This is a genomic window from Acinetobacter sp. YH12239, from assembly GCF_013417635.1.
Classification (GTDB): domain Bacteria; phylum Pseudomonadota; class Gammaproteobacteria; order Pseudomonadales; family Moraxellaceae; genus Acinetobacter.
Genome location: NZ_VPDP01000006.1, coordinates 115,344 through 168,861 on the forward strand (window position 1 = coordinate 115,344; position 53,518 = coordinate 168,861).

Annotated in this window: 48 protein-coding genes, 5 tRNA genes and 1 pseudogene (1 of these 54 running past the window's edge); 16 read left to right on the top strand and 38 right to left on the bottom strand. The window is 39.9% G+C overall.

Translation table 11 applies throughout. The features are described from left to right. The 8 genes from nusA to tpiA all read right to left on the bottom strand — a co-directional run. Nucleotides 1-13: the beginning of a transcription termination factor NusA gene (gene nusA, locus FTV17_RS07475; RefSeq protein ID WP_035266021.1), read on the bottom strand. Its footprint begins 1,472 nt before the window's first position; only the first 13 of its 1,485 coding nucleotides appear in the window; the start codon lies at nucleotides 11-13; the stop codon falls past the left edge of the window. A 39-nt stretch (nucleotides 14-52) separates the two neighbouring features. Next, nucleotides 53-577, bottom strand: a complete 525-nt coding sequence (gene rimP, locus FTV17_RS07480) for a ribosome maturation factor RimP (RefSeq protein WP_035266019.1) — start codon at nucleotides 575-577, stop codon at nucleotides 53-55. Nucleotides 578-779: 202 nt separating this feature from the next. Beyond that, nucleotides 780-856: transfer RNA gene (locus FTV17_RS07485), tRNA-Met, on the bottom strand. A gap of 91 nt (nucleotides 857-947) precedes the next feature. Further along, nucleotides 948-1,024: transfer RNA gene (locus tag FTV17_RS07490), tRNA-Met, on the bottom strand. Between the two features lie 81 nt (nucleotides 1,025-1,105). After that, nucleotides 1,106-1,182: transfer RNA gene (locus tag FTV17_RS07495), tRNA-Met, on the bottom strand. Between the two features lie 48 nt (nucleotides 1,183-1,230). Then, nucleotides 1,231-1,315, bottom strand: a tRNA-Leu gene (locus FTV17_RS07500). Between the two features lie 53 nt (nucleotides 1,316-1,368). Continuing rightward, complete coding sequence (gene secG / locus FTV17_RS07505; protein WP_035266018.1) at nucleotides 1,369-1,698, bottom strand: preprotein translocase subunit SecG; 330 nt, start codon at nucleotides 1,696-1,698, stop codon at nucleotides 1,369-1,371. A 13-nt stretch (nucleotides 1,699-1,711) separates the two neighbouring features. Then, on the bottom strand, nucleotides 1,712-2,503 hold the full coding sequence (gene tpiA / locus FTV17_RS07510) for a triose-phosphate isomerase (RefSeq protein WP_179998791.1): 792 nt from the start codon (nucleotides 2,501-2,503) through the stop codon (nucleotides 1,712-1,714). Nucleotides 2,504-2,764: 261 nt separating this feature from the next. Here tpiA and pilB point away from each other — a divergent pair, with 261 nt between their 5' ends. Genes pilB through coaE form a run of 4 tightly spaced genes read left to right on the top strand, consistent with a single transcriptional unit; the run spans nucleotide 2,765 to nucleotide 7,225 of the window. Then, nucleotides 2,765-4,474, top strand: a complete 1,710-nt coding sequence (gene pilB, locus FTV17_RS07515) for a type IV-A pilus assembly ATPase PilB (RefSeq protein ID WP_179998792.1) — start codon at nucleotides 2,765-2,767, stop codon at nucleotides 4,472-4,474. Nucleotides 4,475-4,494: 20 nt separating this feature from the next. Next, entirely contained in the window at nucleotides 4,495-5,721 is a 1,227-nt protein-coding gene (locus tag FTV17_RS07520) for a type II secretion system F family protein (RefSeq protein WP_179998793.1), read from the top strand. After that, nucleotides 5,721-6,581 (top strand): A24 family peptidase, encoded by an 861-nt coding sequence (locus FTV17_RS07525; protein WP_179998794.1) that lies wholly within the window; start codon nucleotides 5,721-5,723, stop codon nucleotides 6,579-6,581. Before FTV17_RS07520 ends, FTV17_RS07525 begins: the two co-directional genes overlap by 1 nt. A 41-nt stretch (nucleotides 6,582-6,622) precedes the next feature. Then, nucleotides 6,623-7,225: a dephospho-CoA kinase gene (gene coaE, locus FTV17_RS07530; RefSeq protein WP_179998795.1), complete on the top strand. Its 603-nt coding sequence runs from the start codon at nucleotides 6,623-6,625 to the stop codon at nucleotides 7,223-7,225. A 16-nt stretch (nucleotides 7,226-7,241) separates the two neighbouring features. Here the strand turns inward: coaE and FTV17_RS07535 are convergent, their stop codons facing one another. From FTV17_RS07535 to FTV17_RS07545, 3 genes are all read right to left on the bottom strand, one after another. Then, the gene (locus FTV17_RS07535; protein ID WP_179998796.1) at nucleotides 7,242-8,168 is read right to left on the bottom strand and encodes a DMT family transporter; all 927 of its coding nucleotides are present in this window, start codon (nucleotides 8,166-8,168) and stop codon (nucleotides 7,242-7,244) included. Between the two features lie 6 nt (nucleotides 8,169-8,174). Further along, complete coding sequence (rlmB, locus tag FTV17_RS07540) at nucleotides 8,175-8,921, bottom strand: 23S rRNA (guanosine(2251)-2'-O)-methyltransferase RlmB (protein ID WP_179998797.1); 747 nt, start codon at nucleotides 8,919-8,921, stop codon at nucleotides 8,175-8,177. A 137-nt stretch (nucleotides 8,922-9,058) separates the two neighbouring features. Beyond that, nucleotides 9,059-9,382: a pyrimidine/purine nucleoside phosphorylase gene (locus FTV17_RS07545; protein ID WP_092766653.1), complete on the bottom strand. Its 324-nt coding sequence runs from the start codon at nucleotides 9,380-9,382 to the stop codon at nucleotides 9,059-9,061. 316 nt (nucleotides 9,383-9,698) lie between these two features. On the opposite strand from FTV17_RS07545, the gene recN reads away from it, so the two are divergent. The 3 genes from recN to ruvX all read left to right on the top strand — a co-directional run bounded on the left by recN (nucleotide 9,699) and on the right by ruvX (nucleotide 12,438). After that, nucleotides 9,699-11,366 carry a DNA repair protein RecN gene (recN, locus tag FTV17_RS07550; RefSeq protein WP_179998798.1) on the top strand — a complete coding sequence of 556 codons (1,668 nt, stop codon included), beginning with the start codon at nucleotides 9,699-9,701 and terminating at the stop codon, nucleotides 11,364-11,366. An 81-nt stretch (nucleotides 11,367-11,447) separates the two neighbouring features. Then, nucleotides 11,448-12,002, top strand: coding sequence for a YqgE/AlgH family protein (locus tag FTV17_RS07555; protein ID WP_179998799.1), 555 nt, complete (start codon nucleotides 11,448-11,450; stop codon nucleotides 12,000-12,002). After that, complete coding sequence (gene ruvX / locus FTV17_RS07560; RefSeq protein ID WP_035266001.1) at nucleotides 11,995-12,438, top strand: Holliday junction resolvase RuvX; 444 nt, start codon at nucleotides 11,995-11,997, stop codon at nucleotides 12,436-12,438. The genes FTV17_RS07555 and ruvX overlap by 8 nt, the downstream gene beginning before the upstream one ends. Nucleotides 12,439-12,454: 16 nt before the next feature. Here the strand turns inward: ruvX and FTV17_RS07565 are convergent, their stop codons facing one another. Next, nucleotides 12,455-13,078 (bottom strand): alpha-ketoglutarate-dependent dioxygenase AlkB, encoded by a 624-nt coding sequence (locus FTV17_RS07565; RefSeq protein WP_179998800.1) that lies wholly within the window; start codon nucleotides 13,076-13,078, stop codon nucleotides 12,455-12,457. 135 nt (nucleotides 13,079-13,213) lie between these two features. Between FTV17_RS07565 and FTV17_RS07570 the strand changes: the two genes are divergently transcribed. Further along, nucleotides 13,214-15,016: an ABC transporter ATP-binding protein gene (locus tag FTV17_RS07570; protein WP_179998801.1), complete on the top strand. Its 1,803-nt coding sequence runs from the start codon at nucleotides 13,214-13,216 to the stop codon at nucleotides 15,014-15,016. Between the two features lie 3 nt (nucleotides 15,017-15,019). Here FTV17_RS07570 and FTV17_RS07575 read toward each other — a convergent pair whose 3' ends face one another. The 5 genes from FTV17_RS07575 to uvrC all read right to left on the bottom strand — a co-directional run bounded on the left by FTV17_RS07575 (nucleotide 15,020) and on the right by uvrC (nucleotide 19,478). After that, on the bottom strand, nucleotides 15,020-15,553 hold the full coding sequence (locus FTV17_RS07575; protein ID WP_179998802.1) for a DUF4269 domain-containing protein: 534 nt from the start codon (nucleotides 15,551-15,553) through the stop codon (nucleotides 15,020-15,022). A 99-nt stretch (nucleotides 15,554-15,652) separates the two neighbouring features. After that, on the bottom strand, nucleotides 15,653-16,021 hold the full coding sequence (locus FTV17_RS07580; RefSeq protein WP_179998803.1) for a hypothetical protein: 369 nt from the start codon (nucleotides 16,019-16,021) through the stop codon (nucleotides 15,653-15,655). 56 nt (nucleotides 16,022-16,077) lie between these two features. Further along, a complete protein-coding gene (gene pgsA, locus FTV17_RS07585) occupies nucleotides 16,078-16,665 on the bottom strand; it encodes a CDP-diacylglycerol--glycerol-3-phosphate 3-phosphatidyltransferase (RefSeq protein ID WP_179998804.1) in 588 nt (195 codons plus the stop codon). A gap of 103 nt (nucleotides 16,666-16,768) precedes the next feature. Beyond that, nucleotides 16,769-17,563 carry a thioesterase family protein gene (locus tag FTV17_RS07590; RefSeq protein WP_179998805.1) on the bottom strand — a complete coding sequence of 265 codons (795 nt, stop codon included), beginning with the start codon at nucleotides 17,561-17,563 and terminating at the stop codon, nucleotides 16,769-16,771. A gap of 115 nt (nucleotides 17,564-17,678) precedes the next feature. Further along, nucleotides 17,679-19,478 (bottom strand): excinuclease ABC subunit UvrC, encoded by a 1,800-nt coding sequence (gene uvrC / locus FTV17_RS07595; RefSeq protein WP_179998806.1) that lies wholly within the window; start codon nucleotides 19,476-19,478, stop codon nucleotides 17,679-17,681. A 228-nt stretch (nucleotides 19,479-19,706) separates the two neighbouring features. Between uvrC and FTV17_RS07600 the strand changes: the two genes are divergently transcribed. Next, nucleotides 19,707-20,753: an AAA family ATPase gene (locus tag FTV17_RS07600; RefSeq protein WP_179998807.1), complete on the top strand. Its 1,047-nt coding sequence runs from the start codon at nucleotides 19,707-19,709 to the stop codon at nucleotides 20,751-20,753. Nucleotides 20,754-20,788: 35 nt separating this feature from the next. On the opposite strand, the gene FTV17_RS07605 is transcribed toward FTV17_RS07600, so the two are convergent. Further along, nucleotides 20,789-21,742: a hypothetical protein gene (locus tag FTV17_RS07605; RefSeq protein WP_179998808.1), complete on the bottom strand. Its 954-nt coding sequence runs from the start codon at nucleotides 21,740-21,742 to the stop codon at nucleotides 20,789-20,791. Nucleotides 21,743-21,871: 129 nt separating this feature from the next. Beyond that, a complete protein-coding gene (lpxO, locus tag FTV17_RS07610; RefSeq protein ID WP_035265982.1) occupies nucleotides 21,872-22,786 on the bottom strand; it encodes a lipid A hydroxylase LpxO in 915 nt (304 codons plus the stop codon). A gap of 504 nt (nucleotides 22,787-23,290) precedes the next feature. Here lpxO and fadB point away from each other — a divergent pair. The 3 genes from fadB (at nucleotide 23,291) to FTV17_RS07625 (ending at nucleotide 28,026) form a co-directional block, all read left to right on the top strand. Further along, nucleotides 23,291-25,444, top strand: coding sequence for a fatty acid oxidation complex subunit alpha FadB (gene fadB, locus FTV17_RS07615; protein ID WP_179998809.1), 2,154 nt, complete (start codon nucleotides 23,291-23,293; stop codon nucleotides 25,442-25,444). Between the two features lie 12 nt (nucleotides 25,445-25,456). After that, complete coding sequence (gene fadA / locus FTV17_RS07620; protein WP_078193136.1) at nucleotides 25,457-26,629, top strand: acetyl-CoA C-acyltransferase FadA; 1,173 nt, start codon at nucleotides 25,457-25,459, stop codon at nucleotides 26,627-26,629. A 101-nt stretch (nucleotides 26,630-26,730) separates the two neighbouring features. Beyond that, nucleotides 26,731-28,026 (top strand): hypothetical protein, encoded by a 1,296-nt coding sequence (locus tag FTV17_RS07625; RefSeq protein WP_218945302.1) that lies wholly within the window; start codon nucleotides 26,731-26,733, stop codon nucleotides 28,024-28,026. A gap of 122 nt (nucleotides 28,027-28,148) precedes the next feature. Here FTV17_RS07625 and FTV17_RS07630 read toward each other — a convergent pair whose 3' ends face one another. Next, complete coding sequence (locus FTV17_RS07630) at nucleotides 28,149-28,664, bottom strand: hypothetical protein (protein WP_179998810.1); 516 nt, start codon at nucleotides 28,662-28,664, stop codon at nucleotides 28,149-28,151. A gap of 257 nt (nucleotides 28,665-28,921) precedes the next feature. Between FTV17_RS07630 and FTV17_RS07635 the strand changes: the two genes are divergently transcribed. Then, nucleotides 28,922-29,917, top strand: coding sequence for a DUF4105 domain-containing protein (locus tag FTV17_RS07635; RefSeq protein WP_179998811.1), 996 nt, complete (start codon nucleotides 28,922-28,924; stop codon nucleotides 29,915-29,917). A gap of 54 nt (nucleotides 29,918-29,971) precedes the next feature. On the opposite strand, the gene FTV17_RS07640 is transcribed toward FTV17_RS07635, so the two are convergent. Beyond that, nucleotides 29,972-30,766 (bottom strand): hypothetical protein, encoded by a 795-nt coding sequence (locus FTV17_RS07640; RefSeq protein ID WP_179998812.1) that lies wholly within the window; start codon nucleotides 30,764-30,766, stop codon nucleotides 29,972-29,974. Between the two features lie 298 nt (nucleotides 30,767-31,064). On the opposite strand from FTV17_RS07640, the gene FTV17_RS07645 reads away from it, so the two are divergent. Continuing rightward, nucleotides 31,065-31,778, top strand: coding sequence for a DsbA family protein (locus FTV17_RS07645; RefSeq protein ID WP_035265969.1), 714 nt, complete (start codon nucleotides 31,065-31,067; stop codon nucleotides 31,776-31,778). A gap of 431 nt (nucleotides 31,779-32,209) precedes the next feature. Beyond that, on the top strand, nucleotides 32,210-33,406 hold the full coding sequence (locus FTV17_RS07650; RefSeq protein WP_257219904.1) for a hypothetical protein: 1,197 nt from the start codon (nucleotides 32,210-32,212) through the stop codon (nucleotides 33,404-33,406). Between the two features lie 61 nt (nucleotides 33,407-33,467). Here FTV17_RS07650 and FTV17_RS07655 read toward each other — a convergent pair whose 3' ends face one another. The 6 genes from FTV17_RS07655 to FTV17_RS07680 all read right to left on the bottom strand — a co-directional run bounded on the left by FTV17_RS07655 (nucleotide 33,468) and on the right by FTV17_RS07680 (nucleotide 39,696). Continuing rightward, nucleotides 33,468-33,749 carry a hypothetical protein gene (locus FTV17_RS07655; RefSeq protein ID WP_179998813.1) on the bottom strand — a complete coding sequence of 94 codons (282 nt, stop codon included), beginning with the start codon at nucleotides 33,747-33,749 and terminating at the stop codon, nucleotides 33,468-33,470. Between the two features lie 220 nt (nucleotides 33,750-33,969). Beyond that, nucleotides 33,970-35,889 (bottom strand): molecular chaperone HtpG, encoded by a 1,920-nt coding sequence (gene htpG, locus FTV17_RS07660; protein WP_092766631.1) that lies wholly within the window; start codon nucleotides 35,887-35,889, stop codon nucleotides 33,970-33,972. A 92-nt stretch (nucleotides 35,890-35,981) separates the two neighbouring features. After that, the gene (locus tag FTV17_RS07665) at nucleotides 35,982-36,329 is read right to left on the bottom strand and encodes a lysozyme inhibitor LprI family protein (RefSeq protein WP_179998814.1); all 348 of its coding nucleotides are present in this window, start codon (nucleotides 36,327-36,329) and stop codon (nucleotides 35,982-35,984) included. Between the two features lie 131 nt (nucleotides 36,330-36,460). Next, entirely contained in the window at nucleotides 36,461-37,045 is a 585-nt protein-coding gene (locus tag FTV17_RS07670) for an OmpW family protein (RefSeq protein WP_179998815.1), read from the bottom strand. A gap of 309 nt (nucleotides 37,046-37,354) precedes the next feature. Continuing rightward, nucleotides 37,355-38,725, bottom strand: coding sequence for a Na+/H+ antiporter family protein (locus FTV17_RS07675; protein ID WP_179998816.1), 1,371 nt, complete (start codon nucleotides 38,723-38,725; stop codon nucleotides 37,355-37,357). Nucleotides 38,726-38,817: 92 nt separating this feature from the next. Further along, nucleotides 38,818-39,696, bottom strand: coding sequence for an alpha/beta fold hydrolase (locus FTV17_RS07680; protein ID WP_179998817.1), 879 nt, complete (start codon nucleotides 39,694-39,696; stop codon nucleotides 38,818-38,820). Between the two features lie 124 nt (nucleotides 39,697-39,820). Between FTV17_RS07680 and FTV17_RS07685 the strand changes: the two genes are divergently transcribed. Beyond that, entirely contained in the window at nucleotides 39,821-40,309 is a 489-nt protein-coding gene (locus tag FTV17_RS07685; protein WP_179998818.1) for a DUF4442 domain-containing protein, read from the top strand. 46 nt (nucleotides 40,310-40,355) lie between these two features. Here FTV17_RS07685 and FTV17_RS07690 read toward each other — a convergent pair whose 3' ends face one another. From FTV17_RS07690 to FTV17_RS07740, 11 genes and pseudogenes are all read right to left on the bottom strand, one after another. Continuing rightward, nucleotides 40,356-40,715, bottom strand: a complete 360-nt coding sequence (locus FTV17_RS07690) for a DNA transfer protein p32 (protein WP_179998819.1) — start codon at nucleotides 40,713-40,715, stop codon at nucleotides 40,356-40,358. Between the two features lie 197 nt (nucleotides 40,716-40,912). Beyond that, nucleotides 40,913-45,106: a DNA-directed RNA polymerase subunit beta' gene (gene rpoC / locus FTV17_RS07695; RefSeq protein WP_179998820.1), complete on the bottom strand. Its 4,194-nt coding sequence runs from the start codon at nucleotides 45,104-45,106 to the stop codon at nucleotides 40,913-40,915. A 144-nt stretch (nucleotides 45,107-45,250) separates the two neighbouring features. Next, complete coding sequence (gene rpoB, locus FTV17_RS07700; protein ID WP_092766627.1) at nucleotides 45,251-49,339, bottom strand: DNA-directed RNA polymerase subunit beta; 4,089 nt, start codon at nucleotides 49,337-49,339, stop codon at nucleotides 45,251-45,253. A 305-nt stretch (nucleotides 49,340-49,644) separates the two neighbouring features. Then, nucleotides 49,645-50,016 (bottom strand): 50S ribosomal protein L7/L12, encoded by a 372-nt coding sequence (gene rplL / locus FTV17_RS07705; protein WP_035265942.1) that lies wholly within the window; start codon nucleotides 50,014-50,016, stop codon nucleotides 49,645-49,647. Between the two features lie 51 nt (nucleotides 50,017-50,067). Next, complete coding sequence (rplJ, locus tag FTV17_RS07710) at nucleotides 50,068-50,574, bottom strand: 50S ribosomal protein L10 (protein WP_035265941.1); 507 nt, start codon at nucleotides 50,572-50,574, stop codon at nucleotides 50,068-50,070. Nucleotides 50,575-50,875: 301 nt separating this feature from the next. Further along, nucleotides 50,876-51,571, bottom strand: coding sequence for a 50S ribosomal protein L1 (gene rplA, locus FTV17_RS07715; RefSeq protein ID WP_035265940.1), 696 nt, complete (start codon nucleotides 51,569-51,571; stop codon nucleotides 50,876-50,878). A gap of 3 nt (nucleotides 51,572-51,574) precedes the next feature. After that, complete coding sequence (gene rplK / locus FTV17_RS07720; RefSeq protein ID WP_004813566.1) at nucleotides 51,575-52,003, bottom strand: 50S ribosomal protein L11; 429 nt, start codon at nucleotides 52,001-52,003, stop codon at nucleotides 51,575-51,577. A gap of 115 nt (nucleotides 52,004-52,118) precedes the next feature. Then, entirely contained in the window at nucleotides 52,119-52,652 is a 534-nt protein-coding gene (gene nusG / locus FTV17_RS07725; RefSeq protein WP_035265938.1) for a transcription termination/antitermination protein NusG, read from the bottom strand. A gap of 7 nt (nucleotides 52,653-52,659) precedes the next feature. Continuing rightward, entirely contained in the window at nucleotides 52,660-53,100 is a 441-nt protein-coding gene (gene secE / locus FTV17_RS07730) for a preprotein translocase subunit SecE (RefSeq protein ID WP_035265936.1), read from the bottom strand. A gap of 77 nt (nucleotides 53,101-53,177) precedes the next feature. Continuing rightward, nucleotides 53,178-53,253: transfer RNA gene (locus FTV17_RS07735), tRNA-Trp, on the bottom strand. 47 nt (nucleotides 53,254-53,300) lie between these two features. Continuing rightward, nucleotides 53,301-53,518 (bottom strand): annotated as a pseudogene (locus FTV17_RS07740) (elongation factor Tu); the annotation flags it as partial.

Consider the following 53,518-nt stretch of genomic DNA (forward strand, 5'->3'; position numbering starts at 1 on the left):
TTTCACGGCCCATAAGTCACCTACTATTCAAATTCTTTTAGTTAAGATTAATTTAGTCTTGGTAGATCAAGTTGGCCTTATCGATATTGTGACTATCGATCTCGAGCACTTGTTGCTTTTCAACTTCAACTTGGATCATTTCATTTTCTACATCTACAGCAACCAGTTTCGCTTGGAATTTACGGCGGTTATCCACTGCAGAAATCAAACGTAAAGCAACTTGTTGACCAATATATGCTTGCATCTGTTCAAGTTTAAAGAAAGTGCGATCCCAACCTGGAGATGACACTTCTAATGCGTATTCACCAGAAATTGGATCATGAACATCGAGGATTGCACCAACTTGTTGGGTAACACGTACACAATCTTGCACACCCACACCACGACCAAGATCAATTTCACCGTCTTCGGAAATAACAGGTTCTTTGTTTGGATCTTCAGGCTTGTCAATGTAGATACGTACTAGCGAACGCTTACCCTGAGGTGTAAATTCTAAACCCCATAGTTCAACATCGCACGCCTCAACAGCGGGTGCGATCAGTTCATACAATGCTTGGGTTTTATTTGATAACTTCATTTACTCTCGTCATTTATGTGCGATTCAATCGGCCAACAGACCGACACAGACTAACTATAGTGATAGCATGATTATTTGACCAATTGATGTCCACACTACACGATAGATAACAAAAAAGGGCGCATTCGCCCCCATTATTGCACAGAAAAGCAATGCCCACTGTGCAAAAAGGCCCACCTAGTTGTGAGCCTCTTTAGAAACTTGGTAGCGGGAGCTGGATTTGAACCAACGACCTTCGGGTTATGAGCCCGACGAGCTACCAGACTGCTCCATCCCGCATCAACGTGCAAAATTATATCTAAATATGAATCATTTTTCAATCAGAAAAACTTTCTAATTAGACTTGATTAAGTTGCACCTTAATCAAAAGTGGTAGCGGGAGCTGGATTTGAACCAACGACCTTCGGGTTATGAGCCCGACGAGCTACCAGACTGCTCCATCCCGCATCAACCTGCAAAAAATGTATCTCAACTTAGACCTTGTTTAAGTTGCCTATCTTAAGTTTGCATCTTAATTATAGGATTGATTGGTAGCGGGAGCTGGATTTGAACCAACGACCTTCGGGTTATGAGCCCGACGAGCTACCAGACTGCTCCATCCCGCATCAACAGATTTTGCTGCAAACACCAACTTAAACTTCTGGATTATAAGTTGGTGCGGAAGGGGGGACTTGAACCCCCACGCCCGAAAGCACTACCACCTCAAGGTAGCGTGTCTACCAATTCCACCACCACCGCAGCTGTGACGCATTCTAGTGGTTTCAATGAAAAATTGAAAGCGAAATATTCAATTATTCAGCTGGTTTTGGTGCAGTTGATGAAGTTTCAGGCGATTTTTGATCAACTTGCTCAGTTGTGTTAATCGTTTTCAAACCATAAGCATCTGTCGTTTGCTGCTTCGCAAAGTAAGCCAAGCTAATACTTGTGATAAAGAATAAAGCAGTAAGTATCCCGGTTAAACGAGTTAAGAAGTTACCAGAACCAGAAGCGCCGAATACAGTCGCTGCACCGCCACCGCCAAAAGACGCACCTGCATCTGCACCTTTACCATGCTGTACTAGAATTAAAATAATCATCAATAACGCTAAAATGATGTGTAGCACCAGTACAAAAGATTGCATGATGAACTCCTAATTATTTTGATTGGGCAAATGCTTGCGCAATTTGAACAAATGATTCTGCATTGAGTGATGCACCGCCTACGAGGGCACCATTGATATCAGGGCATGCTGCCAATTCAACAGCATTCTCAGGTTTTACACTACCACCATAAAGAATTGCTATGTTTTGACCTTCAGGTGTAATTTGACTCAATCCTTCACGAATTTTAGCATGCATTGCTTGTGCATCATCCGGGGAAGCTGTTTTACCAGTTCCAATTGCCCAAATTGGCTCGTATGCGACGGTAATATGCACCCATTGCTCTGGATTCACAACACCTGCAATGTCACAAATTTGTTGTAACACCACTCGCTCAGCTTGCCCACTTTCACGCTGTTCAAGGCTTTCACCCACACAATAGATGATATGTAAGTTAGCAGCTAAAGCATTTTTTATTTTTTCATTCAGAATCGCAGGCGTGTCATTAAATATTTCACGACGCTCAGAATGTCCAATTAATACATAATCGACTTGGCTATCCTTTAAAAGATCTGCGCTAACTTCACCTGTAAATGCACCAGTACCCGCAATACGTGATACATCTTGAGCGACCACAAACACTTCATGAGCATCTGTTGCAAGTTCATTTTTTACTTGGAGTAAAGCCAATAAAGTTGGCGCAACACCAATTTTACAAACATCATGAGCGATTGAAGCTTGCTCAAGCTGTTGTTTCAAATCAGCTAAAAGCTGTTGCGTGTTAGCCTGCATTGGGTTCATTTTCCAATTGCCTACAACCCACGGAGTAATTGTCGAACCCGACATAGATCTAACCTTCTATCAAAAATGCGCACATTCTACACGGATTTTAAAAAATTAACGTAAAAATTCAATGGATACAGATTCAGCACCTAGAATTCTTTAAAAAAAGACAACATAAGACACAATACCCAACAGAATAAGTGAAAAAATTCAATTTTTTCATAGTTTTCGGATAATATTAATGATTTTAAGTATAGAATTTTCTACTTATAACCGTATAATTTTAATATTCGAATTATAAAATGAATTTAAGGCGTATTGGGGATGACTTTAGATCAAAGTGGGCCAAAATTTTCTGGGTTAAGTCGTCGTTTAGTTGATGAAGGCATTTTGACCTCCCAGCAAATGCAAAATGCTATTATTAATTCAAAAAAATCTCATCAAAAATTAGTACCTTACCTCGTTGAGCATCTCAAAATACGAGCAAATACGATTGCTGAAATGGTTGCTCAAGAGTTTGGGGAGCCATTGTTCGATTTAGATGCATATAATGTTGAGTTACTACCCAAAGATATCGTTGCAGAAAATCTTGTTACAAAACATGTAATCTTACCTTTATATCAACGAGGTATATCTTTATTTGTAGCGACGAGTGATCCTACAGATATCGAAGCACTGGAAGCGATTCGATTTAACAGTAAGTTAAATGTCGTCCCTATTACTGTTGAACATAACAAACTCGAAAAGCTGATCGACAAACATTTTTCCGAAAATGAAAATTTTAATTTCGGTGATGAAGATCTTGATGTTGACGTCGTCGAGACTGATACAACTCAAAATAATAACGATGATGGCCCTTCAGGCGATGATTCCCCGATTGTTAAGTACATCAATAAGCTTTTGGTTGACGCCATTCGCATGGGTGCATCAGATTTACACTTCGAACCTTATGAAAAAACGTACCGAGTTCGATACCGTGTCGATGGTGTATTGAGAACCATTGCAACCCCACCACTACAACTCGCTAATCGGTTAGCTTCACGCTTGAAAGTCATGTCTCAAATGGACATTTCAGAAAAGCGTATTCCGCAAGATGGTCGTATTAAACTTAAATTATCTCGCACTAAAGCGATTGATTTTCGTGTTAACTCATTACCAACCTTATTTGGTGAAAAAATCGTATTACGTATTTTGGATCCTTCTAGTGCAATGCTCGGTATTGATGCATTGGGTTATGAAGAAGATCAGAAAGCTTTATTTCTTGAGGCACTTGAGAAGCCTCAAGGCATGTTACTGATTACGGGCCCAACAGGTTCTGGTAAAACAGTATCGCTTTATACAGGATTGAATATTTTAAATACTGAAAATGCCAACATCTCTACAGCAGAAGATCCCGTAGAAATTAATTTAGAAGGCATTAATCAGGTCAACGTCAATTATAAAGTGGGCTTAAGCTTCTCAGTCGCATTGAAATCATTCCTGCGTCAAGATCCTGATATTATTATGGTCGGGGAGATTCGAGATCTCGAAACAGCTGAAATTGCAATTAAGGCAGCACAAACAGGCCACATGGTGATGTCTACACTTCATACCAATAGTGCTCCTGAAACCTTAACTCGTTTGCGTAATATGGGGGTTCCCTCTTTTAATATTGCAACCTCGGTGAATCTCGTCATTGCTCAACGACTTGCTAGACGACTGTGTGTGCACTGTAAAGTACCTGCTGATATTCCTAAACCAAGTTTGTTAGAAATGGGATTCACAGAACAGGATTTAGCAGATCCAGATTTTAAAATTTATCAACCTGTCGGTTGTCCTGAGTGCCGTGATGGTTATAAAGGACGTGTCGGTATTTATGAAGTCATGAAAGTGACACCTGAAATTTCGAAGATTATTATGGATGATGGCAATGCATTAGAGATTGCAGCTGCATCTGAAAGACTGGGGTTTAAGAATCTTCGACGTTCGGGCTTAATTAAGGTGATGAACGGACTCACTTCTTTACAAGAAGTGAATCGTGTGACCAGTGAATAATTAAAAATAAGGAAATCATTATGGCGGTGAAAAAAGCACAGATGATGCCAACGTTTGTATATGACGGCGTGGATCGCAAGGGAACCAAAGTTAAAGGTGAAATGCCTGCGCGTAATATTCAACTTGCAAAAGTCATGCTCCGCAAACAAGGCATTACGGTGCGTAGTATCCGCGAGAAGCGCAAGAATATTCTTGAAGGCTTAATGAAGAAGAAAGTGTCTACTTTGGACATCACCATCTTTACGCGTCAGCTTGCCACCATGATGAAAGCAGGTGTACCACTTGTCCAAAGCTTTGAAATTGTTGCAGAAGGCTTAGATAATCCTGCAATGCGTGAAGTGGTTTTGGGTATTAAAACTGAGGTCGAAAGTGGTAATACTTTTGCAGGTGCACTACGCAAATATCCTCAGCATTTTGATCAGTTATTCTGCTCATTGGTAGAATCAGGTGAGCAATCAGGTGCGCTTGAAACCATGCTCGATCGAGTTGCAATCTATAAAGAAAAAAGTGAAGTTCTCAAACAAAAAATTAAAAAAGCGATGAAGTATCCAATTGCTGTCATTGTTGTTGCAATTATTGTGACCATTATTTTGATGGTTAAAGTGGTTCCTGTCTTCTCTGAGATGTTTAGCTCATTTGGCGCAGACTTACCTGCGTTCACGCAACTCGTAGTGGCAATGTCTGAGTGGGTGCAAAAATATTGGTTTATTTTAATTATCGGTATCGCGCTGACCATTATCGGCTTTATTGAAGCCAAAAAACGTAGTCAAAAATTTGCGGATGCATTAGATCGCACGGCTTTAAGGCTGCCTATTTTTGGTGATTTGGTTTATAAAGCAATTATCGCACGTTATAGCCGTACACTTTCAACCACATTTGCTGCCGGCGTCCCTTTAATCGATGCACTCCAATCAACAGCTGGCGCAACGAATAACGTGGTATATGAGCAAGCAGTTATGCGTATTCGTGACGACGTTGCGACTGGTCAACAACTTCATTTCGCTATGCGCTCGACCAATTTATTCCCATCTATGGCTGTGCAAATGGTAGCGATTGGTGAAGAATCGGGTTCACTCGATGCTATGCTAGATAAGGTTGCAACCCATTATGAAAGTGAAGTCGACAATGCTGTCGATGGCTTAACATCCATGATGGAGCCTTTGATTATGGCCATTCTAGGTGTCTTGGTCGGCGGTTTAGTCATCGCAATGTATCTTCCAATCTTCCAAATGGGTTCTGTGGTGTAATGAACGAAATAATTGGGTATTTAATTCAATCGCCTACAGCACTCTATTTAACTGTAGGAATCATCAGCTTATGTATCGGCAGTTTTTTAAATGTTGTCATTTACCGCACACCTAAAATGATGGAGCAAGAATGGCGTCAAGACTGTCAGATGCTTTTACATCCCGACCAAGCCATAATTGATGAAGATAAGCTCACGCTAAGTAAACCTGCATCGACCTGCCCAAAATGTAAAACACCTATTCGTTGGTATCAAAATATCCCAGTGATAAGTTGGTTATTTTTACGTGGAAAATGTGGTGAATGTGAAAATCCGATCAGCATTCGTTATCCACTGGTAGAAGTTTTAACTGCTGTTTGCTCATTAGTGGTCGTCGCGGTATTTGGTCCAAGCCTACAAATGCTTTTTGGCTTAATTTTAACATGGACACTGATCGCACTCACATTCATCGACTTCGATACACAACTTTTACCCGATCGATATACTCTCCCTTTGGCTGCACTTGGTTTAGCGGTAAATAGCTATGCACTCTACACCTCACCTACCTCCGCAATTTGGGGATATTTGATTGGTTTCCTCTGTTTATGGGTGGTGTACTATCTATTTAAAATCGTGACAGGCAAAGAAGGTATGGGATATGGCGACTTTAAATTACTGGCCGCGCTTGGTGCATGGATGGGTCCATTTTTATTACCGCTCATTGTCCTACTTTCATCCTTAGTCGGTGCAATCATCGGCATCATTTTGATGAAAGTCAAAAAAGAAAATCAGCCCTTTGCTTTTGGACCTTATATTGCGATTGCTGGATGGATTGCATTCTTATGGGGTAACGAAATTATGAAGGTTTATTTAGGGGGTTAAGCTAAAATAAGCCCCATTATGATAATTACAAGGTTTTTTACATGCGCTTTATTTTGGGCTTAACAGGTGGTATTGGTAGTGGAAAAACTGCTGCAAGTCAGTGGTTTGAAAAAGAAGGTATTACCGTTGTTGATGCAGATATCGTGGCACGTGAAGTGGTTGAAATTGGAAAACCTGCACTACAAAAAATCAAAGATCATTTTGGGGGTTGGGTGCTACTGGAAGATGGCGCACTCGACCGCAGAGCGTTAAGAGACCATATTTTTAAACATCCTGAAGCTAGAAAGATATTAGAAAATATTACGCATCCTGCAATTCGCCTATCGATTATTGAACAACTACAACGGGCGACTAGTCCTTATGCCATTTTAGTTTCCCCACTCTTATTTGAAACCAATCAACACCAACTTACTCAACGTACTTTACTGATCGATGCATCAACAGAATTACAAATCTTGCGTGCTTCGCAACGTGATCATCAAGACATTGAGCAAATTAAAAAAATAATGAGTGCGCAAATGTCTCGTGAAGAAAAATTAAAACGTGCAGACGATGTTGTTATTAATGATGGTGAACTTGATCATCTCTATCAACAACTCGCAGTAAAACACCAATATTATCTCGATCTTGCACAACAAGCTTAGATTTTAAAAAAGCAGTCTAAGAAGACTGCTTTTTTTGTTGCTCAAGTTTTTGGCTTAGTGCATCTTGGCGACCCAGCCATCGCCATGGTTGTAATGCGCCTATCGCCATCCCCAACAACCCAAATAACATCGCAATACTTAAAGGTTCATTTAACAAAGGCACTGCCAAAATTGCAGCTAAAAAAGGCGCTAAATTGGTAATGCTCCCTGCTTTAAAAGCCCCGAGTCTTTTAATCGCTTCCACATAAGTTAAAGTTGCAATAATGACCACGAATATGCCATGAAATATTGTCTGAAACAGTAAATGCTGAGGCTCAGGAGTACTAAGATCTTTGGGTAAAAATAACACGTAAATGGGTACATAAATCACGGCTGACCAGATAGCAACTCCACACATCGCCTGCCATGCACTCAGTTGGAATTTACGCAGTAATACGGTAAATATTGCCCAAAAAATGGCGCTCAAGAAGAATAATCCATCACCAGCACCAAAAGGAATGCCTGATTCACGATACATCAGGAGACTCATAATACCGAGCACGGTGATCATAATGATCAAACTTGCCCATGTATGACGATCAAAAGCCTGCTTCATCAATATAAAAGCGACAATGGCAGTACAAATAGGAATACAGCCATTGAGAAAAATTGCAGCATGCGCAGTCGGTGCATAGTGAAATGCACTATAAGCCAACAAACAATAGATCACACCACCAATCATTGCTAAGATAAATGGTTCTTTTTTAAGTAAAAAAGAGGCTTCTCTACGATAAAGTAAAATCGGCATTAAGATCAAAAAAGCCAGTGAAAAACGCAGTGCCACAATGTCCCATGCATTGATCTGCCATAGCGCATTTAATCGTGCAGTGAGGGTAAATCCCCCCCAGATGCACATGGTAGTAATAAGAAAAAAATAGCCTTGGGCTCGATCTGTAAGTACCATCTCAAATTAGGCTTGACGTTGTCTACACGCTTCGTAAAGTGCCATGCCTGTCGCCACACTCACATTCAAGCTTTGTAAATTTCCACTCATTGGAATATAAACTTTGTGATCGCATTGCGCCTGTGTAATCGGTCTTAAACCAGTATCTTCAGCACCCATAATCACTGCGACAGGACCAGTCAAATCACATTCGTGAATAGGTAGAGCGTGCTCATCTAACATCGTACCAATCACTCGTACATTAAAATCATCTTTGATTTTGGCTAAAGTACGAGCCAAATTCGTCACTTGGATAAATTTAACTTTCTCTGCACCACCAGCAGCAACCTTACGAGCCGTTGGTGTTAAGCTCGCAGAACGATCACGAGGAACAACGACCGCATGTACACCCATGGCTGCCGCAGTTCGAATACATGCACCCAAATTATGCGGGTCCGTCACTTGATCAAGCGCCAGTAAAAAAACATTGTCGGTACTTTTGATTAATTGCTCAAGATCATTTTCATTCAGCGTTGGATGAGGACGAACTGCTGCAACAACACCTTGATGAAAAGGTTGTCCAGCCAATTTTTCAAGGCTGTCTCGGCTCGCTTTTTGAATACTAATTCCGAAAGGCTCAGCCAACTCAAAAATACGTTTTAAACGTTGATCATCACGACCTTTTAGTGCAAATAGAGTCAAAACGCGTTCAGGTTCTAACTCCAACAATGACTCCACAGAATGAACGCCATAATAATATTCGGGTTTAGCCATGAACGACCTCAACTCACTAAGACAATACAATAATATAGAAAAGAAAAATCCCGCAAAGCCAACTTTACAGGATTTTATATAGCGAATAGTTTAACCGATTTGACCATTGAATGTTGGTCAAATTTTTTTTTGGGTAATTAGCCTTCGAAATGACAAACGTAGTCTAATACGTCATCTGTTTCGATTTTGAAACGGCTCTCACCAGGCACGTAAAACGACTGCCCTGCACGGAAAAGCTCATGTTCTTCATTGTCTGCAATTGTGACACGACATTCACCAGAAATAATTTCCATACGCTCTGGTACATGTGTTTCAAAAGTAAGCGGTTGTTCCGTCGGTAGAATAACCCCAAGTGTTTTTTTTGTACCGTCTTCAAATTGAACAGTGTGGCTAATACACGTCCCGCCAAAATAAACATTTGATTTCTTTACAACAGATACATGATCAAATTGTGATGACATGCGTATTCTCCAAATAATGCGCATTTTATAAATTTTAATTGCCGTAGTTTAATTGCGCTCGAGCAACTAATCAATCAGTGTTTTACAATGGTTTTTATAAGCAACTTTTGTTCCCTATTGATGAAATTTAAAGATTTTTTTTATTTCTTCTATATATCTTTTGTACACAGGTAAAAGAATATATTCAGTCACTAGTAATCAACCTAATTTCAGTTAAAATAAAAATTAAAAGTTCTCATATTCAAATGTCGTGACTTGAGACTAAAACAAAATTTCTCTATCTTAGAATCCACACTTTCGCAGCTCGGATGCGTTTATGCTGACACACCTTAATCTGATCAACTTTGCTTTAGCAGATAACTTAGCCATTGATATTGATCAAGGTTTCAATGTTCTTACGGGTGAAACTGGTGCAGGTAAATCTTTATTACTCGATGCATTATCAGCGTGTTTAGGCGAGCGTACTGATACGAATTACGTTCGTTATGGTTCAGATAAGGCTGATGTTACAGCCGTATTTAGTTATCAAGATCAAAGTCCCGAAGCTGAATGGTTAAGCACTCATGAGCTGGCAGATGAATCAGGTGAAATTCATCTAAGACGGGTAATATTTGCTACAGGTCGTAGTAAAGCTTGGATCAATGGACGTCCAAGTAGCCTGTCAGAATTAAAGGAAATTGGCAGACTCTTAGTCCAACTTTACAGCCAACATAGTCAGCAACAATTGTTAGAACCACCCTATCCAAAACATTGGTTGGATCGTTACAGCAATTTTGGTCAGCATACGCTCGCTGTCAAAGACAGTTATAACGCATGGCAAAAAAATATCCGACAGCATCAAGCTGCGCTTGATGCACAGACCACCCGCCTTCAACGCATTGAGACACTTAATCTTCAATTAGAAGAATTAGAAGAGGTCGTTCGACTTGACTATAAAGAAATTGAACAAGAGTTCGATCGCTTAAGTCATCATGAACATATCATGCAAGATTGTAGCTATGCGATCAATGTTTTAGATGAGTCCGATCAAAATATCACTCAAGAAATTTCAAGTATTATTCGCAAGCTTGAATCTCATGCAGGTCGTAGTGATTTACTCTCTGAAATTTATAACTCATTATTGAATGCGCAAAGTGAACTCGATGATGCCAGCGCGAATTTAAAACAATTTATTGACCGTCAGAGTTTTGATCCTGAACGAATGGAAGAGTTAAACACACAACTGGAAATATTCCATCGTTTAGCGCGCAAATATCGAGTACAGCCCGAAGATTTAAAATCAGAATACGAACATTGGCAGGCAGAACTAGAACAACTACATCAACTTGAAGATCCAGAGACTTTGGCTGAACAAGTTGAAATTTCACATCAACAGTTTATAGAGAAAGCTCAATATCTAGATGATATCCGTCGTAAAGCAGCAGAGCCCTTAGCTAAACTTTTAACAGAACAAGTCAAGCAACTGGCTTTACCAGAAGCTCATTTTGAATTCCGTTTCGATCCTCTGGAGCAACCTTCATCTGAAGGGTTTAGTTTTATTCAATTATTGTTCACAGCAAACAAAGGGATTCCACCTCAACCGCTTGCGAAGGTTGCTTCTGGTGGTGAATTGTCACGTATTGCATTGGTCATGCAAGTCATGAATGCAGAAAAAACTGAAGCTGAAGTACTCGTTTTTGACGAAATTGATGTGGGCATCAGCGGTGGAACAGCTGAGATTGTCGGTCGCTTATTGGCTGGATTAGGTCAACATGTTCAAATTCTATGTATTACACATCAAGCCCAAGTTGCAGCGCAATCGGACCAACATTTGTTAGTGAAAAAATTGCAAACAGACCCTGCTAGCAGCACTATCGTTGAGCTTGATGAAGATCAACGGATATTAGAGCTTGCTCGCATGACTGGTGGTGTCGAAATTAGCGAGACCACCCTTCAACATGCAAAACAATTAAGACAATTAAAGTTTCAGACCAGTACATCTTGATTATTTTAAAAGGATTGTTGAAAACCCATAAGTCTAGTATGTTGAAGTAAAGTGATACTCAAACATAGGAGAAGCCATTAGGTGAGTAAACAATTTCTAACGCACCGTTGCCTGATTGCCCCACCTGATTTAGCAGATGATTTCTTCGCAAATAGTGTGGTTTATATCGCTCGTCATGATCATGAAGGTGCGCAGGGAATTATGATCAATCGTCCAACTGGGATTCAGGTTAAAGAACTCTTAACAGATCTTGATATCGTGGCAGATCATGTTCACCCACATGATGTCTTACAAGGTGGTCCTTTACGACCAGAAGCGGGTTTTGTACTTCATACAGGTCAACCTACTTGGCATGCGTCCATCGCTGTAGGTGAAAATCTCTGTTTAACAACTTCAAAGGATATTCTTGATGCAATCGCACACAATGAAGGTGTTGGTCGCTATCAAATTGCTTTAGGCTATGCAAGTTGGAGTAAAAACCAATTGGAGCAAGAAATCGCTCGAGGTGACTGGCTCATTTGTGACTCTGATATGGATTTGATTTTTAACTTACCCTATGACGATCGCTGGGACGCTGCCTATAGAAAAATGGGGGTCGATCGTACATGGCTTTCATCTGAGATTGGACATGCCTGATTCAACTACCGCTCAACTCATTATGGCCTTTGACTTCGGCACACAAAAAACAGGAATGGCTGTAGGATCGTCCATTATTGAAAGTGCTACGCCACTTTCACTTTTACCGATGAAAGATGGTATTCCCAATTGGGACGATCTACTCAAAATTGTAAAACAACATTCTCCAAATCTGTTTTTAGTCGGGCTACCACTGAATATGGATGATAGCGAATCGGAACTATCAACACGAGCACGTAAATTTGCCCGTCGTTTAAGACACCAAACCAATATAGAAACATGGATGGTGGATGAGCGATTAACAACTCGCGAAGCGCGTGATGAACTCGATCATTATCAGGCGCAAGGGCGTGGAAAAAAGTTGTCCGCAGACAGCTTGGCAGCCGCCTTATTTATTGAAAGTTGGTATCGTAATCCTCAAGGTATTCAACCTTAATAGAATACTTGTCGCTTCATCTAGGATAAAAATAGCGAAAGGTTAAATTGATTCTAGGCTCTAATACTTTGGTTGATTTCGCTAAAGTGTGTTTCCAAAAACGCTGTGTTTGACCTTTCATTACAATCAACTGTCCTGATTGTAGATACATTTCCGCAGTATGAGTTTTATCACGATGTTTAAATCTAAATTTTCGTGTTGCACCGAGACTCAGTGAGGCAATGACGGTCTCACCATGTTCAGGATCTCTTAATGCAGCTTCATCATCACTATGCCATCCTACACCTTGAGTTCCATCTTCATACAAATTGGCCAAACAAGAATTAAATTGAACTCCTGTTATAAGTTCAATTTTTTGCTTGAGTACTAATAATTTCAAATCCCAAATCTGTGCTTGTTTATCCATTCCTGAATAGTGATATTGATAGTTTTGGTCACCATACCATACGACTTTACGACCCGTCTTAAAATATTGGCCGTATAAAATCACTTCATCCTGTTTCCAAGCCAAAGCTTCTAAAAAATAATCGAAATAATCCTGTGATTCAGCATGAGTAAGTATAAGACCGTAATCTTCTACAATCCCATCATAAGGTAGGAGATTTGAATTGGGTTCGGGTGCAAACAGCTCGAAGTTCATAACCAATTTGCCATGAAAATATAACCGTATATTAGCTGAATATTTCAACTGACAAATTGAAACATTGTGAACGCTTGTGACACTGGACAATCAAGCTTAGACTGGCATAAATCTAGACAATAAAAACAATCGCTTATGAATTTATGGCAACTTTTTCTAAAACTTAAACCTTTCGTTCGACCTTATCGCTTTTTAGTGATTGCCACTCTCTTTCTTACGCTCATCGGCTCTTTCACAGCTCAAGTGAATGCACTCACTTTGCAGTATGCAGTTGATGAAATTAATGCGCTGGTTGAGAATGGTTTTGGCTTAGCTGAAGGCTGGAATATCCTGATTACCATTACAGCGATATTATTGGGTAAAGAAGTAATTAATGCTTTTGTCCAATTCGGACAAAAGTTTTATGGTGAAAAACTTAGAATTTTTATTTCACAAGATCTAGCACAAGGCATCATTGAAAAATTTCTGACCTATAGATTAGCTTTTTTCAACGAAGAGAATAATCAGGCGGGCAAATTACAAACACGAATCGATCGTGGTATTGGCTCTCTGACTCGTCTAGTTCAAATATTCTTTATTGACATTTTGCCGTTATTTACCAGTGCGATCGTGGCTTTAGGATTAATGTACTACGCCAACTTTTATGTTGGCTTGGTGGCGACCACTATCGTTCCAATCTACTTCTGGTTAACTTATAAACAAGCACAAAAACTCGGAGGCTGGCGTCGAAATTTACGTGATGGTCGAGAAAAGAAAAGCCAAGGTATCCTCGGAATTATTAATTCAATTACGGTTATCAAATCTTTCAACCGCGAGTCAATAGAATCAACCAAACAACTCAAACTACAAAAAGAACTCACAGATAATCAAATGCAAACCCGTCAAGTCAGCTTTTTATTTGATGGGTTAAAAACCTTTATTGAACAAATAGGTATTGTTTTAATCATCATCCTAACTGCGTATTTTGTGCTTGATGGTCAGATGAGCATCGGTATGATCATGTTTCATGTGCTCTTGTTCAATAATGTATCCGCGCCAATTCGCTCCTTACATCGTATATATGATGAAGTGAATGATGCCATGATCTATTCAGAAAGCTTCTTTAAAATTTTAGAAGCAGATGATCAAATTGAACCTACAGGTCAACTCAAACCGCAAATTCAAGGAAAATTTACGCTGAAAAATGTTGAATTCTTTTATCCAAACGGTCACCACGCACTAAAGAATATCAATATGGAGATTCGACCCAATAAAATTACTGCATTAGTTGGCTTATCAGGTGCGGGAAAATCAACCTTAATCAGTCTTTTAGATAAATTTTATGAACCTAATCAGGGGTGTATCGAACTTGATGGCATCGATCTCAATCAAATTGATACACAATATTTGAGAGATCATATTGGATTAGTCCTACAAAAAAATCATATTTTCCAAGGGACTATTTTTGAAAATATTCGCTATGGTAAAACAGATGCTACTGAAGAAGACGTGATCATTGCTGCTAAAAAAGCATCCATTCATGAGCAAATTTTACAACTTCCAGATGGCTATCATTCCGATGCATTGCAACTCTCTGGAGGACAACAACAGCGTATTGCGATTGCTCGTATGTTCTTGAAAAATCCACCGATTATCTTTTTAGATGAACCGACAGCGAGTTTGGATGCCATTGCTTCGGAACAAATTAAACAAAGCCTTGATGAGATTAAACAAGGACGTACTGTCATTATTATCTCGCACAGCCTGTCGCAAATTATTGATGCGGATTACACCTATGTCATGAAAGAAGGCGAAATTGCCGAGCATGGAGAACATGATGCCCTTTACCATCAAGACGGTGTATATAAACAAATTTTTGATGCGATGGCTAAAAGTTTGAATATCGAAAAAATTGCAAAAACTTTTGAAGACGATGGGGATGAGGAAACCCATAGTTAAAGTTTAATCTAGGTAACCTTGACATTGAAGCAGTTGAATCAACACACAGTCATCTGCTTCATATAGCTGACTTAACTTCGTGTAAGGATCACCATCGAGTGCTAATATCTGTGCAAATGCAGGTTCAGTTTTTATATCTTTTCGCTTAAGGCGAATGATTTCCTGTTTAAATTGGTCATTTGCCAAATCTAATATTCTACGTTCAACGTAGAAGTGTTGGAATCCCGCCTGCTGATGAATTGGTGTTGTAGAGCAAAATATCTCAATTGACCAAGCACAATATTCAAATCGGCAAATCCAAGTATCACGTTCAAAATAACTTCGCTCAATGCACCATGCCTTATATATTTGAAATAATTTTAATGTTTCAATCAAATGATTCTCTTGCTCAATCGGATAACTACAAATGAGGTCGATATCACTTTGTGCTGTTGCAATTCCTAAAGGTGGCGTACCAACCACTATAACTTGATACCACTTGAGTATTTTCAAAAGGTTTAAGTCATCAATGACTTTTTGAAAGTGTATTTTTTTCATTGTTATTTTTAATCTCTAAGATGATTCAACTTTAAAGCGGTTGAACACTCCAATATGAATTACTTTAACCATCACCAGAAAAGCTATAACCAATTAAGGTTATTTTTGATTTTCGATAACATCTAACGCATAAACAGTTTTAATATAATTTCGATACTGCGTTGAATAAGAGATTTCCAAACAACGCATAAGGTATGCTTTCTCTTTTGAATATTGATAGCTGCCTAACGCTTCTTTGAGCGCTTGATCAATATAATTTTGCACTTGTTTTGCCGCCTCATGGCTATGCTCACCGAGTTGAAAATATCCACCTCTCGCAATATTTGCTTCATTTGTATAAATCTCAGAATGAGATAGACAATACGCGATTCCATCATTATGCAAATACTCTTGTGCACGTGATAAATCATCCGCATAAATGCTTGAACTCAACAAGATACTTAAACCAATAGCAAATTTACTTCTCATTTTTTAAATCACGTTCTCAACACAATAAAAAAGCGCCTTTTGGCGCTTTGAATATATTAGGGTTGTTTTAGATATGGCCATGCCGCTCTTAAATAAATAAACATGGACCACAGTGTTAAAATTACAGCGGTATACAACAAACCATATGCAACTAATTCAAGTGGTTTCCAATTGAGTAAAAACACCGAAATAGCAATCATCTGGAAAGCTGTTTTATATTTTCCAACCGTTGATACAGCTACATTGGTACGTGCACCGAGCTCAGCCATCCACTCACGTAAAGCAGAAACCGTAATCTCGCGTGAAATAATCACAATCGCAGCAAAAGCCATCGAAATTGTAGGTTGCCATTGCACCAAAACAATCAATGCTGCTGCGACCATTAATTTATCCGCAACAGGATCTAAAAAACGTCCGAATGCAGAAGTCTGATTCAATGTTCTTGCTAAATAACCATCAAACCAATCTGTGACAGCAGCAATCATAAAAATTGCAGTCAGAATGATATGACGCGTCATACCCCCTTCATGCCCACCCACACCAATCGCAGGAGGCCAATAGGCAATAATTAAAAAAACAGGTATTAACGCAATACGTGCTAGCGTCAAGATATTTGGTATATTCAGGATGCGACCTGTAGACATAGACACCGCCAGTTTGCCCCAATTACAGCTAAAATTTGCAATAAAAACTTGAGCTTTGATTCTTTAATCCGCTTACTTTAAACGATTCACTACCCGCTGTCGACTAGGCAAAAATCGCGACAGTCTGTCTACAAATTGCAACGAGACGGTCATTATGGTCCCAAATATGGGCATATTCAGTAGAATAACCATGCACAGAATGATCTGTAAATACTTTATATTTAAACCAATCTCGTCGGTCAGCTTGAATAGGTTCTAACAGCGTCACATACCAAGAAATTGAACTGCCCGGTGCTGGTTTTTTTAATATAGGAAAAATTCCTGCAGGCCAAATATCTAACATTGCTATAAATTCAGGCATGCTCAGCGGACCTGCTTCAAATTTAGATTCTGCATATCGAAACCACCCGCCAAAATCTGGCTTTTCAGCAGCCGTACAAGGGTATTTCCCTTCAGCCCAAATCAGATCATAGTTCTGATAGCATTGCGGCATAAGAGGATGATAAGGCAACTTAACTAAACTTTCAGGCGAATCATACTGTGGTGCTGTGCGAGTTTGATCCATATTCACAACTGATTCACGGTCTGAACCAAAACTTGCCAGCAGAATTCCCTGTACAGCATCATCTTGCCAAATCCGAGCCTCAATATTGGTCACAGATTTACCTTGCCTTAAAATTTCCACTGTCACTTTGACTGGCTTTTCCTGAACAGGACCCACAAATACCACACTGGTGCTCAATAATCTTTTTTGAGGGTCATGAATCATTTGTGTTGCTTTGTGTAGCATCATCGCCGTGGTTAAACCACCAAAAATGGTACGACCTTGCAACCAACCCTCAGGAATCTCCACCCATTCTTGTTGATCAATTTCTTGAAATATCTGTCCAAATGACATGCGCAACCCTTTTATTTTAAATTTCTTATCGCGCTAGCATGCTGAATTTTCAGATTGAGGTAAATGATCAATGACTCACAGGTCAATGATCATTTTGGCAAATTGATATGCATGATTACTCATGCAAGATTTTGTACACAGCTCGAGCGAGATTTGCACCAAAACCAGGGACTAAATTTAGATCCTTTTCAGAGGCTTTTAATACCCCTTGAATCCCACCAAAATGTGTTAATAAATCACGGCGGCGTTTTGGTCCTAGCCCTGGAATGGCTTCTAAAACTGACTGCCCACGACGTTTATCGCGCTTGGCACGATGTTTAGTAATGGCAAATCGATGCGCCTCATCACGAACCTGTTGAATTAAATGTAGCGCTTTATGGTCTTCAGGCAGTTGAATCTTTGTGCCATCAGTGAAATGTAAGGTTTCCAAACCAGGCTTACGTCCTTCCCCTTTTGAAACCCCCACCATGAATGCATCCAATCCAAGATCTTGCATGACCTGCATTGCCATATGTAATTGCCCTTTACCACCATCGATGAGAAGCAAGTCTGGTAACATTGCCTTCTTATATCGTCGTGTTAAAGCCTGACGCATGGCAGCATAATCATCACCCCCAGTGATATCTTCGATAGCAAACTGACGGTAATCACGCTTACGAGCCCCTCCACTATCAAAGACAACACAAGAAGCGATCGTTGCTTCGCCCATCGTATGGGATATATCAAAACATTCGATACGATCAATTGGACGTCCGACCACCTCTTCTAACTGATGAAAACGTTCATTCAATTCATAATGGTTAGCAAGTTGTCCTTTAATGGCATGCTGTACATTCATGGTCGCAAGCTCGAGCCATTCTGCACGGGTTTCTCGAACTTTTGATTTAATCAGAATTTTTTTGCCAAAATTTTGTTGTAGTGCCTCTTCTATGTCTTTTTTGTCTGGCAGCTCCACGTTGACGATTAATTCTGTTGGAATCTCATCGGCAACTTGGAAATAAAAGTTCGCGATAAAATCTGCCAGCATTTGTCCCAAATCATCGCCCAACATATCTGGGAAATAACTTTTTCCTCCCAACATCTTGCCATTACGCACATGCATAATCTGAACGCACGTTACCCCCGCTTGGTATGCGATCGCCAATATATCTGCTTCACCTTTGACTTTATAAATCGCTTGTTGCGTTTGGACATCACGCAATAATGCCATCCGATCACGATAAAAAACGGCTTTTTCAAATTCAAGAGCATCTGCTGCCGCTTCCATTTTGGCAATTAATTCTTGATTAAGCTCACGTGTGTCCCCTTGTAAAAAACGAATAGAGTTATCGACATCATCTTTATAATCTTCAGGTGATATCATGCCCACACATGGAGCTGAGCAACGTTTAATTTGATACTGCAAACACGGTCTTTTACGTTGCGCAAAATAACTATTTTCACATTGGCGGACATTGAATAATTTTTGTAAGACCACCAATGTATCACGTGCATTAAAAGCACTTGGATAAGGTCCAAAAAATTTACCTGCTTGATGTTTCCCCTTACCACGACCTGCTGCAATACGTGGATAAGGCTTATCACTGGACACAAAAATATAGACGTAAGATTTATCATCTCGCAGCATGATGTTATACGGTGGTCGATGAAGCTTAATTAAGTTTTGTTCAAGAAGTAATGCTTCCGTTTCTGAGCGGACCACCATGGTTTCAATATCATGAATGCGGGCAACTAAAGCCTGTGTTTTGGGATGCTCAATGGTTTTAACAAAATAGCTAGAAACACGATTTTTTAAATTCTTGGCTTTTCCCACATATAACAACTCTCCATCTTTACCTAACATGCGATAGACACCAGGCAAAGTCGTAAGATTGGCTAAGATTTTTTCAATGTGTTCACGTGCGTTTTCGTTCACAAGCAGCCTTTAATGTAGAGTCAGTCATTCATGCAACAGCATGAGCTTATTGTGATGGTAACGCGCTCTATTTCAAGTGCATTTCGGTAGACGATTTTAAAACCTTGTTGATCCAACAGTTCAGGGCAATGATCGCAGATTTTATAATCAGCTGATTGTTAAAAAGTCTGAGTTGTTAAATTCAAGTTTGATATGCTTTTCAACTGATTCATTCATGGATGCGCCAACATGACTGCGACCGATCGTGCTTTTCACGCCATACAACCTGCACTCTCATCCCATAGTCCTTCAGAAAAAGATCGACTCATTGGAAAGTCTCGCTTTCATTTTGAACCAGCCAAAGTGATGCAGTTATTGCGTGATCGTATCATTGGGCAAAATCCAGCCTTAGATGAAATCGAAAAATTGCTTCACGTGGTCAAAGCTGACTTTTCAAGTCCTGAACGCCCCTTGTCCGTCACCTTAATGCTTGGACCAACAGGTGTTGGTAAAACAGAGACTGTTCGTTTGATTGCTGAAGCGATTTATGGTCGTCCTGATGCATTTTGTCGTATCGATATGAATACACTGGCTCAAGAACATTATGCAGCCGCTTTAACAGGCGCTCCGCCCGGATATGTCGGTTCAAAAGAAGGTCATAGTTTATTCGATGAAACTGCGATTAATGGCTCTCATACCCGTCCTGGCATTATGCTGTTTGATGAACTTGAAAAAGCCTCTCCCGAAGTGATTCGTGGCTTAATGAATGTGTTGGATACAGGTCGCCTAACCCTTACTGCTGGAACAAAAACGATTGATTTTCGTAATTGTATGATCTTTATGACCAGTAATGCAGGAGCACGCGCAGCACAACAATATTTAGATAAATTAAATGTTTTACCGCAAAAACTTCAAAATTTATGTTTAAAACGCCTACCCACGAAAGCCATCATTGAAAAAATACTGCATCGCAGTTTTGATCCCGAATTTCTGAATCGAATTGATCGTGTCCTTCATTATCAACCTGTTCAAGATGATGCACTCCCTAAATTGGTTGATATTGAACTGGAAAAACTCAACATTCGTTTGCAACATCAAAAACGTCAGGTTCATTTATCAGACCTTGCCAAAGCATATTTCTATCAGGGTCATGATATCCGCTTTGGGGCACGTCATTTAGCACGTAAAATAAGAACTGAACTAGAACCCATTATTGCGATCTACTTTCTAAAGCATCCAGATCAACTTCATCTCCAGCTGGATTGCAAAGACGGTCAGCTCACGATCATCAATTAATAAAAAAAGCCCATTATGGGCTTTTTTTAAACAAATCATCTTAAACCAGGAATCGTGACAAAGGATTCTGCTGCCGTTTTATTATAATACGTACACCCTTTTTCAATATTTGCCATTAATAACTGATAACGCTGTCTATTTTCTGCAACATCATCGTTCATTAGCAATTTTTCATAGAGCTTATATTCATCATCAGTCGTACGCTTCAAAGTTTGATGATATTCAGCAGGATATAGTTTGCTTTCAAATTCAATGGCTGTTGAATCATCTAAACTAATCTTCATACTGGTGTCAAAAATACTGCTAAAATTCATACCCATCCAACGATCTTTAGCAAGTTGAAATTTAACTATTGGATTTTTTTCATTTAAAAGATCAAGATACAGCAAGTTATCTTCATAAAATTGGTTAAAACTCTCTTCCAATGGTTCACTCGTGTTTGGATAGAGTTGTAAATAATCTACTCGGTTTTGTTCTGCTTTCTTTCTATAACAATAGCTACCTGAAGAAAAATTTTTAAGACCATCTTTGGCGATAAACAATCTCACATTAGGGCTCAAATCATTTCGATCAATGTTGCGATAACCTGGTAAAACTGTATCAAAAACATTTTTACCCGATAGGTTTACACGCTCCATTTCGATATCCGTTTGGATGTCACCAATGATATTCATCGTCCAATGACTAGGACTATTCACACTGAGCGTATTTTGGGCTTGATCATAGGTTTGATAGATACGATTTCGCGTCACAATCACACTATTCAACGGTTTAAAACTATCCGTATAAGTAAATTGTCCATTTTGAAATTCAATATAATTTAAGCCGAATCGATCATTGGAATTATAGTAAATTGAATAGAGTTGATCACCGTTTCGAAATTGTGTACTCGGTGATGATTCATACGAATCTCCCGACCCACCGCCGCCACAGGCACTTAAAAAAAACGGTAAAACACTTAGAGCCAATATTGTTTTTTTGAGATTCATTTGAATTTTCTTTTGTATATTTTACACACAAAAGCATAGCTTTTATTGAACAACTTCTCAATTTTAATTTACATCATTTTAAGTAAAATTAAAAAATGCGCCCTGAGGCGCATTTTGATCTAAATGGTCTTAAAACACATAAGGTCGAATAAAAATCAGGAAGAATATCCCTAACATCAAGAACCATTTTAAAAAGTAATATAACTGACGGTTCTTCGCTTTCAGTGCTTTTGCTTTCACACGCAAGCGATAAATATAACCAAATGCTTTGTTCAGACCACCCGTTTGATCCCCTGCTTCATTCGGTGAACTTGCCGCAGTCATTACATTTTTACCAAACCAATGATTAAACCGTTCCATCCAACGTGTCTTTAAAGGACGCTCTACATCAGCAAAGAAAATAATACGATTTTGATCCGTCGTGTTTTCTGCATAATGAATGTAGGTTTCATCAAACACAACGCTTTCACCATCTCTCCATGAATATCGCTGACCATCTACATCAATAAAGCAACGATCATCATTTGGCGTCAACAACCCTAAATGATAGCGTAAAGATCCCGCATAAGGATCACGATGACGAACCAATCGACTATCAGGAGCAAGCTCAGTAAACATCGCCGCTTTAATGGTTGGCAATGTTTTAAGCAATGCTGTCGTTTTAGGGCACAGTTCTGCTGCTGAAGGATGTGCAGAGTCATACCATTTTAAATAAAAACGCTTCCAACCAGTTTTAAAAAATGAGTTAAAGCCTAGGTCATCATATTTTTCAGAGGCTTTGATCCCACCCTGCTCATATAAAGCTTTGGCTTCATCACGAATCATTTCCCAATTTTCATCTAACACTTTTAAATCTTTAAAATGCTGTGTGTCGATATAAGGCTGGTTTGGCACCTTAGAGAACATATACATCAAAAAATTAATAGGTGCCAAAATGGTCGAATGATCAAAGAATTGACGATAGAACGAATGTCGTACTTTTCCACGACGTTGAATATACAGTGCCGATATGATGAATATCGCGAGAATAATCCACTTGATCATTGATTGACTCGGTTTATCTTTGGTTAGCGGGTTAAATGAAGAGATGCTGCACCTAAATTGGAAGTGAATTGTTCCAATTTAGGTGTATAGATAATCACGTAAATTGTATAACGACTACCCCAAACAACGAAACATTGTGTTCTACAAATAGACTTTTGATGGCTTTATATTTCAGTTTATTGACTTTTATGACGAAATTTAAAGTGCAAAATAACTTGAAATTACCTACCTACCCCAGATATAAGTTGAAGTGTTTTTAAATAAAATGCCAATTGAAACAATCGCTTTATTGTAAGAAGAACAAACTCTACATTCGCATCTGCTGTTTTATAATGCATGCTGGTGCAATAAATAGATGACCATTGCGTCACGGCTTGATACAACTTGTTATGTTCTTTTTCGATATAGTTATCGTAAGATTAGCGAAGCTTTAATGTGCGCAGGAAATACGCACTTGCTTCACAACATCAACTTAGAAGTCCTCCAAAATAAAGGAGATCAGGCATGATCCACGCTGGCAATGCCATTACCGTCCAAATGCTTTCGGACGGAATTGCAGAATTCCGCTTTGACTTACAAGGTGAGTCGGTCAACAAATTTAACCGCGCAACAATTGAAGATTTTAAAGCTGCAATTGACGCTGTTAAAGCAAACGGTGACATCAAAGGTTTAATCGTTACTTCAGGTAAATCTACATTTATCGTGGGTGCAGATATCACTGAATTCGGTGACAACTTCGCTCAAGGCGAACAAGCGATTGTGGATTGGGCATTGCCTGTTCACGACATCTTCAATGCGTTTGAAGATTTAAATATTCCTAAAGTTGCTGCAATCAATGGTATGGCATTGGGCGGCGGTTTTGAAATGTGCTTAGTGTGTGACTATCGTGTGATGTCAGAAGCTGCACAAGTTGGCCTTCCAGAAATCAAACTGGGTATCTACCCTGGTTTTGGTGGTACGGTTCGTTTAAGCCGCGTGATTGGTATCGACAATGCGGTTGAATGGATGGCAATGGCTGCACCGAAAAAGCCGGCTGCTGCGCTCAAAGACGGTGCTGTTGATGCAGTTGTTGCTGCAGACAAACTACAAGACGCTGCAATTGACCTTGTGAAACAAGCAATTGCTGGCCGTGTAGACTGGAAAGCAAAACGCCAAGAAAAATTAGATCCTGTTAAATTGAACATGCTTGAACAAATGATGGCATTCAATACAGCGAAAGGTGCAGTTCTTGCAAAAGCAAATCCTGCTCAATACCCAGCGCCAAAACTTCTTCTAGACTCATTACAAGCAGGTGCAAGCCTTCCACGTGATGAAGCATTGAAAATCGAAGCGCAAGGTTTTGCTAAAGCGGCTGTGACTCCACAAGCAGGTGCGTTAATTGGTTTATTCCTTAACGACCAAATTGTGAAGAAAACTTCGAAGAAATATGAAAAAGGTGCTCACCCTGTCAACCAAGCTGCTGTACTAGGCGCAGGTATCATGGGTGGTGGTATTGCTTACCAAGCGGCAAGCAAAGGCACACCAATCATCATGAAAGACATTGGTAACCCACAATTGGCGTTAGGTATGTCTGAAGCGAACAAATTGTTGACTAAACAAGTTGATCGCAAAAAAATGACTGCGGCGAAAATGGGTGAAACTCTTGCGCGCATCCGTCCGACTTTAAGCTATGACGAGTTTAAAGAAGTGGACATCGTGATTGAAGCAGTAACGGAAAACCCTAAAGTTAAGGGTATCGTACTTGCTGAAACTGAGAAAAATGTTCGTGACAACACGATCATTGCTTCGAACACGTCAACAATTTCAATCACACGTTTGGCTGAAAACCTACAACGTCCTGAAAACTTCGTAGGTATGCACTTCTTTAACCCAGTTCACATGATGCCATTGGTAGAAGTGATCCGTGGTGAAAAGACGTCTGCTGAAGCGATTGCAACGACTGTAGTTCTTGCTCAGAAAATGGGTAAAACACCAATCGTTGTCAACGACTGCCCAGGCTTCTTGGTGAACCGCGTATTGTTCCCTTACTTTGGTGCATTTGACCTTCTATTGAAAGACGGTGCTGACTTCCAACAAGTCGACAAAGTCATGGAAAAATTCGGCTGGCCTATGGGTCCTGCTTACTTGATGGACGTTGTGGGTATTGATACTGGCGTTCACGGTGCAGAAGTGATGGCGGAAGGTTTCCCTGACCGTATGAAGCCTGACTTCAAAGGTTCAATTCAAACAATGTACGAAGCAAAACGTTTGGGTCAAAAGAACGACGTTGGTTTCTATAAGTACGAATTGGATCGTAAAGGTAAAAAAGCTAAAGTGGTTGACCCAACTGCGTACGAGCTTGTTGCATCAGTTGCAACTGCGGAAAAACGTGAATTTGACGCTCAAGAAATTATTGACCGTATGATGCTGACTTTCTGTAACGAAACTGTTCGTTGCCTAGAAGATAACATCGTAGCGACTGCTGCTGAAGCAGATATGGCGATGATCATGGGTGTAGGTTTCCCTCCATTCCGTGGTGGTCCATGCCGCTACATCGACCAAACTGGTGTCGCTGAATACGTAGCGCTTTGCGACAAATATGCGTATTTAGGTAAGGCTTATGAAGCGCCACAAATGTTGCGTGACATGGCTGCAAACAACAAAAAATTCTACGGTTAAGGAGCAACGTGAATGGCTACTTTAAATCCACGTGACGTTGTCATCGTTGATGGCGTACGTTCAGCAATGGGTAAAACCAAAAATGGTATGTTCCGTAACGTACGTGCTGACAGCTTATCTGCTGAATTAGTACGCGCGCTTGTTGCTCGTAACCAGTTTGATACCAATGAAGTTGAAGACGTAATCTGGGGTTGTGTAAACCAGACTCTAGAACAAGGCATGAACATTGGTCGTAACATTGCGTTATTGGCTGATCTTCCAAAGACTGTTGCAGGTCAAACAGTGAACCGTCTTTGTGGTTCTTCTATGCAAGCAATCCACACAGCGGCTGCGCAAATTGCAACCAACCAAGGTGATATCTTCATCATTGGTGGTGTAGAGCACATGGGTCACGTTGGCATGATGCACGGCATCGACATCAACCCAGAAGCGTCTAAGCACTATGCAAAAGCGTCTAACATGATGGGCTTAACGGCTGAAATGTTAGGTCGTATGAACGGTATTTCTCGTGAAGAACAAGATGCGTTTGGTGTTGAATCACACCGCCGTGCTTGGGCTGCAACACAAGAAGGTCGTTTCAAAAATGAAATCGTGGGCGTTGAAGGTCACGATGCAAATGGCTTCAAAATTCTGTGCGATATCGATGAAGTGATTCGTCCTGATGCAAACCTTGAAGCATTCCAAGCTTTACGTCCAGTATTCGATCCGAAAGGCGGTACAGTAACTGCTGCAACATCTTCAGCTTTGTCTGATGGTGCTTCTGCAATGTTGCTGATGTCTGCTGAACGTGCTCAAGCTTTAGGTCTTAAGCCACGTGCTGTAATTCGCTCTATGGCGGTTGCAGGCTGTGATGCTGCGATCATGGGTTATGGTCCTGTACCAGCAACTCAAAAAGCGCTTAAACGTGCTGGCTTGTCAATTGCTGATATTCAAACGTTTGAATTGAACGAAGCATTCGCAGCACAAGGTTTGTCTGTTCTTAAAGGCTTAGGCATTTATGACCAACAAGACCGTGTGAACTTGAACGGTGGTGCGATTGCATTGGGTCACCCATTAGGTTGTTCTGGTGCGCGTATCACAACGACTTTGCTGAACGTCATGGAACAGCAAGATACACAAATCGGTCTTGCGACGATGTGTATTGGTTTAGGTCAAGGTATCGCAACTGTGATCGAACGTGTTTAAGTTTTAAATACGTGACCAAAAGAAACCCCGCTTAATGCGGGGTTTTTTTAAATTAAAAAATACAAAAATTCATGTATATTTTAAATTAAAGGGAGTCGCTTATGAATCTACCAGCAGTAACAAATGAGAACTTATTTCATTTAAATAGCCTTGTAACAGCATTGCAATTACCTCGAACTGTTTTAGCTAGTGATGATGCAATTACTTACACTTGGAATAATTTGCCTCGCTTGTTAACTAAAATTCCAGAACAAGAAAGAAATGAGTTAGTTGCAAGGATGTGTATAGCTGTTCATAGTGGATTATTTGATAGCGCTATTAATTACATTTGGAATGCCGCTATCTTAGCTCTTAGAAATAAAGTACGTTCTTTTGGCTTACCTATAATTGCTAGCATCAAAAATAAAGATTTTGAAGAAAAGCATCTATTAGAACTACAAGATAGTGAATTATTACAGCTCGTATTAGAACTGAATATCATTGATGAACAAGGATTCTTCTTCCTGAGTCAAGCACGTGCAACACGAAATAATTATTCAGCAGCGCATCCAAGTTTACAAATGATTGATGAGTTTGAACTCATGGCTTTTGCTAACAGATGTATAGAAAATGCTTTAGCAAATCCTATTAATCACACTGGATTAGACATACCTTCTTTTATTCAAACTATAAAAAATCCAAGTTTTGCTGCAATTCAATACAATTATTGGTTAGATGCATTAAAACAAACTTATGATGCTCAACGCTCACTTATTATTAACATGATGCATGGTATGTATTGTGATCCAAACATCTCAGAAACTATACGCCAGAATATTTTAAAACTTTGTATTGATCTAAAGCAATCCTTTAGTAATGCGATTAAAAGTAAATTAGTAAATACACATACAAATTACTTAGCCAGAGGAGAAGTAGAAAAATATAAAGCTTCACTTAAGTTTTTCGAAAATCTCAGCTTTTTAGAGTTATTATCACATGGTGAACTGAACTCTTTATTTTCAAGAGCAATAGAAAGATTGAATCAGGTTCATAATGGTTTTGATAATTTTTATAACGAACCTCCATTTGCAGAACGCTTAAATGAATTAACTAAAGCACATGCAGTACCATTACTTGTGCAAGAAAAATTCGTAGAAACTGTTTCATCGTGTTTTATTGGAAACGGTTATGGGGTTTCACATTCTGCTCTGAATTCATACGAAGATATGATTAAAAACTTTTCACCAATTGAAATTAGTCTACTTTTAAACTTAGTTCAATATGAAACAAATCTATTAGGCTATAGAGTGAAAAATACAAGAAATTGCTCTGAACGATTTAAAAAAATGGTACAACTAATTAACCCAAGTAGTGTTCCACCCTCGGTGAAACATAGCTATGACCATTTTATTAAATAGCGAGCTTTATAATATCTGATGACTTTTTATAAAAGGTCATCAGACTAAACATCTCAATTAAATATTTTAAAATCAATCATAAATCCCAAACTAATTAATTTAATGGGTTAATGCTAATATTTTTAATTATCCTTTACCCCACCACGCCATTGATCACCAAACAACTGATTTAAACGTTGCTCATCAAAGGTAATCTGAATCGCTCCACCACCCTGTTGGATATGATTCAAGGCTTTTTCACGATCAATCCCTAAAGGCTCCAACATTCTAAAAATTCCTGAGCTCGGATCATTCGACTGTAAACCTGCTGCAACAGACAAAACATATTGCTGCTGTAAAGGTGATAGATGACTCATATCAGGCACTGGGGTTTTTGGTTGAATATTCAGTGCAGGTGAACTTTGCTCTAAAGCAGCATTTTGAATATCCTGCTCTTTTTTGATCACTTGATGTTGCAAAGATTGACGCACCTTTTGATCTTCTTGAAAAGGTGTAACAGTCGTCACAACTTCATCACGTAAATCATCGTCCGCCAACAATTGAATTGAAGGCAGGCTTGCAACATCTTCAGCATGAGTCAAACTCATCAGCAAGACTGAGATCACACCGAACATCAAACATAATTTAGAATTAGTCATAAGTAAGACTCTGACATGCATCGTTCAAATTGAGCATCAAGAAACAAGAATAACTAAACAAATAGAACCACTCTTTAATTAAACTACACCAATTTATTTACTTATTCATCAGCACTCAGATAAATGGTTTCAAGTGTTTTTTAAAGGTTTTTCTAAGCAACTGAATTTCAAGACTCGGTCTGATTTTACAAATATGGACTTCAAAGCTTAACTTCAATTCATTATAAAAATAGAAAACTCATACATATCCATCAGCCATGAAAACTAAAATAAAAAACAGCCTACTCGTTATATTTTTATGTCTCTCATCACTCTGGGCAATCTTATTCATTTGGACACATCAGCCTGTTAATGCCATTTTCACTTATACACTGATCTTGTTTTGGGTGGGACTTGCCATCATTACAGGGATATTCCATTTCAAGCAACACAACTCTAAGCCCTATTTCACATGGGCGTATTTGATTATTTTTTTGATTGCCATGATTAGCTTTTTTTCCTTAGAACCACGCAATGATCGCGTTTGGCAGGATGAAACCGACAAAATTATTCAATTCCAATTCAAAGATGGCAAAGTGGAATTACAGAATGTCAGAAATTTTATTTGGCACAGTGATAAAGACTACGTGACGCGGTGGGAAACACGACAATACGATTTAGAAAAGTTAGATCGTATAGATTTAGTGGTATCACATTTTATGCAAGGTCCTATTGCGCATGTTTTTATTACATTTGGTTTTGATGATGGCGAACATCTCGCTTTTTCTTTAGAGGTTCGTCAGGAAAAAGATGAAGGATTTTCCACCATTGGCGGGTTTTTTCGGCAGTATGAATTGGCACTGGTCGTAGGTGATGAAAATGATTTGATTTATACCCGCTCAAATATTCGCGAAGAAGATGTCTATATTTATCCAATTCAAATGAATCAAACCGAAATTCAGATGTTGTTTTTAGAGTTCCTGAACAAAGCCAATCGGCTAAATCATACCCCAGTTTGGTATAACACCTATATTAGTAATTGTACGACCATCTTGTTTGATTTATTAGAACATGCAGTAGGACAAATTCCACGAGATTATCGCGTGACCTTGCCAGGTTTAATTCCAAACTATTTATATGACAAAAAAGTCCTCGATAATGGTATCACCTTAGATCAATGGAAAGAAAAAGCGCATATTAATCCTAAAATTGAGCATGTTCATGAAGTACATTTACTTTCAAGTAAAGCATTCTCTGCCTTACTCCGTGAGTAAAGCAGGCGTCCATTTTTTATAACCACGCTGAAAGAAACAACCAAGAAAGAATGTTTATTGCGTTTCTTCCTGAACAACCGGTTCAGAACTTGGACTTTGATTCACTGTTTGTGCTTCAATCACTTCGGCATTTTGATTTTTTAACTGATCAATTTCGCGTTGTAATTGATTTAACTCACGATATAACTCGTTAAAGCGATTCACACTGAGATCACTTTTAAATAGGATCATTTCATTACGGCGTTGCCAGTCATGATTCTTCAAAAACTCAAACATTTCTTCAGCTTTTTTTGTGATCTTAAGTTCTAAAGCAAACAAAGCTTGATCATTATTATGCTGTCGGCTGAATTTTAACTTTTCTTTCATTGGCTCACGCAAGTCTGCTTTCATCTCCAAAGCATCAAGCGCTTGTAAAGCTGTCGCATAAATTTGTTGGTCACGCGTTTGATATTCAGATTGAATTTTCTTCACTTGGACAAACATCTTTTCGGTATCTTGATATTTATTCTTTTTATCTAATTCTAGGCGACGAACGTTCAGAAACTCATCCCACTTGGCTTGATCTAACTCACGTAAATACATATTTCGTGATTCAATATTGTCTACCCAATACTTCAAAATAAATTCAGAAAGTACCTTATAGTCACCATCCAAACGCTCATCTTCAACTTTAAAATTCAGAGGGGTTTTCCAATCCTTCGCTTGAACATAAAGCTGCTCAATTTTTTCCGTCATCACCAAATCAAATTGTTGACGTTGCACTTCATCATTTTTTTCATTTTGCGCGTAGGCACAATAACCAAATAATAAGGTCACCATGACGATAACCACCGCTAATATTCCGCGCATCTCAAACTCCTATCCTTTTTTTGTTTGAGTAATGAATCACTTGCGAACAATGACAAGCATATGATGTGTATTGTATAGCATATTTTTTAAGCAGAAATAGGAATGAATTTAGTGGATATTGCTGTGATTTTGTCGATTTATTCGTGATTCTGTGATCAAGTTTCAATAATTTATTACGCAATATTCATATTTTCGACAGAAATATATCGGGTTGAAACTCTGCGTTTCAGATTTAGACCTTTAATTTTGTTGTCATTGCCCACACTATAGATTCATAAATGATGATTAGAGATTTTTTATGCGTGTAGATGTGTGGTCAGATGTAGTATGCCCTTTTTGCTATATCGGAAAAAAACGTTTAGAAGCAGCAGCAGCTGCAACTGGTGTAGAACTTGAAGTCCATTGGCACAGTTTTCAGCTAGATCCTGATGCACCGCCACGTCAAGAAGTCTCAAATAGCGAACGTTTGGCATTGAAATATGGGCGTACTGTCGCTGAAGTTGAAGAAATGCAACGCAATATCGCGGAAATGGCAAAAGCAGAAGGCATCGAGTTCAATTGGGAAAATGCCAACTCAGGGAATACATTTAACGCCCATCGGATTATTCATCATGCACAAAGCTTAGGATTGGGTTCGGAAGCAAAAGAAGCCTTTTTCTATAGCTATATGACCCAAGGTTTAGCCATTGGCGAGCGTGAAACCCTCGAAGATGTTGCTTCGCGTATTGGTTTAAACCCAGTTGAAGTGGATGATATTTTGGATTCTGATCAATATGCCGATTTTGTCCAATTTGATGAAGAACTTGCACGTGATCAATTGAAAGTGACTGGTGTACCATTCTTTGTATTCGATCAGCGTGTGGCTTTGGCTGGTGCTCAACCGACTCAAGTCTTCCAAGATGTGATCAACAAAGTATTAACAACTGCCAATGAACAAACAGATCAACCCACTGTTGAAGATGCAGAAACTTGTACTGATGAACATTGTGACGTGCCACCAAGCAAATCATAAAACATCTTCGAGAACCTAAATACGGGCTTAAGATTGCATGACTTAAGCCCGTATTCAGACTGTTATAAAAATAGAATTCAGCGTTGCATAAACAAGCCTATTCAAGTGAATTGGAACTGAATATACTATCAAACATAGATTCACTGCATGACTCTATACATGGTAAATTTTTATAGACCTCTTTCCCCAAGGAGGTCTTTTTTTATCTATAAAACAATCATTTAATAAAATCATTTGAATTTTAAGTCTTCTCATTATCTGTTCCAATTTTAAATCACTTTAAATTCATTGTTGTTTATTGTGAATTTTGTTGAACAATTCATTAGAATAGATCAAACATTGATTTTTAATAATATCACGATGCTTAAGCCCATTTTTTAATTTTATAAATAAATTCAGTGGCTTAACAATGAAAATGACTTAGAGCGAATATGAAAAGAATCATGCAGCAATTCAAACCGTCAACCTTAAGTCTTGTCTTAAGTTGTAGCTTTTTAAGTACTTTCGTGTATAGCCAAGATCAGATAGATCACTTGACTGATCCTTATCAAACAGATGAAATTAGTGTCAGTAGCGAATTCCCTACTTTAGACTATCCTTTAGAATTTCAACAAAAAGACTGGCCAACATCGGATGAAAATAGCTTAGGTTGGATTAACTACGTTCCTCGCATGGTTGATGCAACGCCGACACTATTCCCAGAACAATCCAATAAAAAAATATACGCTCCGACCCAAGCGACTGAAGATTTATCATGGATTGACCGACGTCAAAAATCGATTCGCCAATGGGCAGACCGAACTGCACAGCGAATCGATGGTTGGTTTGGTGAAGGCTATGAAGATGAAACCGCCAAAGCAACGCTACGTGTAATCTTTGATAATAAATGGAATAAGTATGATGATTACGAATTCAAGCCACGTATACGCGGTAAAATCGACTTACCAACCTTAGAGCGTAAATTAAGTTTAGTCTTTGGTGATGATTCACTGGATAATGAAATTGACAACAATATTGCCATTACCAATGAAAATCCCGCTGGTGATCCCGACAAAAATGTCGACACTAAGCGAATCCGTGAAGATAACAGTTCTATCGCATTACGTTGGTCACAACTGTCTGATAAGTTACCTTTCGATTTAGATGCTGATTTAGGTATTCGATCTGGAGATGACATTTATGCCCGTTTAAAGGCAAAAAAAGATTGGACTCTCGGGAATGATTTTTCCTTTCATGCTGAACAAATCTATCGTTATGGTATAGATAGTGAAAATTATCTAAGAACCAATTTGGAACTCACCCACGCACGTCCAAATGAAGCGTTTATTTCAAATCAGCTTTATCTAACTTATGCAGATGAGCAGGATGATGATTGGACTTGGGATAATCGTACCTATCGCCAACATCAGTTTTTCCATGATAACCGCTTTAACTACGGTATGTATGTGGGTGGTTATTACAACGAAGATGATTTACGTATGAACAGTTGGGGACCTTTTGTTTCTTGGCGCCAACCCTTATTCCGCGAATGGTTCTTTGTTCAAGGTGATCTTAACTATTTTAATGACAAGCGTGAAGATCGATCACACTATCCTCGTGCATTAGTTCGTCTTGAAGCTAGATTTTAGCGCTCGATAATAGTCATAAAAAAAGCCCATCACTGATGGGCTTTTTTTGGATCTTAGATTCTCAAATGACAGGCTTTTGAATCACTATACGATCATTACGTGTAATACGTGTTTTTTTAGAAGACGCTTCAGCTTCAGTTTTAGGTAAAACATAACCGACGCGATCTGTGCGTGCGATACGCTTACTATCCACAAAAGGATTAATATCAAATTGTGGAATTTGGTGCTTCACTACGGTTACACGATCATTTCGAACAATTTTCTTCACATCTTGTTCTGCATAAGTGACATTGGTTAAGCTCAAACAAAACATGCTAAATGCGAGCATCATTGAAGTTTTCATAGAATATTCCCAATATTTAATGATCGTTATTATAGATTAATTATTATTTTTTGATATGTTTTACAAATCGAAACTTGGACGTATTTTTTTATCATCAACATCGAAAAAATTTATCTAGTTTAACGCAAAGCTTAAATAGTTCCTTTTGCATTCTACGACGGCGCTGCATTAAAAAAGCCTATCCGAAGATAGGCTTTCGATCACAATTTAAAATATGCGCTTATTTCAATAATAAGCTGTTAATGCGTTTTAAATATGCAGCTGGATCTTCTGGTAAACCACCTTCCGCAATCATCGCTTGATCAAAAATCACATTTGCAAGATCGTCAAATTGTGCTGAACCTTCCAATTTTTTCACTAATGGATGCTCAGGGTTAATCTCTAAAATTGGCTTGCTTTCTGGGACTGCTTGACCTGCTTGTTTTAACATGCGAATCAACTGTGGAGACAATTCGCCTTCACCAGTTACCAGACACGCTGGAGAATCAACCAAACGAGTGGTTACGCGCACTTCTTTGGTTTTGTCTTTTAATGACTCAGACAGCTTTTCAACTACAGGTTTAAACTGCTCAGCCGCCGCTTCTAATGCTTTTTTCTCTTCAGCATCCTGTAAATCACCTAAATCGACAGCACCTTTTGCGACATTCTGCATTGGTGTCCCGTCAAACTCATGAACAAATTCCATTGCCCATTCATCTACACGTTCAGTCATTAGCAGAACATCGATACCTTTTTTCTTGAATAACTCAAGTTGTGGCGAGTTTTTAGCAGCGGCTAAGCTTTCCGCCGTTACATAATAAATCGCCTTTTGACCTTCTTTCATTGCTGCTTTATAGTCAGCCAATGAAGTGGTGACCTCATCATTGTTTGAAGTTGCAAAGCGTAGAAGCTTCAAAATTCGGTCACGATTGGTGAAATCTTCACCCAAACCTTCTTTTAAGACAGACCCAAACTCAGCATAAAACTTCTTAAATTTCTCTTGATCTGCTTCATCTTCAGATTTAGCTAAAGTATCTAAAGTTGTTAAGATTCGACGTGTGTTGCCTTCACGGATGGTTTTAACATCTCGACTTTCTTGAAGTAATTCACGACTCACATTCAACGGTAAGTCTGCGCTATCCACAACACCTTGTACGAAACGTAAATAGTTCGGGATGAGATTATCTGCATCATCCATGATGAAGACACGTTTCACATAGAGCTTGATACCTGCTTTTGCTTCACGTGAGAAAATGTTGTGCGGTGCTTTACTTGGGATATACAGTAATTGCGTATATTCAGTGCTCCCTTCTACACGGTTATGCGCCCAAGTAATCGGTGCTTCAAAGTCGTGACTTAAGTTTTTATAAAACTCAATATACTGTTCTTCAGTAATGTCATTCTTACTACGTGTCCACAATGCGCTGGCAGAATTGATCGCCTCCCATTCACCCGTTTTGACATACTGGCCTGGTTTCGCTTCTTCGCCCTCAGCTGCTTCTTCTTGTTGCCATACCTCTTTTTCCATTTGAATTGGTAAACTGATATGGTCTGAATATTTATTGATAATTTGCTTTACTTTATAACTTTGCAAATAATCTAATGCGTCTTCGCGCAAGTGTAGAATAATATCTGTACCGCGACCTTCTTTTGTAATTTGCTCAACTTCAAATTCGCCTGTACCACCACTGATCCAACGTACACCTTCTGAAGCTTCAGCCCCTGCACGACGTGATTCAACTGTGATTTTATCAGCGACAATAAAGCCAGAATAAAAACCGACACCAAACTGACCAATTAACTGTGCATCTGACTTTTGATCACCGGTTAATTTAGACATAAAGTCTTTAGTACCAGATTTAGCAATCGTACCCAAATTATCAATAGCTTCTTGTTGACTTAAACCAATACCGTTGTCGGAAATGGTGATGGTTTTATTATCTTTATCCAATTGTACGCGTACACGTAAATCTGGATCATTTTCATAATATTCAGGATGATTAATCCCTTCAAAACGTAATTTATCACATGCGTCTGAAGCGTTTGAAATTAGCTCACGAAGGAAAATTTCTGGATTTGAATAAAGTGAATGCGTCACTAAATGTAAAAGCTGAGCAACTTCCGCTTGGAAACTATGTTTTTGTGTATTCTGCTCGCTCATAAACTACTCCTTAAACACATCAAAACAATTTTTTTGAATGCTTAATGAATGGTGTAGCTTCTAATTTTTTCAATGGTCAAAATTAAATTTTTTTAAAAAGGACCTTGTTTGTAAATTCGATCAAGATGTATTTCTAGTTTTTGCTGACGCATTTGATAGACATGATTTAAGCATTGCAAATTTGCTTGGCATTGATCACGTAATTCCAGCCATTTGACTTGTTCATTCTGAATGATTGATCGCATTCCCATCGGTACTAAACGACGTAGAATTTGATAAGTGGCAGCCATTTTAACATCTGCATCATTCAAGATACGATGTTCACAAATAGCTTTCTCAGTTTCGGACTGCGCCTTTTTGCAATCAAAACTCGCTGCAAATACTGGAACACTTCCACATGCAGCCAGTACAATGATGAGTTTTATGAATCGGTTCTTCATGCATACTACTCGGTTATGAGCTTTCTAGATTATTGAAAAAAATTGTTTTTTTATATGGTATTTTCTACCTGTTATAGTACAACACATAAAAAAAGCCCTATTGATTAATAGGGCTAGGCGCAACTTTATTTTTAGAATTTGTAGCTGTAACCAATGCTATAGATGACTGGATCTATATCTAGCTTGAACTTTGTTGTTCCATCTACATTCACTTCAGGGTTCAAATCTGCATAACGTACGTCAGCGAATACACCCCAGTTTTTTGCATCAGCTGGTTGGAAATTGAAACCTAACTGCGCTGCATAACCAAAATCTTCTTTTACACTTTGAACGCCTTGCTCATCCCAAGCAATAAATGCTGTTGCACCAAGACCAACATAAGGTGTAAATCCCGAGTTATTTTTAAAATGATATTTCGCAGTCAGTGTTGGTGGTAAATGTTTAATCGTCACTGCATCAGCGCCATTAATCAAAACATCATGGCGAACTGGTGTGGCTAATAATAATTCAGCAGAAATTTGATCATTAAAGAAATATTCCACCGAAGGGGTAAAAGCAAATTCATCATCGGCTTCCACTTTAGCTCCTCCTAGAGCGGCCACAGTGGTATCTTGCGTTGGAGAAATTGCAGATGCACCTAACTTAAGTTGCCATTCTCCTGCCAGTGCATTTGCAGACATTCCAAGCAAAACAATCAGTGCAATTTTATTTAACATTATTATAACCTCTGGAAGATTGATCTAAATAAACCACTATTTAAATATAATAAACATGTCAAAAATTAATATGCAACTCTTAAAATTTAAATAAAATACATTGTATTTATAAACAATTGATTACAATGATAATTTATTTTAAATCATACTAATTTAGTCAATTATAAAATCATCAATTATTTTAAATAAATTATTAATCATATTATTTTACTCGGGATTTTTTTATTTAAACCCACTACTTTAATCTGATTTAAAATAAAAAAGGCGATTATATTAATCGCCTTTTATTCAATCATTTTTTAAATATAGTTATAGCACCATTGCCGCGATCCAACCAAAAATCATCAATGGAATATTGAAATGAATAAATGTCGGAATCACACTGTCTTTCATATGGTCATGTTGACCATCCATATTCAAACCTGATGTTGGACCTAAAGTCGAGTCTGAAGCTGGAGAGCCTGCATCACCTAGAGCTGCAGCAGTACCTATGAGCGCAATTGTTGCTGCTGGACTAAAACCAAACTGAATACATAATGGGACATAAATGATTGCAAGAATTGGCACTGTGGAGAATGATGATCCTATACCTAGTGTAATTAACAACCCGATGAGTAACATCCAGAATGCTGCCCAACCTTGACTATCACCAATCCATGCGACTGAAGCTTCCACTAGAGTCGGAACCTGACCAGTAGCGCCGATCACGGCTGCAAAACCTTGTGCTGCGATCATAATAAAACCCACGAGTGCCATCATACGCATACCAGTAATGATGACATCGTCAGCTTCTCTCCACTTGAAAATACCTGCACAGCTTAGGATCGCCACACCGACTAAACCAGCTAAAATCATCGAATCAGAATACAATTGCACTGCAAGCGTTGCTAAAACAGCCCCCCCCGCCATATAAATCGTAAATTTAGAAACCTCCGGTCTCGCAGAACCTTCTTGAACACCCATTTCACCCGAAATGCTTTGTGGTTGTTCTTCGACATGAATGTCACGATATTCTCGTGGTTTACGATAGCTATAAAACACTGCGATTAATAAACCTACGAACATCCCAAACACAGGAATCGCCATCGCAGAAGGGATTTGATCATAATCAATTTGGAAGCCAAGTGGTTCACCAAAAGTATTGATGTTTTGACCTAAAATATCATTTAGGAAAATTGCACCAAAACCGACTGGGATCAACATATAAGTTGCACATAAACCAAATGTGAGTAGACATGCAACCAATCGTCGATCAAGCTTTAAATGGTTGAATACCATCAATAATGGTGGAATCAATACAGGAATAAAAGCAATATGCACGGGAATTACGTTTTGAGAACAAACAGCCGCTATTGCAACCGTTGCAAAGATGGCATATTTGACACGATTTTGTATTTTAAGATTAGCCTCACCTTTAAGTGAATTAATCATTTTATATGCTAGAAGATCTGGCAAACCTGAACGAGCCAAAGTTAAGGCAAATGCACCAAGTACACCATAAGCTAAAGCAATCTGGGCACCCTTGCCCAAACCACCATTAAACGCTTCCATAGTGCCTTGTAAACCAAGACCAGCCAATAGGCCTCCTGTTACAGCACCAATGATCAGTGCAAATACCACAGGCACACGAGCCAAAGAGAGGCCAAACATGACCCCAATGGCAGCAAGAATTGCAAACATAAGAAATAGGAATCAGACAAAAAAACTATTTTATCAGAATTTGTTTGTAATAAATCTGCTCATCAGGGGTTGAAACCTTCACTCGTCAGATTCTATTCGCCTTGCGCATTTTTTTTTGCAAATTGTTTAATATACGATGCGATCTCTTGTGCACGACTTAAAACTGCCCAGTGATTCGCATCTACCTCAACACGTTCAAAAACTGTCGCCCATTTTGGAATTTCATCAATCAACTCAGGACTCACATATTTATCACGTTTTAAGACCACCGCTTGAACGGGACAAATCGCATGACGTTGACGAGGCATCGTTAGACGTGGAATAAAGTTTGCGCGATACAGCGCCACACCATACTCACCATCCTTAGAGATATTTTGGTTTACAGGTAAGCCTTTTGTATCTTCAAGAATTTCAAATATTTTGCCCCAGCGATCTGGGTTGAGAAAATTCCACATCGTCGGTGCAACTACGGGTAGCTGAAATAGTACGATGTACCAAGACTTAATCAATTGCTTAAAGAACTTTGGTTTTTGATGTTTGAATTGTTCACGCATCCAAAAAGCAGCATGGTCCAAGCATGGTCCAGATATAGTGGTATAGGAAAGAATACGACCTTTAAATTTAGATTCTGTTACGGATTCCCATGTTTGAATTGAGCCCCAATCGTGTGCTGCAACGTGAAAGTTACGATTTGGTAACAGATGATTTACCACACTTTCCAAATCTAAAGACAGTTGAGCTAATGCATAAGCGCGAATCTTTTTCGGTATGCTCGATTGACCAGCGCCACGCACATCATAAGTCACAACAAAATAATCTTCGATTAAATTCGAAATGATTGGTTCCCATACTTCTTGATTGTCTGGATAACCATGCACAAGCACCAATGCCGGCTTATTCCGATCCCCCCATGTTTTAGCATAGAGTTTTTGTTGATCTGTCGTGTTAATCCAATGTGACTCAAATTGCATAATATGCTCAACCTTTTTTGTTATTGATTGACCGTTTTCTTGGTCTACGATGATTTTCGATCAATGCCAGAATATTTTTTGTACTTTAGTATGCTAACTAATGAAATAAAAATAATTGACCTAAATGAGTATTTTGAAAAAGCTAACGACAATTCCGTTGATCTCCAAGTATATGTTTAATAGCTTTGCACCCTTCCAAGGAGCAGGCATTTCTATCGATAAAATCGACTTAAAAAATCATCATATACGTGTGAAAATGCCACTTACACGAAAAAATAAAAATATCGTGGGTGTCCACTTTGGCGGTAGCCTTTATTCTATGGTTGACCCATTCTATATGACATTACTCATGTATCACTTAGGTGATAAATATATTGTTTGGGATAAGGCTGCAAGCATCGATTTTTTAACCCCTGGTCGTAGCACTGTTTATGCAGATATCCGCATTGATTCTAATGAAATACAACTCATCAAAGAGCTTGCTAGCAATCATGCTCCAGTTTACCGTAACTATACGGTGAATATTATGGATGAATCAGGCTTACGGATCGCAGAAGTTCACAAAACTGTGTATATCCGTCGCAAGAAAGCAAAAGCCACACGTTTCCGTTAATAAAAAAAGGCGCTCTATGAGCGCTTTTTTTAATCACTTTAGCAAATTAACGATTGTTCTGTTCTATCGCTGCTCCTGCACCGCCGCCAATTGCACCACCAATTGCAGCACCAGAGTTACCACCAAAAATACTTTTACCGACTGCAGACCCAATTGCACCACCGACACCACTATAAGTGGCATTACGGTCAGAGCCCCCTTGAGCTTTACTACCTACAGCAGCACCTGCACCGCCACCAAGCGTTGCACCAACACCACCACCAACGTTATTACCAACACCACCACCGAGTGCACCACCTGCAGCAGCTGCACCAATACGTTGTTGATTCGGCGTCATGCTTTCACAACCCGCAAGTAACATTGTAGATACGGTTGCCATCGCCATGACAGCTGTTAACTTTTTCATCTTGATGTCCCTCTTTGTCTATTTAGATAAGCATATCGCGATCTAGAGAATAAAATTTTCAATTTCTGTTACAAGACACCGCTAAAATGATGCTATTTGTAAAGAATTTTTTTCAAAATAGATATTTAGCCTCAAACTCACATTATCAAACTCAATAAAAAAAGGCACCCGTAGGTGCCTTCTTAATTCAGTTTAGATTAAAACTGATCTTCATTTAATGCTTGTGAGAACGCTTGGTCAACTTCAGAGAAGTCATTAACCAATTCGTGTTCAGCAGCTTCTGCTTCTTGACGACGACGCTCTAAGTGGTAAGCCAAACCTGTACCCGCTGGGATCAAGCGACCAACAACCACGTTTTCTTTTAGACCGCGTAAATCATCTTCTTTACCTGTTACAGCAGCTTCAGTTAACACACGTGTTGTTTCCTGGAACGATGCAGCAGAAATGAACGAGTCAGTAGAAAGTGAAGCTTTCGTGATACCCATCAATTGACGTTCAAACTTCGCAGGGAACTTGTTCTGAGCAAGTACTGCTTGGTTTTCTTGGACAACACGGATGTAATCCACTTGCTCGCCTTTGATGAAGCTTGTATCACCACCATCGATGATCTCAACTTTACGCAACATTTGACGTACGATGACTTCAATGTGCTTATCGTTGATTTTTACACCTTGGAGGCGATATACGTCTTGAACTTCATTCACGATGTAGTTCGTAAGTGCAACTTCGCCCTTCAGACGTAAGATGTCATGTGGGTTTTGTGGACCATCAGAAATCGTTTCACCACGGTTCACATGCTCACCTTCGAATACGTTGATTTGACGCCATTTTGGAATCAATTCTTCGTAAATCTCAGAGCCATCATCTGGCGTGATCACCAAACGGTTCTTACCTTTCGTCTCTTTACCGAAGCTTACGATACCAGACACTTCTGCAAGGATCGCATGTTCTTTCGGCTTACGCGCTTCGAATAAGTCAGCTACGCGTGGAAGACCACCGGTAATATCACGAGTACGTGAAGATTCTTGTGGTACACGACCAATAACGTCACCCACACCAATTGTTTCGCCATCACGGACAGTCACAATTGTATTTTGTGGTAAGAAGTAGAACTGTTCACCGCCATCAACCGTATCTAATACAATCGCTGGACGTAAATCTTTACCAGAAGCTGGACGTGAAGTCACAGGTAAGATTTCAACAGTAGTCATACCCGTTGCATCATCAGTTTTCGATGTTGCAGTTACACCATCAGCGATTTGGCTGAAGCGTGCTTTACCAGCAACTTCTGTCACCAATGGATGTGTATGTGGATCCCAAGTCGCAACAATACCACCAGCTTCTACAGCACCACCATCTTTAATCAAGATTGACGCACCGTAAGGAAGTTTATAGCGCTCACGTTCACGACCGATGTCATCAGCAATACCGATTTCACCAGAACGAGATACAGACACTAAGTGACCTTTAGCATGCTCTACAGTCTTCACATTATGGAAGCGTACAAAACCTGCATTACGTACTTGAACACTGTTCGCTGCAGAAGTTCGGCTTGCAGCACCACCCACGTGGAACGTACGCATCGTTAACTGTGTACCTGGCTCACCAATTGATTGAGCAGCCATTACACCCACTGATTCACCTGGATTCACCAAGTGACCACGCGCAAGGTCACGACCATAACATTTCGCACATACACCGAAAGTAGATGCACAGTTTACAACTGAACGTACTTTAACTTCATCGACACCTTGCTCTTCTAGATAGTTTGCAAGTTTCTCATCGATCAATGTATTACGTGGCAACACCACTTCATCAGAACCTGGTCGCTTCGCATCTTCAGCCAGTACACGACCGAGTACACGAGTACCTAAGTTCTCGATGACATCACCACCTTGAATGAATGGCGTCATTACAAGACCGTCAAAAGTACCGCAATCTGGCTCAGTAATCACTAAGTCTTGCGCTACGTCTACAAGACGACGTGTCAAGTAACCCGAGTTCGCTGTCTTCAATGCTGTATCGGCCAAACCTTTACGCGCACCGTGTGTTGAAATGAAGTACTGAAGTACGGTCAAACCTTCACGGAAGTTCGCTTTAATTGGTGTCTCAATAATAGAGCCATCCGGTTTTGCCATCAAACCACGCATACCTGCAAGCTGACGAATCTGTGCTGCACTACCACGGGCACCTGAGTCAGACATCATGTAGATCGAGTTGAATGATTTTTGTTTCTCGTCTTCACCCTGTTTGTTCTTAACAGTCGTGTAAGACAAGTTATCCATCATCGCTTTCGCTACTTGGTCGTTTGTACGCGCCCAAATATCGACAACTTTGTTATAACGTTCGCCGGCAGTTACGAAACCTTGTTCGAACTGTTGCTCAATTTCACGAACTTCAACTTCAGCTTTCTCGATGATTGAATACTTCGCAGGTGGAATCACCATGTCTTCCATACCAACAGACACGCCTGAACGTGTTGCTTGACGGAAACCGAGGTACATCAATTGGTCAGCAAAAATAACAGTATCTTTCAAACCAAGCTTACGGTAGCAAGAGTTGATCAATTTAGAGATGTTCTTTTTGGTCATCTCAACGTTGATTTGCTCGAAGCTTAAACCTTCTGGCACAACTTCCCAAAGTAAACAACGGCCTGGCGTTGTATCAACGATAATCGTTTGTTGCTCACGCTCACCATTTTCATTGATCACAGTTTGATGTACACGAGCTTTAACGCGAGCATGTAAATCAACTTGACCTGTTGCAAGCGCACGGTTTACTTCGTGAGTATCCGCGAACACCATGCCTTCACCTTTGGCATTGATTGCATCACGCGTGATGTAATACAAGCCTAAGACAACGTCTTGCGATGGAACGATGATTGGTTCACCGTTTGCTGGAGACAAGATGTTGTTCGTTGACATCATTAACGCACGAGCTTCTAATTGAGCTTCAAGTGTTAATGGAACGTGTACCGCCATTTGGTCACCATCGAAGTCGGCGTTGAACGCAGCACATACGAGTGGGTGTAGACGGATCGCTTTACCTTCGATCAATACAGGTTCAAATGCCTGAAGACCTAGACGGTGAAGTGTTGGCGCACGGTTCAACATCACTGGATGTTGACGAATCACAGATGCAAGAACGTCCCAAACTTCTGGAGTCTCACGCTCAACCATTTTCTTCGCAGCTTTAATGGTAGTTGCTTGGCCAGACGCTTGTAATTTCGCGAAAATAAACGGCTTGAATAACTCAAGTGCCATTTTCTTAGGAAGACCACATTGGTGAAGACGTAAAGTAGGACCTACAGTAATTACCGAACGACCAGAATAGTCAACACGCTTACCAAGTAAGTTCTGACGGAAACGACCTTGTTTACCTTTGATCATGTCTGCCAAAGATTTAAGAGGACGTTTGTTCGAACCAGTAATTGCACGACCACGACGACCGTTATCTAATAATGCATCTACAGACTCTTGTAACATACGTTTTTCGTTACGTACGATGATATCTGGAGCAGCTAGATCAAGAAGACGCTTTAAACGGTTGTTACGGTTAATCACACGACGATAAAGATCGTTCAAATCAGATGTCGCGAAACGACCACCTTCAAGTGGTACAAGCGGACGAAGATCTGGTGGAAGTACTGGAAGTACAGTCAACACCATCCATTCTGGTTTGTTATTCGACTCTTTGAACGCTTCCATTAACTTCAAACGCTTAGATGCTTTCTTAAGCTTCGTTTCAGAAGTTGTATTCGGAATTTCTTCACGTAAACGAGAAATCTCAGCTTCAAGATCAATGTCTTTCAATAAATCTTGAACTGCTTCAGCACCCATTTTCGCAGTGAATTCATCACCGTGCTCTTCTAATGCTGTGAAGTATTCTTCGTCATTCAGAAGTTGGTATTTTTCGAACGGAGTCATACCAGGATCTGTTACAACGTAAGATTCGAAATACAATACACGTTCGATATCACGTAGCGTCATGTCTAAAAGAAGACCGATACGGCTAGGCAGTGATTTTAAGAACCAAATGTGTGCAACTGGTGAAGCAAGCTCAATGTGACCCATACGTTCACGACGAACTTTCGCAGTTGTTACTTCAACGCCACATTTTTCACAAATGACGCCTTTGTATTTCATACGCTTGTATTTACCACACAAGCATTCGTAATCTTTTACTGGACCAAAAATTTTGGCACAGAATAAACCATCACGTTCAGGTTTGAACGTACGATAGTTAATTGTCTCTGGCTTTTTAACTTCACCATGAGACCATGACTTAATCATTTCTGGTGACGCAAGACCAATTCGGATGCGATCAAACTCTACAGGAGCATGACCGTCTGAATCCGTCTTTTTGCGCATGATATCGAGCAAGTCTTTCAATTTTTTTCTCCGTGTGTTGTGGAGATTTTCACTTCACAACTGGGTCACAAATATTGTTTTTTAACTGAATTGGTAATCTCCCCTAACCCCTCTTTTTTAAAGAGGGGAAAGTCTCCCCTTTATCAAAGGGGGATTGAGGGGGATTTAGTCACCATTTTTCAGTTCAATGTTGATACCTAAAGAACGGATCTCTTTGGTCAATACGTTGAACGATTCAGGCATACCTGGGTCCATATAATGGTTACCATCTACAATGTTCTTATAGATACGGGTACGACCCTCAACGTCATCCGACTTCACAGTCAGCATTTCTTGAAGCGTATAAGCTGCGCCATATGCTTCGAGTGCCCAGACCTCCATCTCACCGAAACGCTGACCACCGAATTGTGCTTTACCACCAAGCGGCTGTTGCGTTACAAGCGAGTAAGAACCTGTAGAACGCGCATGCATCTTGTCATCAACCAAGTGGTTCAATTTCAACATGTACATGTAACCTACAGTCACAGGACGGTCAAAACGTTCACCAGTACGGCCATCATACAGTACTGTCTGACCAGTACGTGAAAGACCAGATAGTTCTAATAACTCTTTGATTTGACCTTCTTCGGCACCGTCAAATACTGGTGTTGCAAGTGGAACACCTTTACGGAGGTTGCCTGAAAGTGCCAAGATTTCATCATCAGTTAAGCTATCAAGATCTTCTTGCTCGCCACCAACTTTGTTGTAAATCTTGTCTAAGAATTCACGAAGTTCAAGTACAGTACGTTGTTCTTTCAACATTTGATCGATCTTGTCACCAAGACCTTTCGCAGCCATACCCAAGTGAGTTTCAAGAATCTGACCCACGTTCATACGTGAAGGTACACCTAGTGGGTTCAATACGATATCTACTGGAACACCATTCGCATCATGTGGCATGTCTTCAACTGGCAAGATGTTTGATACAACACCTTTGTTACCATGACGACCAGCCATCTTATCACCAGGCTGAATACGACGTTTTACTGCTAGGTAAACTTTAACAACTTTCAATACGCCAGTTGTTAACTCATCACCTGTAGAAAGCTTACGTTTTTTCTCAGCGAATTTCTCATCGATTTCAAGACTCTTCTCTTTCAAGAATACTTGAATTTGAGTTAAACGCTCCGCGATGCCTTCATCTACTGGTTGGATATCAAGTAGATCAACAAGTTCTAGATTTGAAAGAACTTCATCAGTTAACTTATCGCCACGTTTTGTTGTACCGCCGCCATTAGACTCTTGACCATTCAACAAACGTACAACGCGCTCACGTGCAGCTTCTTCGAAGATTTTGTATTCTTCTTTCAAGTCTTTACGGTATGCATCAAGTTGAGCTTTTTCAATCGCTTGAGCACGTTCGTCTTTCTCGATACCATCACGAGTAAACACTTGAACATCAATGACTGTACCCTTCGTACCAGATGGAACACGAAGTGAAGAGTCTTTCACATCAGCTGCTTTTTCACCAAAGATTGCTCGAAGCAATTTTTCTTCAGGAGTCAACTGCGTTTCGCCCTTAGGTGTTACTTTACCAACTAAAATGTCGCCAGCAGTTACTTCAGCACCGATATAGACAATACCTGATTCATCAAGCTTAGAAAGTGCAGCCTCACCTACGTTCGGAATATCAGCAGTAATTTCTTCAGAACCAAGTTTAGTATCACGCGCAACACAAGAGAGTTCTTGAATGTGAATAGACGTCAAACGATCTTCTTGAAGAACACGCTCAGATAATAAGATCGAGTCTTCGTAGTTATAACCGTTCCAAGTCATGAACGCGACACGCATGTTTTGACCAAGTGCCAATTCACCGCCATCAGTTGATGGACCATCAGCAAGTACATCACCACGACCAACTTTGTCGCCTAGGTTCACAAGCACTTTTTGGTTAATACATGTGTTTTGGTTTGAACGTGTGTATTTAATCAAGTTGTAGATATCTACACCTGCTTCACCCGCGACCATTTCATCTTCATTCACACGAATAACGACACGAGATGCATCTACGTATTCAATACGCCCGCCACGTTTCGCGATCACACACACGCCTGAGTCATGCGCCACGTTCGCTTCCATACCTGTACCAACAAGAGGCTTGTCAGCAATCAGCGTAGGAACAGCCTGACGTTGCATGTTTGAACCCATCAATGCACGGTTCGCATCATCGTGTTCAAGGAATGGAATCAGTGACGCAGCCACAGAAACAACCTGCTGAGCAGATACGTCCATGTGCGTTACTTTTTCTGGCGGCATACGTACGAAGTCACCTTGGTGACGAACAGATACGAATTCTTCTGTTAAGTTGCCATCTTTATCCAATTGAGAATCGGCCTGTGCAATCACAGTACCTACTTCTTCAATTGCTGATAAATATTCAACTTCATCCGTTACACGACCATCAACAACTTTACGATATGGAGTTTCTAAGAAACCAAAGCTATTCGCTTTCGCATATACAGATAATGAGTTGATCAAACCAATGTTTGGACCTTCAGGCGTTTCAATTGGACAAACACGACCGTAGTGAGTCTGATGTACGTCACGTACTTCGAAGCCCGCACGTTCACGTGTTAAACCACCTGGACCTAATGCTGATACACGACGTTTGTGTGTAATTTCAGACAATGGGTTGTTTTGATCCATGAACTGAGATAACTGGCTTGAACCAAAGAATTCTTTGATTGCAGCCGCTACTGGTTTTGCATTGATCAAGTCTTGTGGAGACAAGTTATCTGTCTCTGCTTGTGATAAACGCTCTTTCACAGCACGTTCAACACGAACTAGACCAACACGGAATTGGTTTTCTGTCATTTCGCCAACAGAACGTACGCGACGGTTACCTAGGTGGTCGATATCATCGACTTCACCTTTACCGTTACGAATTTCAACCAGTGTTTTTAATACGTCAATGATGTCATCGTTTGAAAGAATACCTTCAACTTCACGTGACTTCTGATCTGTACCCACTTCGTAAGGACGACCCAAACGACGGTTGAACTTCATACGACCGACTGGTGATAAATCATAACGTTCAGAAGAGAAGAACAAGTTATTGAATAAGTTTTCTGCAGCTTCTTTCGTTGGTGGCTCACCTGGACGCATTACCTTGTAAATTTCTACAAGTGCTTCTTCACGACCAGAAGTCGTATCAGCACGTAATGAATCAGCTACGAATGAACCGCGATCAATATCGTTGGTATAAAGTAGGTTAAATTGCTTAACGCCACCTTCAGCAATTTTAACCATCACTTCATGGCTAAGAACCGTGTTTGCAGCAATCACATCACCATTGTGTAATGTAATGTCTTCAGCAGTAATACGCTCATACAAATATTCATCAGGTACTGGAAGTTTAGTTAAGCCTGCAGCTTCCATTTGACGAACATGACGCGCATTGATACGTTTACCTTGCTCAACGATTGTCTTACCGTCATTATCTGTGATATCAAATTGTGCCATTTCGCCACGCAGACGCTCTGGAACCAAGTCAATTTGATAGCTGCCCATGTCTAGATATACAGGAACTTTTTCATAGAACATGTCTAGAATTTGTTCGTTTGTATAGTTCAAGGCACGAAGAATCACAGTCGCAAGTAACTTACGACGACGGTCAATACGTACGTATACTAAATCTTTAGCATCAAATTCAAAGTCTAACCATGAACCACGGTAAGGAATGATACGTGCTGAATAAAGCACCTTACCACTTGAATGCGTCTTACCCTTGTCATGATCAAAGAACACACCAGGTGAACGATGTAATTGAGATACGATTACACGCTCAGTACCATTGATCACGAACGTACCATTCTGTGTCATAAGTGGCATTTCACCCATGTACACTTCTTGTTCACGTACGTCTTTAATTGATTTCGTTTCGCGATCTTTAATGATCAAACGAATTTTTACGCGCATTGGTGCCGCATAAGTTGAGCCACGAAGAATACATTCGCGAACGTCAAACTCTGGTTTACCAAGGCTATACTCAACGAATTCTAAAGCAGCATTCCCAGAATAACTTTCAATTGGAAAAACTGAACGAAATGCGGCTTGGAGACCGATATCTTCGCGGTTTTTTGGTGTTTTGCCATCTTGAAGGAACGTTCTGTACGAGTCGACTTGAATCGCGAGCAGGTACGGAGCATCCATCACTTGGGGCAATTTACCAAAATTCTTACGGATCCGTTTCTTTTCGGTATATGAGTATGCCATCTGGAGTCCTCGGAAAGTAAACTAAACCCGCCTGCAGAACGGGTCTAGAAGGAATTACGCAGGTCGATATGACCACCACTTTGTTCAAATGCTGCAATGTTCAGTGGTATTAAAACGCTTAACAATATTTTTAAACATGGAAAAATATTGGTAAGCGTTTGATTTTATTCAATTATAGTTAGTATTGATGATTTTTACATCAAGTTAACAAAAATCGAGCCGATAATTGTAACGCAAAAAGGCTGATGACCCAAGAGCCATCAGCCAATTTTTGGGGTCAAATTAATATTGGCCCCATGGCGAAATTACTTAACAGTAACTTGAGCACCAGCTTCTTCAAGTTTCTTCTTAAGTTCTTCAGCTTCTTCTTTAGAAACACCTTCTTTAAGAAGAGCTGGAGCGCCTTCAACTAAATCTTTAGCTTCTTTAAGACCAAGACCAGTAGCTTCACGAACTGCTTTAATTACAGCAACTTTGTTAGCACCGAAAGAAGTCAACTCTACGTTGAATTCAGTTTGTTCTTCAGCAGCAGCAGCGCCAGCACCTGGAGCAGCAGCTACAGCTACAGCAGCAGCAGATACATTGAATTTTTCTTCAAAAGCAGAGATAAGTTCAACAAGTTCAAGAACAGTTTTTTCAGCAACTGCGTTTAAGATTTCTTCGTTAGTTAAAGCCATGAGAATAACTCCAAATGGATATTGAATGGTGTGGAAATTGATTTATTAAGCTTAAGCAGCTTCTGACTCGTTTTTCTCTTTGAGCGCAGTAATAAGGCGACCCAATTTCGAAATAGGAGCTTGAAGAACGTTTGCAAGCATAGTAAGCGCTTTTTCTTGGTTCGGAAGGTTCGCGATTACGCTAACTTCAGCACCTTGATAAACCTTGCCATCGAATGCAGCAGCTTTAAGTTCAAATGCTTTATTAGTTTTAGCAAATTCTTCAAACAAACGAGCAGCTGCGCCCATGTCGTCTTCAGAAGTCGAGAAAGCTAAAATTGTTGGGCCAACAAGGTTGTCGTTCAAGATATCGAACTGAGTATCTTGAAGAGCACGTTTAGCTAAAGTATTACGCACGATACGTGTAGTAACACCTAGTTTACGAGCTTCAACACGAAGAGCAGTTAATTGCTCAACAGTTAAACCTTGGTAGTCAGCAACAACAGCAGTGAAAGCAGTAGAAGCAACAGCGTTAACTTCAGCTACGATCTGTTTTTTGTCTTCGATAAGAAGAGCCATTGTAAAACCTCCTAACGGTGATTTATGTACTCACGCGAAGTACACTCCCAGTTCGTTAACTCATCACTGAGTTAACACGCGGAGGATGAACTAAATCACACCACCGCGTCTACGCAGGCTTGAATATTAAGAGCGAAGCATAAAACTCCCCTCGCCTGAGGTCTTTGACGCTGATAAATTCTCATTTACCAATTCAAAGTTTGCCTAAGTTCGCAAGAAATCCAAAACCGGTATCTTGCGTAAGATTTGAAGCAACGCTTCAAATCTTACTCAGGGCTTTAAAATTCTGTCTAAGTTAAACTTAGTTAGAAACGTTAGTTACATCAATAGTAAGACCAGGACCCATAGTTGAGCTTAAAGTGATCTTCTTGATATAAACACCTTTAGAAGTTGCAGGTTTTGCTTTCTTAAGGTCAGCTACAAGAGCTTCAACGTTTTGACGAACAGCTTCAGCAGTGAAACCTACTTGACCGATCGCAGCATGGATGATACCTGCTTTGTCTACACGGTAACGTGCTTGACCAGCTTTTGCATTTTTAACTGCAGTCGCTACGTCAGGAGTTACAGTACCCACTTTAGGGTTTGGCATTAAGCCACGTGGACCAAGGATTGTACCCAACTTACCTACAACGCGCATTGCATCTGGAGCAGCAATCACTACGTCAAAGTCAAGGTTACCCGCTTGAATGCTTTCAGCAAGGTCATCAAAACCAACTACGTCCGCGCCTTCAGCTTTAGCAGCTTCAGCAGCAGCGCCTTGAGCAAACACAGCTACACGTACAGTTTTACCAGTACCTGCAGGAAGTGTAGTCGCGCCACGAACAACTTGGTCAGATTTACGAGGATCAACACCTAGATTTACAGCCACATCCAAAGATTCTTTGAATTTAGCAGCTGGAAGGCTAGAAAGTACTGCTACAGCTTCTTCCAAAGTATAAACTTTGTTTGCTTCTACAGCAGCTGCAATCGCTTTTTGACGTTTAGTTAATTTAGCCATGTCTTAAAGCTCCACTTCCAAGCCCATAGAACGTGCAGAACCAGCAATGGTACGTACACGCGCGTCTAAGTCAGCACCAGTTAAATCTGGTTCTTTAGTAGTCGCGATCTCTTCTAATTGAGCACGAGTCAACTTACCAACTTTAGTTTTGTTAGGTACAGCTGAACCCTTTTGGATACCAGCAGCTTTCTTAAGAAGAATAGCAGCAGGCGGAGTTTTCATGATAAATGTGAACGACTTGTCGTTGTACACAGTGATCACTACAGGAATCGGAAGACCAGCTTCAAGTTTTTGTGTAGCAGCATTGAATTCTTTACAGAATGCCATGATGTTTACACCACGTTGACCTAGTGCAGGACCGATTGGTGGAGATGGATTCGCTTTACCAGCTGGAACTTGCAGCTTGATATAGCCGTCAATCTTCTTAGCCATTTCAATTACCTCTGGGTACAAACGCCGATTAAGGCTCCCCAATATTTACAAGTAACGATACCGTTACAACAACAATGCCCGATTAATAAAATCGGGCGTTTTCAACCAATTCAGATTAAATTGTTTTTTCGACTTGGCGAAATTCCAATTCAACTTGAGTTGGTCGATTGAATACATTAATCGTCAACGTTAAGCGTGACTTTTCGTACTGAACTTCTTCCACCACACCTTTAAAGTCTGTGAATGGACCATCAGTAACCAATAATTCTTCGCCTGGCTCGAACATTGTCTTAGGACGAGGTGCTTCGCCAGTATTGCGTACACGTGCAAGAATCGCGTCAGCTTCTTTTTGCGTAATTGGAGCAGGCTTTTCTGCCGTACCACCAATAAATCCGAGTACTTTTGGACATTCTTTAACAATGTGCCAAGTATCGTCATTCATTTCCATTTCAACTAACACATAGCCAGGAAAGAATTTACGCTCTGACTTACGTTTCTTACCATCCTTCATCTCTACCACTTCTTCGGTAGGAACAAGGACTTCACCAAAGCTATCGGCAACAGCGCTACGCTGGATTCGATCATTAAGCGAACGCATCACTTGTTTTTCATAACCTGAATAGGCATGAATAATGTACCAACGTTTCATAGCTCTTTTACCCGATAATAAACTTCATCAACCAACTAATAATGTAATCAAAACACCATAAACCAATAGCGGTGATTACAACAACAAGTAACACTTGCCATGATGCAGTTACTGTTTCTTGCTTTGTTGGCCAAATCACTCGACGCAGTTCAATGCGTGAGTCTTTCAACAAACGAACAAAGCCTTTGCCTTGATGGGTGGCGTATAATAAACCTAAAGCCACAACGATACAAGCCAAAATTACCCCAACACGCACCCAAATATTGTTTGCGGGAACCCAATATGCTGGAAGATGTTGATTTACCATAAGTGCACCAGCAAGTAATGCCAATGCAATAATCCATAAAATCACGTCAACTGGTGAACCAGATTTAACGACTTCAGCGGAATTGTTTCTTTGAGGAATTGGCGCGTCGCTTAATGCGTCACGCGATTTATCATTCGACATTTTTGTACTCGTCGTTGAATTCGCGACTTATTATATGACCAGTTTAGCCAGCATCAAGCTTTTTATCAAAAATAATTTGGCAGGCCAGGAGGGACTCGAACCCCCAACATTCGGTTTTGGAGACCGACGCTCTACCAATTGAACTACTGACCTATAACAAAACCGAGAATCGAAACTCTCGGTTTTCGTTTGTACTTCTATTATGCAGTTACTTTCGCAACAACACCAGCACCAACTGTACGACCACCTTCACGGATCGCAAAACGTAGACCTGGGTCCATTGCGATTGGGTGGATTAATTCTACTGACATTTCTACGTTGTCACCAGGCATAACCATTTCAACGCCTTCTTTTAATTGAATCGCGCCAGTTACGTCAGTTGTACGGAAGTAGAACTGTGGACGGTAACCGTTAAGGA

What these genes read in the sequence shown, in the direction of transcription:
- rimP (WP_035266019.1), bottom strand. Translation starts at nt 577, where the DNA reads ATGAAGTTATCAAATAAAACCCAAGCATTGTATGAACTGATCGCACCC.
- secG (WP_035266018.1), bottom strand. Translation starts at nt 1,698, where the DNA reads ATGCAATCTTTTGTACTGGTGCTACACATCATTTTAGCGTTATTGATG.
- tpiA (WP_179998791.1), bottom strand. Translation starts at nt 2,503, where the DNA reads ATGTCGGGTTCGACAATTACTCCGTGGGTTGTAGGCAATTGGAAAATG.
- pilB (WP_179998792.1), top strand. Translation starts at nt 2,765, where the DNA reads ATGACTTTAGATCAAAGTGGGCCAAAATTTTCTGGGTTAAGTCGTCGT.
- FTV17_RS07520 (WP_179998793.1), top strand. Translation starts at nt 4,495, where the DNA reads ATGGCGGTGAAAAAAGCACAGATGATGCCAACGTTTGTATATGACGGC.
- FTV17_RS07525 (WP_179998794.1), top strand. Translation starts at nt 5,721, where the DNA reads ATGAACGAAATAATTGGGTATTTAATTCAATCGCCTACAGCACTCTAT.
- coaE (WP_179998795.1), top strand. Translation starts at nt 6,623, where the DNA reads ATGCGCTTTATTTTGGGCTTAACAGGTGGTATTGGTAGTGGAAAAACT.
- FTV17_RS07535 (WP_179998796.1), bottom strand. Translation starts at nt 8,168, where the DNA reads ATGGTACTTACAGATCGAGCCCAAGGCTATTTTTTTCTTATTACTACC.
- rlmB (WP_179998797.1), bottom strand. Translation starts at nt 8,921, where the DNA reads ATGGCTAAACCCGAATATTATTATGGCGTTCATTCTGTGGAGTCATTG.
- FTV17_RS07545 (WP_092766653.1), bottom strand. Translation starts at nt 9,382, where the DNA reads ATGTCATCACAATTTGATCATGTATCTGTTGTAAAGAAATCAAATGTT.
- recN (WP_179998798.1), top strand. Translation starts at nt 9,699, where the DNA reads ATGCTGACACACCTTAATCTGATCAACTTTGCTTTAGCAGATAACTTA.
- ruvX (WP_035266001.1), top strand. Translation starts at nt 11,995, where the DNA reads ATGCCTGATTCAACTACCGCTCAACTCATTATGGCCTTTGACTTCGGC.
- FTV17_RS07565 (WP_179998800.1), bottom strand. Translation starts at nt 13,078, where the DNA reads ATGAACTTCGAGCTGTTTGCACCCGAACCCAATTCAAATCTCCTACCT.
- FTV17_RS07570 (WP_179998801.1), top strand. Translation starts at nt 13,214, where the DNA reads ATGAATTTATGGCAACTTTTTCTAAAACTTAAACCTTTCGTTCGACCT.
- FTV17_RS07575 (WP_179998802.1), bottom strand. Translation starts at nt 15,553, where the DNA reads ATGAAAAAAATACACTTTCAAAAAGTCATTGATGACTTAAACCTTTTG.
- FTV17_RS07580 (WP_179998803.1), bottom strand. Translation starts at nt 16,021, where the DNA reads ATGAGAAGTAAATTTGCTATTGGTTTAAGTATCTTGTTGAGTTCAAGC.
- pgsA (WP_179998804.1), bottom strand. Translation starts at nt 16,665, where the DNA reads ATGTCTACAGGTCGCATCCTGAATATACCAAATATCTTGACGCTAGCA.
- FTV17_RS07590 (WP_179998805.1), bottom strand. Translation starts at nt 17,563, where the DNA reads ATGTCATTTGGACAGATATTTCAAGAAATTGATCAACAAGAATGGGTG.
- FTV17_RS07600 (WP_179998807.1), top strand. Translation starts at nt 19,707, where the DNA reads ATGACTGCGACCGATCGTGCTTTTCACGCCATACAACCTGCACTCTCA.
- FTV17_RS07605 (WP_179998808.1), bottom strand. Translation starts at nt 21,742, where the DNA reads ATGAATCTCAAAAAAACAATATTGGCTCTAAGTGTTTTACCGTTTTTT.
- lpxO (WP_035265982.1), bottom strand. Translation starts at nt 22,786, where the DNA reads ATGATCAAGTGGATTATTCTCGCGATATTCATCATATCGGCACTGTAT.
- fadB (WP_179998809.1), top strand. Translation starts at nt 23,291, where the DNA reads ATGATCCACGCTGGCAATGCCATTACCGTCCAAATGCTTTCGGACGGA.
- fadA (WP_078193136.1), top strand. Translation starts at nt 25,457, where the DNA reads ATGGCTACTTTAAATCCACGTGACGTTGTCATCGTTGATGGCGTACGT.
- FTV17_RS07625 (WP_218945302.1), top strand. Translation starts at nt 26,731, where the DNA reads ATGAATCTACCAGCAGTAACAAATGAGAACTTATTTCATTTAAATAGC.
- FTV17_RS07630 (WP_179998810.1), bottom strand. Translation starts at nt 28,664, where the DNA reads ATGACTAATTCTAAATTATGTTTGATGTTCGGTGTGATCTCAGTCTTG.
- FTV17_RS07635 (WP_179998811.1), top strand. Translation starts at nt 28,922, where the DNA reads ATGAAAACTAAAATAAAAAACAGCCTACTCGTTATATTTTTATGTCTC.
- FTV17_RS07640 (WP_179998812.1), bottom strand. Translation starts at nt 30,766, where the DNA reads ATGCGCGGAATATTAGCGGTGGTTATCGTCATGGTGACCTTATTATTT.
- FTV17_RS07645 (WP_035265969.1), top strand. Translation starts at nt 31,065, where the DNA reads ATGCGTGTAGATGTGTGGTCAGATGTAGTATGCCCTTTTTGCTATATC.
- FTV17_RS07650 (WP_257219904.1), top strand. Translation starts at nt 32,210, where the DNA reads ATGAAAAGAATCATGCAGCAATTCAAACCGTCAACCTTAAGTCTTGTC.
- FTV17_RS07655 (WP_179998813.1), bottom strand. Translation starts at nt 33,749, where the DNA reads ATGAAAACTTCAATGATGCTCGCATTTAGCATGTTTTGTTTGAGCTTA.
- htpG (WP_092766631.1), bottom strand. Translation starts at nt 35,889, where the DNA reads ATGAGCGAGCAGAATACACAAAAACATAGTTTCCAAGCGGAAGTTGCT.
- FTV17_RS07665 (WP_179998814.1), bottom strand. Translation starts at nt 36,329, where the DNA reads ATGAAGAACCGATTCATAAAACTCATCATTGTACTGGCTGCATGTGGA.
- FTV17_RS07670 (WP_179998815.1), bottom strand. Translation starts at nt 37,045, where the DNA reads ATGTTAAATAAAATTGCACTGATTGTTTTGCTTGGAATGTCTGCAAAT.
- FTV17_RS07675 (WP_179998816.1), bottom strand. Translation starts at nt 38,725, where the DNA reads ATGTTTGCAATTCTTGCTGCCATTGGGGTCATGTTTGGCCTCTCTTTG.
- FTV17_RS07680 (WP_179998817.1), bottom strand. Translation starts at nt 39,696, where the DNA reads ATGCAATTTGAGTCACATTGGATTAACACGACAGATCAACAAAAACTC.
- FTV17_RS07685 (WP_179998818.1), top strand. Translation starts at nt 39,821, where the DNA reads ATGAGTATTTTGAAAAAGCTAACGACAATTCCGTTGATCTCCAAGTAT.
- FTV17_RS07690 (WP_179998819.1), bottom strand. Translation starts at nt 40,715, where the DNA reads ATGAAAAAGTTAACAGCTGTCATGGCGATGGCAACCGTATCTACAATG.
- rpoB (WP_092766627.1), bottom strand. Translation starts at nt 49,339, where the DNA reads ATGGCATACTCATATACCGAAAAGAAACGGATCCGTAAGAATTTTGGT.
- rplL (WP_035265942.1), bottom strand. Translation starts at nt 50,016, where the DNA reads ATGGCTTTAACTAACGAAGAAATCTTAAACGCAGTTGCTGAAAAAACT.
- rplJ (WP_035265941.1), bottom strand. Translation starts at nt 50,574, where the DNA reads ATGGCTCTTCTTATCGAAGACAAAAAACAGATCGTAGCTGAAGTTAAC.
- rplA (WP_035265940.1), bottom strand. Translation starts at nt 51,571, where the DNA reads ATGGCTAAATTAACTAAACGTCAAAAAGCGATTGCAGCTGCTGTAGAA.
- rplK (WP_004813566.1), bottom strand. Translation starts at nt 52,003, where the DNA reads ATGGCTAAGAAGATTGACGGCTATATCAAGCTGCAAGTTCCAGCTGGT.
- nusG (WP_035265938.1), bottom strand. Translation starts at nt 52,652, where the DNA reads ATGAAACGTTGGTACATTATTCATGCCTATTCAGGTTATGAAAAACAA.
- secE (WP_035265936.1), bottom strand. Translation starts at nt 53,100, where the DNA reads ATGTCGAATGATAAATCGCGTGACGCATTAAGCGACGCGCCAATTCCT.